This window comes from Streptomyces sp. NPDC055749, assembly GCF_053617235.1.
The window spans coordinates 57,672-115,342 of sequence record NZ_JBSHFH010000012.1; the positions used below are offsets into that span (position 1 = coordinate 57,672).

45 protein-coding genes (2 of these 45 cut by a window edge) are annotated in these 57,671 nt (G+C 67.9%); 22 read left to right on the forward strand and 23 right to left on the reverse strand.

Annotated features, from left to right (window positions below; all coding sequences use genetic code 11):
- Window positions 1-242, reverse strand: partial view of a response regulator transcription factor gene (locus ACWGO0_RS11700; protein WP_453531754.1) — the beginning only. Its footprint begins 601 nt before the window's first position; only the first 242 of its 843 coding nucleotides appear in the window; the start codon lies at window positions 240-242; its stop codon lies off the left edge, out of view.
- A 109-nt stretch (window positions 243-351) separates the two neighbouring features.
- Here ACWGO0_RS11700 and ACWGO0_RS11705 point away from each other — a divergent pair, with 109 nt between their 5' ends.
- Both ACWGO0_RS11705 and ACWGO0_RS11710 read left to right on the forward strand, forming a co-directional pair.
- Window positions 352-2,028 carry an AMP-binding protein gene (locus tag ACWGO0_RS11705; RefSeq protein WP_453531757.1) on the forward strand — a complete coding sequence of 559 codons (1,677 nt, stop codon included), beginning with the start codon at window positions 352-354 and terminating at the stop codon, window positions 2,026-2,028.
- Window positions 2,025-3,632 carry an AMP-binding protein gene (locus tag ACWGO0_RS11710; RefSeq protein ID WP_453531760.1) on the forward strand — a complete coding sequence of 536 codons (1,608 nt, stop codon included), beginning with the start codon at window positions 2,025-2,027 and terminating at the stop codon, window positions 3,630-3,632. The genes ACWGO0_RS11705 and ACWGO0_RS11710 overlap by 4 nt, the downstream gene beginning before the upstream one ends.
- A 36-nt stretch (window positions 3,633-3,668) precedes the next feature.
- Here ACWGO0_RS11710 and ACWGO0_RS11715 read toward each other — a convergent pair whose 3' ends face one another.
- The 3 genes from ACWGO0_RS11715 to ACWGO0_RS11725 all read right to left on the reverse strand — a co-directional run bounded on the left by ACWGO0_RS11715 (window position 3,669) and on the right by ACWGO0_RS11725 (window position 5,273).
- Window positions 3,669-3,875 carry a hypothetical protein gene (locus ACWGO0_RS11715; RefSeq protein WP_453531763.1) on the reverse strand — a complete coding sequence of 69 codons (207 nt, stop codon included), beginning with the start codon at window positions 3,873-3,875 and terminating at the stop codon, window positions 3,669-3,671.
- Window positions 3,876-3,985: 110 nt separating this feature from the next.
- Complete coding sequence (locus tag ACWGO0_RS11720) at window positions 3,986-4,504, reverse strand: GNAT family N-acetyltransferase (RefSeq protein ID WP_453531766.1); 519 nt, start codon at window positions 4,502-4,504, stop codon at window positions 3,986-3,988.
- A gap of 61 nt (window positions 4,505-4,565) precedes the next feature.
- Complete coding sequence (locus ACWGO0_RS11725; protein WP_453531769.1) at window positions 4,566-5,273, reverse strand: hypothetical protein; 708 nt, start codon at window positions 5,271-5,273, stop codon at window positions 4,566-4,568.
- A gap of 222 nt (window positions 5,274-5,495) precedes the next feature.
- Here ACWGO0_RS11725 and gcl point away from each other — a divergent pair, with 222 nt between their 5' ends.
- The gene (gene gcl / locus ACWGO0_RS11730) at window positions 5,496-7,280 is read left to right on the forward strand and encodes a glyoxylate carboligase (protein ID WP_453531772.1); all 1,785 of its coding nucleotides are present in this window, start codon (window positions 5,496-5,498) and stop codon (window positions 7,278-7,280) included.
- A 354-nt stretch (window positions 7,281-7,634) separates the two neighbouring features.
- Here the strand turns inward: gcl and ACWGO0_RS11735 are convergent, their stop codons facing one another.
- From ACWGO0_RS11735 to ACWGO0_RS11745, 3 genes are all read right to left on the reverse strand, one after another.
- The gene (locus ACWGO0_RS11735; protein WP_453531774.1) at window positions 7,635-9,092 is read right to left on the reverse strand and encodes a catalase; all 1,458 of its coding nucleotides are present in this window, start codon (window positions 9,090-9,092) and stop codon (window positions 7,635-7,637) included.
- A gap of 193 nt (window positions 9,093-9,285) precedes the next feature.
- Complete coding sequence (locus tag ACWGO0_RS11740) at window positions 9,286-10,179, reverse strand: 2-hydroxy-3-oxopropionate reductase (RefSeq protein ID WP_453531777.1); 894 nt, start codon at window positions 10,177-10,179, stop codon at window positions 9,286-9,288.
- A 49-nt stretch (window positions 10,180-10,228) separates the two neighbouring features.
- A complete protein-coding gene (locus tag ACWGO0_RS11745; protein WP_453531780.1) occupies window positions 10,229-11,068 on the reverse strand; it encodes a TIM barrel protein in 840 nt (279 codons plus the stop codon).
- 185 nt (window positions 11,069-11,253) lie between these two features.
- Here ACWGO0_RS11745 and ACWGO0_RS11750 point away from each other — a divergent pair, with 185 nt between their 5' ends.
- The 8 genes from ACWGO0_RS11750 to ACWGO0_RS11785 all read left to right on the forward strand — a co-directional run bounded on the left by ACWGO0_RS11750 (window position 11,254) and on the right by ACWGO0_RS11785 (window position 18,501).
- Window positions 11,254-11,505: a hypothetical protein gene (locus ACWGO0_RS11750; RefSeq protein ID WP_453531783.1), complete on the forward strand. Its 252-nt coding sequence runs from the start codon at window positions 11,254-11,256 to the stop codon at window positions 11,503-11,505.
- Complete coding sequence (locus tag ACWGO0_RS11755; protein WP_453531785.1) at window positions 11,502-11,879, forward strand: helix-turn-helix domain-containing protein; 378 nt, start codon at window positions 11,502-11,504, stop codon at window positions 11,877-11,879. Before ACWGO0_RS11750 ends, ACWGO0_RS11755 begins: the two co-directional genes overlap by 4 nt.
- A gap of 155 nt (window positions 11,880-12,034) precedes the next feature.
- Window positions 12,035-12,547 carry a 2-oxo-4-hydroxy-4-carboxy-5-ureidoimidazoline decarboxylase gene (gene uraD, locus ACWGO0_RS11760; protein ID WP_453531788.1) on the forward strand — a complete coding sequence of 171 codons (513 nt, stop codon included), beginning with the start codon at window positions 12,035-12,037 and terminating at the stop codon, window positions 12,545-12,547.
- A complete protein-coding gene (gene uraH, locus ACWGO0_RS11765) occupies window positions 12,547-12,939 on the forward strand; it encodes a hydroxyisourate hydrolase (protein ID WP_453531791.1) in 393 nt (130 codons plus the stop codon). Before uraD ends, uraH begins: the two co-directional genes overlap by 1 nt.
- Before the next feature lie 6 nt (window positions 12,940-12,945).
- The gene (pucL, locus tag ACWGO0_RS11770; RefSeq protein WP_453531795.1) at window positions 12,946-13,869 is read left to right on the forward strand and encodes a factor-independent urate hydroxylase; all 924 of its coding nucleotides are present in this window, start codon (window positions 12,946-12,948) and stop codon (window positions 13,867-13,869) included.
- A 68-nt stretch (window positions 13,870-13,937) separates the two neighbouring features.
- Window positions 13,938-15,377, forward strand: coding sequence for a nucleobase:cation symporter-2 family protein (locus ACWGO0_RS11775; RefSeq protein ID WP_453531797.1), 1,440 nt, complete (start codon window positions 13,938-13,940; stop codon window positions 15,375-15,377).
- Window positions 15,378-15,419: 42 nt separating this feature from the next.
- Window positions 15,420-16,808: an 8-oxoguanine deaminase gene (locus ACWGO0_RS11780; RefSeq protein WP_453531800.1), complete on the forward strand. Its 1,389-nt coding sequence runs from the start codon at window positions 15,420-15,422 to the stop codon at window positions 16,806-16,808.
- 253 nt (window positions 16,809-17,061) lie between these two features.
- Complete coding sequence (locus ACWGO0_RS11785) at window positions 17,062-18,501, forward strand: nucleobase:cation symporter-2 family protein (protein WP_453531803.1); 1,440 nt, start codon at window positions 17,062-17,064, stop codon at window positions 18,499-18,501.
- Between the two features lie 80 nt (window positions 18,502-18,581).
- Here ACWGO0_RS11785 and ACWGO0_RS11790 read toward each other — a convergent pair whose 3' ends face one another.
- The 3 genes from ACWGO0_RS11790 to ACWGO0_RS11800 form a co-directional block, all read right to left on the reverse strand.
- Window positions 18,582-19,454, reverse strand: a complete 873-nt coding sequence (locus ACWGO0_RS11790) for a chitosanase (RefSeq protein WP_453531805.1) — start codon at window positions 19,452-19,454, stop codon at window positions 18,582-18,584.
- A gap of 175 nt (window positions 19,455-19,629) precedes the next feature.
- The gene (locus ACWGO0_RS11795) at window positions 19,630-19,926 is read right to left on the reverse strand and encodes an SH3 domain-containing protein (RefSeq protein WP_453531808.1); all 297 of its coding nucleotides are present in this window, start codon (window positions 19,924-19,926) and stop codon (window positions 19,630-19,632) included.
- A 202-nt stretch (window positions 19,927-20,128) separates the two neighbouring features.
- On the reverse strand, window positions 20,129-20,953 hold the full coding sequence (locus ACWGO0_RS11800) for a chitosanase (protein WP_453531811.1): 825 nt from the start codon (window positions 20,951-20,953) through the stop codon (window positions 20,129-20,131).
- 64 nt (window positions 20,954-21,017) lie between these two features.
- On the opposite strand from ACWGO0_RS11800, the gene ACWGO0_RS11805 reads away from it, so the two are divergent.
- Window positions 21,018-21,701: an alpha/beta fold hydrolase gene (locus ACWGO0_RS11805; protein WP_453531814.1), complete on the forward strand. Its 684-nt coding sequence runs from the start codon at window positions 21,018-21,020 to the stop codon at window positions 21,699-21,701.
- 16 nt (window positions 21,702-21,717) lie between these two features.
- Here the strand turns inward: ACWGO0_RS11805 and ACWGO0_RS11810 are convergent, their stop codons facing one another.
- Both ACWGO0_RS11810 and ACWGO0_RS11815 read right to left on the reverse strand, forming a co-directional pair.
- The gene (locus ACWGO0_RS11810) at window positions 21,718-21,852 is read right to left on the reverse strand and encodes a hypothetical protein (protein ID WP_453531817.1); all 135 of its coding nucleotides are present in this window, start codon (window positions 21,850-21,852) and stop codon (window positions 21,718-21,720) included.
- A gap of 59 nt (window positions 21,853-21,911) precedes the next feature.
- Window positions 21,912-22,517 (reverse strand): TIGR03086 family metal-binding protein, encoded by a 606-nt coding sequence (locus ACWGO0_RS11815; RefSeq protein ID WP_453531820.1) that lies wholly within the window; start codon window positions 22,515-22,517, stop codon window positions 21,912-21,914.
- 159 nt (window positions 22,518-22,676) lie between these two features.
- On the opposite strand from ACWGO0_RS11815, the gene ACWGO0_RS11820 reads away from it, so the two are divergent.
- A complete protein-coding gene (locus tag ACWGO0_RS11820; RefSeq protein ID WP_453531823.1) occupies window positions 22,677-23,639 on the forward strand; it encodes a fibronectin type III domain-containing protein in 963 nt (320 codons plus the stop codon).
- Window positions 23,640-23,689: 50 nt separating this feature from the next.
- Here the strand turns inward: ACWGO0_RS11820 and ACWGO0_RS11825 are convergent, their stop codons facing one another.
- Window positions 23,690-24,319 (reverse strand): TetR/AcrR family transcriptional regulator, encoded by a 630-nt coding sequence (locus tag ACWGO0_RS11825; RefSeq protein ID WP_453531826.1) that lies wholly within the window; start codon window positions 24,317-24,319, stop codon window positions 23,690-23,692.
- A gap of 109 nt (window positions 24,320-24,428) precedes the next feature.
- On the opposite strand from ACWGO0_RS11825, the gene ACWGO0_RS11830 reads away from it, so the two are divergent.
- The gene (locus ACWGO0_RS11830; protein ID WP_453531828.1) at window positions 24,429-25,706 is read left to right on the forward strand and encodes an extracellular solute-binding protein; all 1,278 of its coding nucleotides are present in this window, start codon (window positions 24,429-24,431) and stop codon (window positions 25,704-25,706) included.
- 56 nt (window positions 25,707-25,762) lie between these two features.
- Here ACWGO0_RS11830 and ACWGO0_RS11835 read toward each other — a convergent pair whose 3' ends face one another.
- The 3 genes from ACWGO0_RS11835 to ACWGO0_RS11845 all read right to left on the reverse strand — a co-directional run bounded on the left by ACWGO0_RS11835 (window position 25,763) and on the right by ACWGO0_RS11845 (window position 30,142).
- A complete protein-coding gene (locus tag ACWGO0_RS11835) occupies window positions 25,763-27,694 on the reverse strand; it encodes a DNA/RNA helicase domain-containing protein (RefSeq protein WP_453531831.1) in 1,932 nt (643 codons plus the stop codon).
- Between the two features lie 100 nt (window positions 27,695-27,794).
- A complete protein-coding gene (locus ACWGO0_RS11840) occupies window positions 27,795-29,885 on the reverse strand; it encodes a DNA/RNA helicase domain-containing protein (protein ID WP_453531834.1) in 2,091 nt (696 codons plus the stop codon).
- A 128-nt stretch (window positions 29,886-30,013) separates the two neighbouring features.
- Window positions 30,014-30,142 carry a DUF6408 family protein gene (locus ACWGO0_RS11845; protein WP_453531837.1) on the reverse strand — a complete coding sequence of 43 codons (129 nt, stop codon included), beginning with the start codon at window positions 30,140-30,142 and terminating at the stop codon, window positions 30,014-30,016.
- A gap of 311 nt (window positions 30,143-30,453) precedes the next feature.
- On the opposite strand from ACWGO0_RS11845, the gene pglW reads away from it, so the two are divergent.
- A complete protein-coding gene (pglW, locus tag ACWGO0_RS11850) occupies window positions 30,454-34,890 on the forward strand; it encodes a BREX system serine/threonine kinase PglW (protein WP_453531840.1) in 4,437 nt (1,478 codons plus the stop codon).
- 162 nt (window positions 34,891-35,052) lie between these two features.
- Window positions 35,053-40,011, forward strand: coding sequence for a DUF3320 domain-containing protein (locus ACWGO0_RS11855; RefSeq protein ID WP_453531843.1), 4,959 nt, complete (start codon window positions 35,053-35,055; stop codon window positions 40,009-40,011).
- A 75-nt stretch (window positions 40,012-40,086) separates the two neighbouring features.
- Here ACWGO0_RS11855 and ACWGO0_RS11860 read toward each other — a convergent pair whose 3' ends face one another.
- A complete protein-coding gene (locus tag ACWGO0_RS11860) occupies window positions 40,087-41,085 on the reverse strand; it encodes a hypothetical protein (protein ID WP_453531846.1) in 999 nt (332 codons plus the stop codon).
- Window positions 41,082-41,639, reverse strand: a complete 558-nt coding sequence (locus tag ACWGO0_RS11865; protein ID WP_453531849.1) for a DUF6932 family protein — start codon at window positions 41,637-41,639, stop codon at window positions 41,082-41,084. Before ACWGO0_RS11865 ends, ACWGO0_RS11860 begins: the two co-directional genes overlap by 4 nt.
- Before the next feature lie 202 nt (window positions 41,640-41,841).
- Between ACWGO0_RS11865 and pglX the strand changes: the two genes are divergently transcribed.
- The gene (gene pglX, locus ACWGO0_RS11870; protein ID WP_453531852.1) at window positions 41,842-45,507 is read left to right on the forward strand and encodes a BREX-2 system adenine-specific DNA-methyltransferase PglX; all 3,666 of its coding nucleotides are present in this window, start codon (window positions 41,842-41,844) and stop codon (window positions 45,505-45,507) included.
- A 70-nt stretch (window positions 45,508-45,577) separates the two neighbouring features.
- Here pglX and ACWGO0_RS11875 read toward each other — a convergent pair whose 3' ends face one another.
- The 4 genes from ACWGO0_RS11875 to ACWGO0_RS11890 form a co-directional block, all read right to left on the reverse strand.
- Entirely contained in the window at window positions 45,578-45,784 is a 207-nt protein-coding gene (locus ACWGO0_RS11875; RefSeq protein WP_453531855.1) for a DUF397 domain-containing protein, read from the reverse strand.
- Complete coding sequence (locus tag ACWGO0_RS11880) at window positions 45,781-46,617, reverse strand: helix-turn-helix domain-containing protein (protein WP_453531858.1); 837 nt, start codon at window positions 46,615-46,617, stop codon at window positions 45,781-45,783. Before ACWGO0_RS11880 ends, ACWGO0_RS11875 begins: the two co-directional genes overlap by 4 nt.
- Window positions 46,618-46,996: 379 nt before the next feature.
- Entirely contained in the window at window positions 46,997-47,122 is a 126-nt protein-coding gene (locus ACWGO0_RS11885) for a hypothetical protein (protein ID WP_453531861.1), read from the reverse strand.
- A gap of 9 nt (window positions 47,123-47,131) precedes the next feature.
- Window positions 47,132-48,442, reverse strand: a complete 1,311-nt coding sequence (locus ACWGO0_RS11890) for a hypothetical protein (RefSeq protein WP_453531864.1) — start codon at window positions 48,440-48,442, stop codon at window positions 47,132-47,134.
- Window positions 48,443-48,796: 354 nt separating this feature from the next.
- On the opposite strand from ACWGO0_RS11890, the gene ACWGO0_RS11895 reads away from it, so the two are divergent.
- Both ACWGO0_RS11895 and ACWGO0_RS11900 read left to right on the forward strand, forming a co-directional pair.
- Window positions 48,797-52,279, forward strand: coding sequence for a DEAD/DEAH box helicase (locus ACWGO0_RS11895; protein ID WP_453531867.1), 3,483 nt, complete (start codon window positions 48,797-48,799; stop codon window positions 52,277-52,279).
- A gap of 172 nt (window positions 52,280-52,451) precedes the next feature.
- Window positions 52,452-52,922 carry an ATP-binding protein gene (locus ACWGO0_RS11900; RefSeq protein WP_453532038.1) on the forward strand — a complete coding sequence of 157 codons (471 nt, stop codon included), beginning with the start codon at window positions 52,452-52,454 and terminating at the stop codon, window positions 52,920-52,922.
- On the opposite strand, the gene ACWGO0_RS11905 is transcribed toward ACWGO0_RS11900, so the two are convergent.
- The gene (locus tag ACWGO0_RS11905; RefSeq protein ID WP_453531870.1) at window positions 52,860-54,431 is read right to left on the reverse strand and encodes a hypothetical protein; all 1,572 of its coding nucleotides are present in this window, start codon (window positions 54,429-54,431) and stop codon (window positions 52,860-52,862) included. The genes ACWGO0_RS11900 and ACWGO0_RS11905 overlap by 63 nt on opposite strands.
- Window positions 54,432-54,713: 282 nt before the next feature.
- On the opposite strand from ACWGO0_RS11905, the gene ACWGO0_RS11910 reads away from it, so the two are divergent.
- The 3 genes from ACWGO0_RS11910 to ACWGO0_RS11920 all read left to right on the forward strand — a co-directional run.
- A complete protein-coding gene (locus ACWGO0_RS11910; protein WP_453531874.1) occupies window positions 54,714-56,153 on the forward strand; it encodes a PIN-like domain-containing protein in 1,440 nt (479 codons plus the stop codon).
- Between the two features lie 93 nt (window positions 56,154-56,246).
- Window positions 56,247-56,873, forward strand: coding sequence for a hypothetical protein (locus ACWGO0_RS11915; RefSeq protein WP_453531877.1), 627 nt, complete (start codon window positions 56,247-56,249; stop codon window positions 56,871-56,873).
- Between the two features lie 125 nt (window positions 56,874-56,998).
- On the forward strand, window positions 56,999-57,671 hold the 5' end (the start) of the coding sequence (locus ACWGO0_RS11920; RefSeq protein WP_453531880.1) for a PglY protein. 3,185 nt of this gene lie beyond the right edge of the window; the window shows 673 of its 3,858 coding nt (coding positions 1-673); it begins with the start codon at window positions 56,999-57,001; its stop codon lies off the right edge, out of view.

Genomic DNA, 57,671 nt, shown 5'->3' on the forward strand with positions numbered 1-57,671 from the left:
CGCGAGGACGGGTAGTCGGTCACCGCGCAGGGCCGCGACAGCGCGATCGCCTTGCCGCCGAGCCCACTGCCCGCCGAGATGACGAGGCCGCGCAGCGCGGCCGTCTGCGCCCCGTTCAGCTCGGCGATCCGCGCGTGGCGCACATCGTGGAGCAGGCCGCCGAAGACGACGGGAAGCCCACTGGTGCGACGCAGCCGCAGAAGCGCCGCCTGCAGCTCGACCGCCTCGCCCGTTCCCGGCACGCAGAAGCCTCCAGCCCATCCGTTTCCACCCCCGTTCGGGGGTAGTGAGACCTGGGTCACTGTTTACATGATGTCAGCGACCGGTCCGGTCCGTGAAGAAGGAGAGCACATGTCGGCAACCAGCGCGACGGAATCGTTCCGGGCCGCCCGGGACTTTCTGCTGGAGCACCGTGAGGACTACACGCGGGCGTACGAGGGCTTCAGCTGGCCCAGGTCCGAGCACTTCAACTGGGCGCTGGACTGGTTCGACGTCATCGCCGAGGACAACGACCGCACCGCCCTGCACATCGTGGAGGAGGACGGCCGCCGTACCGAGGTCTCCTTCGCGCAGATGTCCGCCCGGTCCAACCGGGCCGCGAACTGGCTCAAGGCCCAGGGCGTACGCGAGGGCGACCGCATCCTCGTCATGCTCGGCAACCAGACCGAGCTGTGGGAGACGGCCCTCGCCGCGATGAAGCTGCGCGCCGTCGTCATCCCCGCCACCCCGCTCCTGGGCCCCGTCGATCTGCGCGACCGCGTCGAGCGCGGCCGGGTCCGGCACGTCCTCGTCCGGGCGGCGGACGCGCCGAAGTTCGACGAGGTGCCCGGCGACTACACCCGGATCGCCGTGGGCGGCGAGGTCGACGGCTGGCTCCCGTACAGCGGCGTGGACGAGCAGCCCGCGAGCTTCGAGCCGGACCGCGGGACCGAGGCGGACGAACCGCTGATGCTCTACTTCACCTCCGGCACCACCGCCCGGCCCAAACTCGTCGAGCACACCCATGTCTCCTACCCCGTGGGCCACTTGTCGACGATGTACTGGATCGGGCTCAAGCCCGGCGACGTCCACCTCAACATCTCCTCGCCCGGCTGGGCCAAGCACGCATGGTCGAACCTGTTCGCTCCGTGGAGCGCCGAGGCCACCGTCTTCATCTTCAACTACACGCGCTTCGACGCGGGCCGGCTGATGGCGGAGATGGACCGCTCGGGAGTGACCAGCTTCTGCGCTCCTCCCACCGTGTGGCGGATGCTCATCCAGGCCGACCTCTCCCAGCTGAAGACACCGCCGCGCGAGGTGGTCGCGGCCGGGGAACCACTCAACCCGGAGGTCATCGAGACCGTCAGGCGGGAATGGGGTGTCACCATCCGCGACGGCTTCGGCCAGACGGAGACCGCCGTCCAGGTCGCCAACACCCCCGGCCAGTTGCTGAAGGCCGGTTCGATGGGCCGCCCCAGCCCCGGCTTCAAGGTCGAGCTGCTCGACCCGGTCTCCGGTGAACCCGGCGCCACCGAGGGCGAGATCGCCCTCGATCTGTCGGCCGCCCCGGTCGGTCTGATGACCGGCTACCACGGCGACCCGGAGCGCACGGCCGAGGCCATGGCGGGCGGCTACTACCGGACCGGCGACATCGGCGCCCGCGACGAGGACGGCTACATCACGTACGTCGGCCGCAGCGACGACGTGTTCAAGTCGTCGGACTACAAGATCTCCCCGTTCGAGCTGGAGAGCGCCCTGCTGGAGCACGAGGCGGTCGCCGAAGCAGCCGTCGTGCCCGCCCCCGACCCGGTCCGCCTCACTGTCCCGAAGGCGTACATCGTCCTCGCGGAGGGCTGGGAACCCGGTCCGGACACCGCGAAGGTGCTCTTCGAGCACTCCCGGGCGGTTCTCGCCCCGTACAAGCGCGTCCGGCGACTGGAGTTCGCCGACCTGCCGAAGACCGTCTCGGGCAAGATCCGCCGGATCGAGCTCCGCGAGCGCACGGCCCAGGGGAAGGGCACCGAGTTCGACGAGGGGGACCTGCGGTGAACGCACTGTCGTACGCACATGGCACCGGAACGACGCCGCTGCTCGGCGACACCATCGGGGCGAATCTGGACCGGGCCGTCGGCGCCTTCCCGGAACGTGAGGCACTGGTCGACGTGGCCTCCGGCAGGCGCTGGACGTACGCCGCGTTCGGCGCCGACGTGGACGAGCTGGCCCGCGCGCTGATGGCGGCGGGCGTGGCCAGGGGCGACCGGGTCGGCATCTGGGCCGTCAACTGCCCGGAGTGGGTGCTCGTCCAGTACGCCACGGCCCGCATCGGCGCGATCATGGTCAATATCAACCCGGCTTACCGCGCGCACGAGCTGGAGTACGTGATCAACCAGGCGGGGATCTCGCTCCTGGTCGCCTCGCTCTCCCACCGTACGAGCGACTACCGGGCCCTGGTCGGCCAGGTCCGCGCCAACTGTCCCTCGCTGCGGGCCGTCCACTACATCGGGGACCCGTCGTGGGATGAGCTGACTGCCTCCGCGGGCGCCGTCACGGAAGAACAACTGGCCGCACGCGAAGCCGAGTTGTCCTGCGACGACCCCATCAACATCCAGTACACCTCGGGCACCACCGGCTTCCCGAAGGGCGCCACCCTCTCCCACCACAACATCCTCAACAACGGCTATTTCGTCGGGGAGATGATCGCCTACACGGAGGAGGACCGGATCTGTCTGCCGGTGCCCTTCTACCACTGCTTCGGCATGGTGATGGGGAACCTCGCGGCCACCTCGCACGGGGCCTGCATCGTGATCCCGGCCCCCGCCTTCGAGCCCGCCGCGGTGCTCGCGGCCGTCCAGCAGGAGCGCTGCACCTCGCTGTACGGGGTGCCCACCATGTTCATCGCGGAGCTGAACCTCCCCGGCTTCGCCTCGTACGACCTCTCCTCGCTCCGTACCGGCATCATGGCCGGATCTCCCTGCCCGGTGGAGGTGATGAAGCGGGTCGTCGCCGAGATGCACATGGCGGAGGTGTCCATCTGTTACGGGATGACGGAGACCTCACCGGTCTCCACCCAGACCCGCCGCGACGACGATCTGGAGCGCCGCTCGGGCACGGTCGGCCGGGTGCTGCCGCACATCGAGGTGAAGGTCGTCGACCCGGTGACGGGTGTGACTGTGGAGCGCGGTGAGGCGGGCGAACTGTGCACCCGCGGCTACAGCGTGATGCTCGGCTACTGGGAGCAGCCCGACCGGACGGCCGAGGTCATCGACGCCGGACGCTGGATGCACACCGGTGACCTGGCCTCGATGCGGGAGGACGGCTACGTGCAGATCGTCGGCCGGATCAAGGACATGATCATCCGGGGTGGCGAGAACGTCTACCCGCGGGAGATCGAGGAGTTCCTCTACGGTCATCCGAAGATCGCCGATGTCCAGGTGGTGGGCGTGCCGGACGCCACGTACGGCGAGGAGATCCTGGCCTGCGTCATCGCCCGGGACCCGGCCGATCCGCCGACCCTCCAGGAGGTCACCGACTACTGCCGCGAACGGCTCGCGCACTACAAGATTCCGCGGCGTCTCGAAATCCTGGACGCCTTCCCGATGACCGTCAGCGGGAAGGTCAGGAAGATCGAACTGCGGGAGACCTACGGCGCGTAGGGCAGGTCCGTGGACCCGGGCGCCGGGCGGCCCGGGTCAGGCGGCCTCGATGATCTCGGAGCCGAGGCCCCGGGTCGCCGCGGCCCACTCGATCAGCAGCACCTCGTACGCCGCGGACTCCACGGACGACCAGTCCTGTCCGGCCCGCGCGTCCACCAGCGCGCGTATCGCCTCGTTCGCCTCGGCGGCGGGCGTGGCGGGCGTGGGGCTGAATGGGCGTGAAAGCGGAGGAGTTAAGGCCATGTGCTCACTCTACGTCCCCCCACTGACAACGCACCGAACATATGGGCCCGTTGTGACGGACGTGACTGTTTATCGCCGTCGGCCCGCCCGCCGGCCCACCCGTCGGCGCGTCAGAGCTCGCGCCGCATGCACACCCGCGGCCAGTGATCCAGGCCGTGTTCCTTCTCCAGGGACCGGATGGCGCGCAGCCCGTCGGTGAGTTCGTCCTCCGTGAGTGTCCTGAATCCGAGACGGCTGTAGTAGGGGGCGTTCCACGGGACGTCCGTGAACGTGGTCAGGGTGAGCGCCCGCAGCTCCTGAGCCGCCGCCCAGTGCGCGAGGTGGTCGATGAGGGCGCGTCCGATTCCGCGGCGGGCGGCTGTGGGCGCGACCGATACCTGCTCGATGTGCGCCGCGTCGTCGACCGGGTCGGCGATCAGATAGCCGATGGGCCGCTCGGCGGCGGAGGCGAGGGATTCCGCGGCGACCCAGGAGCGGCCTGCCCTGCGGTAGCTCTCAAGCAGTCGGAGCGGGGGCGGATCGTCGTCCGCGACGGCCGACATGCCGAGCGTGCGGAAAGGTTCGCCTGCGGCGCGCTCGATGTCCTGGAGGAGGTGCAGTTCGGAGCGCCGGGCGGGGCGGATACGCATGGGCTCAGTATGGCGAGCGGTGCCCGTGGCGCGGAACCGTCTCCCGGGGGAGCGGCCGGATTCAGGCGCCGGTGCTGATCAGTTCGTCCGCCGGGCTGTTCACCGGCTGCGGTGTGCCCGTGAGGTCCATGACGAACAGGGGGAGGGCGAGGCCGTCCGCGCGCTGCCTGGCGTCCGGCGCGTAACCGGCCAGGGAGAAGAAGACGCCGGCGACCGAGGCGTTCAGCGCGTTCAGCCAGAGGCACTCGACATCGCGCAGGACGGTCGCGGTCGTGGCGGAGTCGACCTGCGCGATCAGTCCCGCGGCGCGTACGTCTATCCGGGACGAGGGGCGCTCGCGGGCCTGCACCACCTCGCTGTAGCCCAGCCAGGACAGATAGAGCGCGGCGGCACCGACCGCGTCGCGGGCGGTACGGATCGTCATCGGCCGGAACGCGGGGCGCGGGTGCGACGCCGTGCGCGGCAGGGGTATGTGGGCGGGGCCGGCCGGTGCGGTGGGGGCGCGCGCCGTCAGAGGACGGACGGGTATCCGTAACACGGTCCCGCACGGGCAGCACAGCTCCGGCTGAGGCCACTGGTCGCGGCGCCCGCAGCCCGCGCACCGCACGGTGACCCAGTCGTCGTTCCACGTGCGGTGGGTGATCGGCTCCGCCGGGGCGCCGCGCAGCAGCTGCGGGGCGGTCGGGGCGCCGCACGGGCACGGGTAGACCGGCGTGATGTACGCGTGGTCGCGACGGCAGACCGGGCAGCGCACCGGCACGGAATCCACGACGGTCTCCCCCTCCGGTCCCCCTGCTGCGCTCCGTACTCCCATGGTCTACCAAGAGCGAGCGTCACGGGGGCGACTTCGCTCACTTGCCTCCCTTGACTGGGGTTCGGGCGCACTTTACATTGATTCCGTATAGCAGAACTAAACTTCCGTAATACGGAATTGGTGCTCTCAGGTGGCGCGACAGAGCCCGACTCCACCAATCCCGAGCAGGAGTACTCAATGCCTCGTATGACCGCTGCCCGAGCGGCAGTTGAGATCCTCAAGCGCGAAGGCGTCACTAACGCGTTCGGCGTGCCGGGTGCGGCGATCAACCCGTTCTACGCCGCCCTCAAGGCGTCCGGCGGGGTGCACCACACCCTCGCGCGGCACGTCGAGGGCGCATCCCACATGGCCGAGGGCTACACCCGCGCCACCGCGGGGAACATCGGCGTCTGCATCGGTACGTCGGGGCCCGCGGGCACCGACATGATCACCGGCCTGTACTCCGCCATCGCCGACTCCATCCCGATCCTCTGCATCACCGGCCAGGCCCCGACCGCGGTGCTCCACAAGGAGGACTTCCAGGCCGTCGACATCGCGTCGATCGCCAAGCCGGTCACCAAGGCCGCGACGACCGTCCTGGAGGCCGCACAGGTCCCCGGCGTCTTCCAGCAGGCCTTCCAGCTGATGCGCTCCGGACGTCCGGGGCCCGTCCTCATCGACCTGCCGATCGATGTGCAGCTCACCGAGATCGAGTTCGACCCCGAGCTGTACGAGCCGCTGCCGGTCAACAAGCCGGCCGCGAGCCGCAAGCAGATCGAGCGCGCCATCGAGATGCTGAACGCGTCCGAGCGACCGCTGCTCGTCGCGGGCGGCGGCATCATCAACGCCGACGCCTCCGAACTCCTGGTGGAGTTCGCCGAGCTGACCGGCGTCCCGGTCGTCCCGACCCTGATGGGCTGGGGCATCATCGCCGACGACCACGAGCTCAACGCGGGCATGGTCGGCCTCCAGACCTCGCACCGCTACGGCAACGCGAACTTCCTGGAGTCCGACTTCGTCCTCGGCATCGGCAACCGCTGGGCCAACCGGCACACCGGCAAGCTGGACGTCTACACGAAGGACCGTACGTTCGTCCACGTCGACATCGAGCCCACCCAGCTGGGCAAGATCTTCGCCCCGGACCTCGGTATCGCCTCGGACGCGAAGGCGGCCCTGGAGCTCTTCGTCGAGGTGGCGCGCGAGCTGAAGGCGGCCGGCACGCTGAAGGACCGCTCGGCCTGGGCCGCGTCCACGCAGGAGCGCAAGTCCAAGCTCCAGCGCCGTACGCACTTCGACAACGTGCCGCTGAAGCCGCAGCGCGTGTACGAGGAGATGAACCGGGCGTTCGGCCCCGAGACCCGGTACGTGACGACGATCGGCCTCTCGCAGATCGCGGGCGCGCAGATGCTGCACGTGTTCAAGCCTCGCCACTGGATCAACTGCGGCCAGGCGGGTCCGCTCGGCTGGACGATCCCGGCCGCGCTGGGCGTCGCCACCGCGGACCCGGAGGGCCAGGTCGTCGCGCTGTCGGGCGACTACGACTTCCAGTTCATGATGGAGGAGCTGGCGGTCGGCGCGCAGCACAACATCCCGTACGTCCATGTCCTGGTGAACAACTCCTACCTGGGGCTGATCCGCCAGGCGCAGCGCAACTTCGACATCGACTTCCAGGTCAACCTGGAGTTCGAGAACATCAACTCGCCCGAGCTGGGCGTCTACGGCGTGGACCACGTCAAGGTCGTCGAGGGCCTGGGCTGCAAGGCGATCCGGGTCACGGAGCCCGACCAGCTGCTGCCCGCGCTCGAGCAGGCGAAGAAGCTGGCCGCGGAGTTCCGGGTGCCGGTGGTCGTCGAGGCGATCCTGGAGCGCGTCACGAACATCGCGATGAGCGGTACGGACATCGCGTCGGTCAACGAGTTCGAGGACATCGCCACGGAGCCGGGCCACGCGCCGACGGCGATCCGCGCGCTGACGGTGTCCTGACCCACTGAACGCGAGAGGCCCCCTCCCGGGAATCCCCGGGAGGGGGCCTCTGCGTTGGTGGCGCTCCTGCGCTTGAGGACACTGCGCTTGAGGACACTGCCGCTTGAGGGCACAAAGAAAGGGCGCGGAGTACGGGACCGTATCCGTACTCCGCGCCCTGGTTCATGGGCGTACAGGGGCCGCGGCGGCGGCGATCGGCCCCGTACCCGACGCCCGCTTCAGGTCAGCGGACGTGGGACGGGACCTTCACCACCGCACTGGCATCGCGCAACCGCCGCGGCCTCGTCCTGCCCGCACCGCGTACAACCCCTCATCCGGGTACACGGGTACGGGCAGGGCTCATGGGGGTGGGGCCTAGTCCTCGCGCAGGGCGCGGACGGCCTCCTCGACGCGCTTGCCGTACTCGGCGTCGGCGGCGTGGAAGTGGGCGAGGTTCTTCTCGATCACGTCGTCGCGCGTGACCTGGGACAGGCCCCCCGCGATGTTCGCGATCAGGCGGCCCTTCTCGTCGTCGGACATGAGCCGGTACAGCTCGCCCGCCTGGAAGAAGTCGTCGTCCTTGGTGTGGGCCGGCGCCTCGTGCGTGCCGGTCCAGCCGTGGATGGCGAGCGGGGCCGAGAGCGCCGCGTCGGTCTGTGCCGGACCCGAGTACGAGTTGGGCTCGTAGTTCTTGTCGTGGCGCGAACCGTTACGGGTGGCGTGGACGCCGTCCCGGCCGTAGTTGTCGACCACGGCGGTGCGCGGCGCGTTCACCGGCAGCTGGGTGTGGTTGACGCCCAGACGGTAGCGGTGCGCGTCGGCGTAGGCGAACAGCCGGCCCTGGAGCATCTTGTCCGGGGAGGGACCGATGCCGGGCACGAAGTTGTTCGGCGAGAACGCGGCCTGCTCGACCTCGGCGAACACGTTGTCCGGGTTGCGGTCCAGGACCAGCCGGCCCACCCGCTGGAGCGGGTAGTCCGCGTGCGGCCACACCTTGGTGAGGTCGAACGGGTTGAAGCGGTACTCCGCGGCCTCGGCGGCCGGCATGACCTGCACGTGCAGCGTCCAGGACGGGTTGACCCCGCGCTCGATGGCCTGGAGCAGGTCCGTCTGGTGCGAGTTGGCGTCCTGGCCCACGAGCTCCGCTGCCTGCTCGCCGGAGAGCGAACGGACACCCTGGTTCGTCTTGAAGTGGTACTTGACGAAGAAGGCCTCGCCCTGTGCGTTCGTCCACTGGTAGGTGTGCGAGCCGTAGCCGTTCATGTGACGGTACGAGGCGGGGATACCGCGGTCGCCCATCAGCCAGGTCACCTGGTGCGTCGCCTCGGGGGCGTGCGCCCAGAAGTCCCAGACGTTGTCCGGCTCCTGCTTGCCCGTGAACGGGTCACGCTTCTGCGAGTGGATGAAGTCGGGGAACTTGATCGGGTCCTTGATGAAGAAGACCGGGGTGTTGTTCCCGACGAGGTCGTAATTGCCCTCGTCCGTATAGAACTTGAGGGCGAAGCCGCGCGGGTCGCGCACCGCGTCGGCGCCGCCGAGCGAGTCGGCGACCGTCGAGAAACGGATGAACGTCTCGGTGCGGCGGCCTACCTCGGAGAGGAAGTCGGCGCTGGTGAAGCCGGTGACGTCGTCGGTCACCTCGAAGTAGCCGTACGCACCGGAACCGCGGGCGTGGACCACGCGCTCCGGGATGCGCTCACGGTTGAAGCGGGCGAGCTTCTCGAGCAGGTGCTGGTCCTGCAGGAGGATCGGCCCACCGACGCCGGCGGTGGCGGAATTCTGGTTGTCGGCGACCGGAGCGCCTGACTCGGTCGTGAGGACACGCTTAGCCATGTGGCGGGATGACCTTCCATGCTGGAGCTGCTGACGGCTTGAGGAGCGTAGATTCGCCATGAACGGCACGTCAACAGTTTGTTGAAAACGAAGTATGTGGTTCCGGGCCGCGGCGGCGCCTGGGCGCGACAGGACAGGTGTCAGCGCCACCGCGACCCGGAGTTCAGGGGGCCCTTGTGCAGGGCCGGGTGTGTCAGACCTGGGAGCCGGAGAGGCGCTCGACGCCACGCAGCAGAGCCGAGTGGTCGAGGCCGCCGTCGCCCTGCGTACGCAGGGAGGCGACGAGCTGGGCGACGACGGCGCCGACGGGCAGCGCGGCACCGACATTGCGGGCGGCGTCCGTGACGATGCCCATGTCCTTGTGGTGCAGGTCGATCCGGAAGCCCGGCGCGAAGTCCCGCTTGAGGAAGTTGTCCTTCTTGCGGGTCAGCACGGTGGAACCGGCCAGACCGCCGTTGAGTACGTCGAGCGCGGCGGCGAGGTCGACGCCGGACTTCTCCAGGAAGACCACGGCTTCGGCGCAGGCCTGGATGTTGACCGCGACGATCAGCTGGTTGGCCGCCTTCACCGTCTGGCCGGAACCGTGCGGACCGCAGAGCACGATGGTCTTGCCGAGGGCTTCGAGGACCGGCTTGGCCTCGTCGAAGTCGCTCTGCTCGCCGCCGACCATGATCGAGAGTACGGCCTCGATGGCGCCGGCCTCGCCGCCGGACACCGGGGCGTCCAGGACGCGGATGCCCTTGTCCTTAGCGTTCTTCGCGAGGTCCACGGAGGTCTGCGGGGTGATCGACGACATGTCGATCAGCAGGGCGCCGGACTTGGCGTTCTCCAGGATGCCATCGGGGCCGTACGAGATGGCCTCGACGTGCGGGGACGCGGGCACCATCGTGATGACGACATCGGCGTCCTTGACGGCCTCGGCGATCGAGGCGGCACCCTTGCCGCCCGCCGCGACCAGCCGGTCGACCTTGTCCTGCTCCAGGGTGTAACCGGTGACGTTGTACCCGGCCTTGACCAGGTTCTCGGACATGGGCGAGCCCATGATGCCGAGCCCGATCCACGCGACCTTGGGGAGGTTGTTGCTCATGAGGGTGCCTTCCTGAAAAACGGGTGTACGAGGGGGAGTGCTGCGCCCCTCAGCGGGCCGCTCGGGCCTCTGCGGGGAGCCACTCGACGGACTCGGCGCTCGACCGGTCGCCCGGCTTGTACTCCAGGCCGACCCAGCCGTCGTAACCGGCCTCGGCCAGCTCGTCGAGCAGCCGCTCCAGCGGGAGCGAGCCGGTGCCGGGCGCGCCGCGCCCCGGGTTGTCGGCGATCTGGACGTGGCCGGTCTTCTCGGCGTACGCCTTGATCACCTGGCTGAGGTCCTCGCCGTTCATGGACAGGTGGTACAGGTCCAGCAGGAACTTCGCGTTCCCGAGGCCCGTGGCCGCGTTGACCTTGTCGACGATCTCGATCCCGGCCGGTGCGCTCACCAGCGGGTAGAGAGGCGACTCCGGCTTGTTGAGGGTCTCGATCAGGAGGACCGCACCGATCCGGTCCGCCGCACGGGCGGCCAGGGCCAGGTTCTCCAGGGCGAGCTCGTCCTGTACGGCAGGGTCCACGCCTTCGACGCGGTTGCCGTACAGCGCGTTGAGCGCCTTGCAGCCCACCGAGGCGGCGAAGTCTGCCGCCACCTCGATGTTTGCGCGGAAGCGGTCCGACTCCTCACCGGGCACGGAGAGCGCGCCTCGGTCGGGGCCGGGCAGCTGCCCCGCGTAGAAGTTCAGCCCCACCAACTGGGTGCCGGCCTCGTCGAGCGCCTTCTTCAGCGCGTCGAGCTCGGCCTGCTCGGGGGTAGGGGTCTCGATCCAGGGCCACCACAGCTCGACCGCCGTGAAGCCCGCCGCGGCGGCAGCCGCGGGACGCTCCAGGAGCGGGAGTTCCGTGAAGAGGATCGAAAGGTTTACATCGAAGCGCTGGTCCGGGTAGCCCATGATGGGTTCGGCGCTCCTTCCGTATTGCGGAAGTTAGTTTCTGCTTAACGGAAGATTGCCCAACGGGTGGCGAGGATGTCAAGGGGGTGCCCGAAATCCGGGCCGGGTCCGGCGGGGGTGGCCGGGCTAAGGTCGTGGCCGAGCCGCGGTGCAGTGGGCCGCGACGAGGACATGAGGGAGGCACAGTGCGCTTGAGGGTGGAATTCACCACCGAGCCCTTCGACCTGGACGAGGCGCCCGCCCATGCGGTGGTGGCCCGTGAGGTCATCCAGGCGGCCGAACTGGACGCCGTGGACGTCGGCCCCTTCGGCAACACCGCGGAAGGGGGAGCGGACGAGGTGCTCACCGCGGTGGACTCCCTGCTGCGCAAGGCCCTGGCTTCCGGGGCCACCCGCGTGTCGCTCCAGGTCAATGTGATCGGGGAGGGCGGGCAGTGACCGAACCGGCGGACCACCCCCTGGTCAGTGCGGTGAAACCGCTCGTCGACGCGATGGGCGCCGAGCTGCTGGCCCCCGAGCAGGCCGCGGACGACGACGTGGTGCTGGCCTGGGAGGGGCAGGACGTCATAGCCGTCCGTCTTCCGCAGCTCTCCGACTCGCTCGACCACATCCTGGCCGCGATGGAGCGACGGCACGGGATGCCGCTCTCCGACCTGGACCGTAAGACCAAGCAGTCCGTCGTGCGGACGCTGGAGGCACGCGGTGCCTTCTCCGTACGGCATGGCGTGGAGACGGTGGCGGGGGCCCTGGGGGTCAGCCGCTTCACCGTCTACAACTACCTGAACCGGGAAAATGCCGCCAAGGGTCAGTAGTTGATCCAAGCGTGGGGAAAGCCGCCGTCCGGATGCCGGGACGGCGGCTTTCTCTGTTCGCGAGATTTCAACAAAGTGTTGACGTCGTGTTGCGGAGGGCGTTAGCTATCCGCAGCCCGAACAACGCACAGCGAAAAACAGCCACGGAGGCTCCCGTGACTTCGAGCTCGACGCCGGGCCTCGCCCGGTTCAACACCCTGGCGGGCAGCGAGGCCACCGCCGCGCTGCACGAGGTGTGTGCCAGTGCGGCCTGGGGAAGCATCATTCTCTCCCTGCGCCCGTACGCCACTGTGGAAGCCCTTCTCTCCGCGAGCGACGCCGCCATGGCCGAACTCTCCCCGGAGGATCTGGCCGAAGCGATGGCCGGTCACCCACCGATCGGCCGCCCGAAGCCCGGGGACCCGACCTCCTCCCGCGAACAGCGGGGCATGGCCGGCGCATCCGAGGAACTCAAGGACGAGATGCTCGAACTGAACCTGGCCTACCAGGAGCGGTTCGGACATGTCTTCCTGATCTGCGCCACCGGCGCCACCGGTGAGCAGATGCGCGACGCGGTGAAGGCCCGGATCAAGAACACGCCCGAGCAGGAGCGCGGACACGTGCGCACCGAACTGGGCAAGATCAACCGCATCCGGCTTACCCGTCTCGTGGAAGAGGACAAGGACTGATGAGCACCGCCACCACGGCTTCGGTGTCCACGCACATCCTGGACACCAGCATCGGACGCCCCGCCGAGGGCGTCGCCATCTCGCTCGCGGCCCGCAGCGGCAGCGATGCCGAGTGGGTGGCGCTGGGTGGATCCGCCACCGACGCGGACGGACGCTGCAAGGACCTGCCGGCTCTGCCGGAGGGCACGACCCACGTACGTCTCGACTTCGAGGTCGAGACGTATTTTTCGAAGAAGAAGCAAGCCGAGGCGCAGCAGGACGCCCCCCGCGTAAGGGACAGCGGTGCGTTCTTCCCGGAGGTGGCGATCACTTTCGCCGTCAGCCCGGGCGAGCACTATCACGTACCGCTGCTGCTCAACCCGTTCGGCTACTCCGTTTACCGAGGGAGCTAGCAGACAATGCCCACGATTCTCGGCCAGAACCAGTACGGCAAAGCAGAGAACCGCGTCGTCAAGATCACGCGGGACGGCGACACCCACCACATCAAGGACCTGAACGTATCCGTCGCCCTCTCGGGCGACATGGACGACGTCCACTACTCCGGCTCCAACGCGAACGTCCTGCCGACGGACACCACCAAGAACACGGTGTACGCGTTCGCCAAGGAGTACGGCATCGAGTCCGCCGAGCAGTTCGGCATCCACCTCGCCCGGCACTTCGTGACCTCGCAGGAGCCGATCGAGATCGCACGGATCCGGATCGAGGAGTACGCCTGGGAGCGCATCGCGACCTCGGACAACAACTCGAAGTTCATCGGGTCCGACGAGGTCAACCACTCCTTCGCCCGCAAGGGTCAGGAGCTGCGCACCACCCAGATCACCTTCGACGGCGAGAACTGGGAGATCATCTCCGGTCTCAAGGACCTCACCGTCATGAACTCGACCAACTCGGAGTTCTGGGGCTACGTCAAGGACAAGTACACGACGCTCAAGGAGGCGTACGACCGCGTCCTGTGCACCGACGTGTCGGCCGCCTGGCGTTACAACTGGACCAGCGACGACGAGCGGATGCCCAACTGGGAGAAGTCGTACGAGCAGGCGAAGAAGCACATGCTGCAGGCATTCGCCGAGACGTACTCCCTCTCGCTCCAGCAGACCCTCTACCAGATGGGTTCGCGGGTCATCAACAGCCGGAGCGAGATCGACGAGATCCGCTTCTCGCTTCCGAACAACCACCACTTCCTGGTGGACCTGGAGCCGTTCGGCCTCAAGAACGACAACGAGGTCTACTTCGCGGCGGACCGCCCGTACGGCCTCATCGAGGCGACCGTGCTCCGGGACGGCGTCCAGCCGAAGATCCCCGTCGACATGACCAACCTCTGACGCGGCACTGAACCGGCCCCCGCCCGTCCACAGCGGGCGCGGGCCGGTCATCCCGGAGGGAACAACCCATGGCACAGCCCGCAACAGGGCCGGCAGAAGGCCCATGTTCCACACCGCCGGAAAGCTCCGCCGAGAGTTCCGCCACGAGCTTCGTCAAGAACTCGGCCGAGAGCTCCGTGCATCCGGTAGACGAGAAGCTTCCCGCCTCTCGGCTCGTCCCGGCCGCACTCCAGCACATCGCCGCCATGTACGCGGGCGTCGTCACCCCTCCACTGATCATCGGCCAGGCCGTCGGCCTCGACACGGCCGGCATGACCCGCCTGATCGCGGCGAGCCTGCTGATCGCCGGACTCGCCACCCTCCTCCAGACGCTGGGCATCGGCGGCTTCGCCGGAAACCGGCTGCCGTTCGTCAACGCCGCCTCGTCCGCCGGAATCGCCCCGATGCTCGCCATCGCCGAGACCAGCGCCCCCGGCCACCAACTCCCCCAGATCTACGGGGCGGTGCTCGTCGCCGGAGTCTTCTGCCTCGCCCTCGGACCGTTCTTCGGACGGCTGCTGCGCTTCTTCCCGCCGCTCGTCACCGGCGTCGTCATCACCCTCATCGGCGTCACCCTGATGCCCGTCCCGGTCTCCTGGGCGCAGGGCGGCGACAGGAACGCCGCCGACTTCGGCGCCATGAAGTACCTCGCGCTGGCCGCCTTCACGCTCGCCGTCATCCTGATCGTCCAGCGCTTCGGGCGCGGCTTCGTCAAGCAAGTCGCGCTGCTCATGGGCATGTTCATCGGCACGCTGGCCGCGATCCCCTTCGGACTCGCCGACTTCTCCGCGCTGGAGTCCGCACCCCTCGCGGCCCTGCCCACCCCCTTCGCCTTCGGCGCCCCCGAGTTCCAGCCCGCGGCGATCCTCTCCCTCTGCATCGTCATGCTGGTGCTGATGACGGAGTCGTCCGCCGGGATGCTGGCGCTCGGCGAGATCTGCGAGCGGCGCACCGACGGCCGCACCATCACCCGCGGACTGCGCACGGACGGCATCGCCACCCTGCTCGGCCCCGTGTTCGGCGGCTTCCCGACGAGCGCCTTCGCCCAGAACGTGGGCGTCGTGTCGCTGACGAAGGTACGCAGCCGCTATGTCGTCGCGGCGGCGGGCGGCGCCCTGCTGATCCTCGGAGCGTTCCCGGTCCTCGGCGCCGTCGTCTCGCTCGTCCCGATGCCCGTGCTCGGCGGCGCCGGGATCGTCCTGTTCGGCTCCATCGCGGTGAGCGGCATCCGTACGCTCTCCGAAGCCGGCCTCGACGACAGCTCCAACATCATCCTGGTCGCGGTGGCGCTCGGCGCGGGCATCATCCCGCTCGCCGCGCCCGCCTTCTACGCGGGATTCCCCTCCTGGGCGCAGACGGTGCTCGGCTCCGGAATCAGTGCGGGAGCGCTTGTCGCGGTCCTGCTCAACCTGTTCTTCCACCATCTCGGCACCCACGGCCGCCCCGCTGTGGCACTCAAATCCTCCTAGGGTCCTGCCGTGCCCACAACGCCGATGAGAGAAGGAAGCACCATGGCAGCCTCGGCAGACCCTCAGCGCATCGTCATCGAGAACTGTTCGATCGCGACCGTCGACGCCCACGACACCGAGTACGCCTCGGGCCATGTCGTCGTGGCGGGCAACCGCATCGAATCCGTCGGCGCGGGCAAGGCACCGGAGGGCCTCGCCAATGTCGTACGCCGCATCGACGGCACCGGACACCTCGTCACGCCCGGGCTGGTCAACACCCATCACCACTTCTACCAGTGGATCACCCGCGGTATCGCGACCGACCACAACCTCTTCGACTGGCTGGTCGCCCTCTACCCGACCTGGGCGCGCATCGACGAGCCGATGGTCCGCGCCGCGGCGCAGGGTTCGCTCGCCATGATGGCGCGCGGCGGAGTCACCACGGCGATGGACCACCACTACGTCTTCCCGAAGGGCTCCGGCGATCTGGCCGGCGCGATCATCGGGGCGGCGCGCGACATGGGCGTACGGTTCACCCTCGCCCGCGGCTCCATGGACCGCAGCGAGAAGGACGGCGGGCTGCCGCCGGACTTCGCGGTCGAGACCCTCGAAGGCGCCCTCCTGGGCACCGAGGCGACCGTCGACGCCCACCACGACGCCTCGTTCGACTCGATGACCCAGGTCGCCGTCGCACCCTGCTCCCCGTTCTCCATCTCCACCGAACTGCTCAGGCAGGGCGCGGAGTTGGCGCGCCGCAAGGGCGTACGTCTGCACACCCACGGCTCGGAGACCGTCGAGGAGGAGCAGTTCTGCAAGGAGCTGTTCGGGATGGGCCCCACCGACTACTTCGAGTCGACCGGCTGGCTCGGCGATGACGTGTGGATGGCGCACTGCGTCCATATGAACGACTCCGACATCGCCGCCTTCGCCCGTACGGGAACGGGCGTCGCGCACTGCCCGTCGTCCAACGCCCGCCTCGCCGCGGGCATCGCCCGGGTGCCCGACATGCTCGCCGCGGGCATCCCGGTCGGCCTCGGCGTCGACGGCACGGCATCCAACGAGTCCGGTGAACTCCACACCGAACTGCGCAACGCCCTCCTCATCAACCGCCTCGGCGCCCACCGCGAGAAGGCCCTGAACGCCCGTCAGGCCCTGCGCCTCGGTACGTACGGCGGCGCCCAGGTACTCGGCCGCGCCGACCAGATCGGCTCCCTGGAGGCCGGCAAGCTCGCCGACCTCGTCCTGTGGAAGATGGACACCCTCGCGCACTCCTCCATCGCCGACCCGGTGACCGCGCTCGTCTTCGGCGCCGCGGCCCCGGTCACGCTCTCCCTCGTCAACGGCAAGCCGGTCGTCGAGGACAACCACCTGACCACGGTGGACGAGGACACCATCGCGCGCCTCACCCGCGACGAGGCCCGCCGCCTCGCGCAGATCGCCGCCGGAGGCTGACACTCCGCGGCATCCCCCGAACCGGCCGGCCGAGGGGGACGGCCCTCGTCCGGCCGCCGTGGACCCGAGCGGGGTCCACGGCAGCCGGTCCGGAGGACGCGCACCCGAATGTGCGCGCCCTCCGGACCGGTGATGAGTGTTACCCGGGCACACCCCCACATACGCAGCACCTGCACCAACGCACCACTCCGCACCACCTCCCTGACACACACCCACGTCGCCGACGATGTGTTACCCGACCGGAGGAACCGCCGTGGCCGCTAAGCCCAGGTTTCGCAGTGAAGCAAACGAAGTAGACGCAGCAAACGAAGCAGCCGCAGGAACGGACCGGAAACACCCGGTCGACGAAACCCTCCCGCCCCTGAAGATGTTCACCAGCGGCCTCCAGCACGTGGCCGCCATGTACGCCGGTGTGGTCGCCCCGCCCATGATCGTGGGACCCGCCCTGGGCCTCTCGGCCAAGGAGACCGCCTTCCTGATGGGGGCGAGCCTCTTCACCGCGGGCATAGCCACCCTGCTCCAGACCCTCGGCTTCTGGCGCATCGGCGCCCGGCTGCCGTTCGTCAACGGTGTGTCGTTCGCCGGTGTGACGCCGATGGTGGCGATCGGCAAGGACCGGGGCCATGACGGGATCGCCGTCATCTTCGGCGCGATCATCGTCGCCAGCCTCCTGGGGTTCGTACTCGCCCCGTACTTCTGCAAGTTGGTCCGCTTCTTCCCGCCCGTGGTCACCGGCACGGTGATCACCCTGATCGGTGTCTCGCTCCTGCCGGTCGCCTTCAACTGGTCCCAGGGCGGCAACTCCACGGCGGACGACTACGGTTCGATGACCAACATCACGATGGCCGCCGTCACCCTCGTGATCGTTCTGGCCCTGCGCAAACTGCTGCGCGGCTTCCTCCAGCAGATCGCGATCCTGCTCGGCCTGGTCATCGGCACGCTGATCGCCATCCCGGTCGGCATCACCGACTTCGGGCCCATCAAGGACGCCGATGTGGTCGGCTTCCCCACCCCGTTCCACTTCGGCGCGCCGCAGTTCGAGATCGCCGCGATCATCTCGATGTGCATCGTGATGCTGGTGTGCATGACCGAGTCCACCGCGGACATGCTCGCCCTCGGCCGGATCGTCGGCCGCCCGGCGGACGAGAAGACCATCGAGGGCGGACTGCGTGCCGACACCCTCGGCAGCGCGATCAGCCCGCTGTTCAACGGCTTCATGTGCAGCGCCTTCGCACAGAACATCGGGCTCGTCGCCATGACCAAGGTCCGCAGCCGGTTCGTCGTCGCCGCGGGCGGCGGCATCCTGATCGTGCTCGGCCTGGTCCCGGTCGCCGCTTCCGTCATCGCGATCGTGCCGCTGCCGGTACTCGGCGGCGCCGGCATCGTGCTGTTCGGCTCGGTCGCCGCGAGCGGCATCCAGACCCTGGCCACCGCCGCCCTCGAGAAGGGCGAGAACGCCCTGATCGTCGCGGCGGCCGTCGGGATCGGCCTGATCCCGATCGCCGCGCCGGGCTTCTACCACGCCTTCCCGGAGGACCTGCTCGTCGTGCTCGACTCGGGTATCTCCACGGGCTGTGTGGTGGCGATCCTCCTGAACCTGGCCTTCAACCACTGGGGCCGCAAGCCGGACGGGGAGGACGACGCGGCCCCCGAGCCGGTGCCCGGGAGCGCGACGCCGGCGGCAGTGCACTGATCACCGGCTTCTGACAACTGAGCACCGCGCTGTGGCGCGTACGGCAACTGCCGTACGCGCCACAGGTGTTACGGGGTGCGTCAGCCGATGCGGTAGCTGTCGCCGTACACCTTCCAAGCGAGCGGCGGGTCCAGGTTCAGATTGCCGTTCCGCAGGAAGACGCGCTGGGCGGTGTCCACCCGGCTGGTGTCCGAGTGGGCCTCCTCCTGCTTCATCGCCCAGACCCGGGCGTCCAGGAACGCGTTGAGGTACGTCACTTCGCTGCCGCCCTGCGACGGCGGCTTCGCCTTCGCGAGGGCCTTCCTGCGGATGGAGCCGAAGCTCGCGCTGTCGGCGCCGCCGCCGTGCATGACGAGGGCGTCGTAGTACGCGAACTGCCCGAGGGTGCCGACCCCGTCGGCCTTGGCCTGCCTGACGGCCGGGTCGAAGTAGACCCGGTCGCGCTCGTCGTTCTGCGCCTGCTTGAAGGCGGAGTCCGAAGCGGCCCTCGCCCAGTCCCTCGTGAAGCCCGGGTCGAGCCCCTCGTGGGAGTCGCTGCCGTCCACCTGGCGCAGGGCGGGCAGGTACTTCGCGAGTACGTTGCCGGGCTTGCGCTCCGTGTACAGCTCCACCAGGTCGAGCATGTCGCCGGTGCCGGAGCAGAAGCCGATGATGCCCGCGGTGTAGCCGCGGCCGTCGCCGATGTCCTCGATGTACTTGTACTGGGCCTTCCAGTCCAGCGAGGAGTTCTCCGCGCTGGACACCAGTTGCATGGCGATGTCCTTCTTCGCGGGATCGTCGAGCCCGGTCGCGGCGGCCTCCTGGTGATGTGCGGCCGACGGGGTGGGGGCGTCGTCGGCATGGGCGGTCATGGGAGTCGCCGTGAGTGTAAGTCCGAGCGCCAGGACGGCGAAGCCGATGGGGCGGGTGAGTCGGGTGGTGCGACGTGCGGTGCCGTTATGGGGGTTGTGCACCTGTCCTCCAGAGGGAGTTCGTCGTGCCCTTGTTCTGTTAGGAAGCTTTACTATCAGACTCCGATACGGGTCGTACAGCCCCTCGCCGCAGCCGAGTTGGGATCGCGCTCCGGACATGGAAAAGCCCCGCACCGTGCGTGGGACGCACGGTGCGGGGCCGGAAGGACCGTTACTCTCAGCAGTCCAGGTAGGCGACGTGGATCCAGACTCCCGTACGGCCGCCCCAGAGATCGCCCTTGATCCAGTTGCCCTGCTGACCGTGGTAGTCGAGGTTCTGGCCCCGGTTCACCTGGCCGAGCACGGGGTACTCCGGGCCCGGACCTCCCCGGTAGTTCACCCCGTTGTCGTTGACCGTGCACACCAGCTGCGGCGCCAGGGCCGGCGCCGCAGCCGGCGCGTTCCCGACGGCCACCGCGGACGGGCCCGCCACCAGACCGAGACCGGCGGCCAGAACCATTGCGGTCAGCAACATCTTCTTCATCATCTCTGAACTCTCCCTGACTCTCCGGGGCGCGCACCCGCGTGCGCCTCCGACCCGCTCAACGGGGCCCGCGGTGGTCGGGTCACGGGTGGGCACGGGAGTCGATGAGGTAATGAAAGTGCAGGTCATCGCGGTGCGGACCGGCGCACACGGCCACCGGGCCCGGTGCTCCGCGCGCCTGTCGGCAGAGGGTTTAACGGCCGTCGACGCGGTACCCCGTGCCGTACACCCGCCACCGCAGCGGCGTCTCCAGCTGGAGTTTGCCTTCGCGTACGAACACCCGCTGGGCGGTCTCCACGCGACTGGTGTCCGTATGCGACGGCTCCTTGCCGATCGCTGCCACGCGCGCATCGAGGAAAGCGTGGAGATACGCCTCCTCGTCACCGCCCCGGGCGGGCGGATCGGCCTTCGCGAGCGCCTCGCGCCGTATCGTGACGAAGCCGACCGAGCCCTCCGTGTCGCCATGACCGTGCATCACATAGGCGTCGTAGTAGATGAACTGACCCAGTGCGCTGAGGCCGTCGCCCTTCGCCCGCTCGACCGCCGGGTCGAAGTAGGAGTGGTCACGCTCCGCATCCTGCGCCGCCCGGAATGCCGGGTCCGCGGCGGCCTTCGCCCATGCCTCGGTGAACGGGCGGCCGAGCCCCGTATGCGCGTCGCTGCCCTCCACGGCACGCAGCGCGGGCAGATACCGTTCCAGCGGATTTCCGGGACGGGCCGCCGCGTACCGCTCGACGACGGCGAGCATGTCGCCGGTTCCGGAGCAGAAGCCGATGATGCCCGCGGTGTAGCCGCGGCCGTCGCCGATGTCCTCGATGTACTTGTACTGGGCCTTCCAGTCCAGCGAGGAGTTCTCCGCGCTGGACACGAGCTGCATGGCGATGTCCTTCTTCGCCGGATCGTCGAGGCCGGTCTCCGGGGCGGGGCCGCCGGATCCGGAGCAGCCGGTCAGTACGGCGACCACGAGGACCGCGGTGGTGACGGCGGCTGCGAGCAGGGGGCGAACGGTGTGCTTCACGCGTCAAGCGTGCCAGGCCGGGGGCGGGAGTCCGGGGGCGCCCGAGCGCTGTAGCGTCAGGGGCATGGAAGATCAGTCTGTTGTGGATGTCGGCGATGTGCGGCTGGCGTACCGGACCTGGGGTGACCCGTTCGGCTCGCCGGTCGTCCTGCTGCACGGGCTCGGCGGCTCCGCCGCGAACTGGGAGGCGCTCGGCAGCCTGCTCGGCGCCGAGTGGCGGGTGTACGCCCTGGACCTGCGGGGACACGGGGAGAGCGACTGGCCGGACGAGTACGCGTTCGAGCAGATGAGTGAGGACGTCCTCGGGTTCCTCGACGAGTGCGAGCTCGACCGGGTCGGCCTGGTCGGCCACTCGATGGGCGGCGTCGTGGCCCAGCTCCTGGCCCATGAGCACTCGGACCGCGTGGAGCGGCTGGTCCTGGTGGAGACCCCGGCGCCGTTCCCCGGCGAGGAGAACCCGCTGCCGCTGCCCGAGGGGCCGGTGGACTACGACGAGAACGTGGTCCCCGCGGTGCTGGCCCAGCTCACCGACCCCGACCCGGAGTGGGCGGAGGGACTGGGTGAGATCGTGGCCCAGACCATGATCATCTCGGGTGGCCCGGCGAGCACGATGCCGCAGGAGCGGCTGTCCGAGGTGGCGTCGCTGATCCCGGACTGCCGGCTGATCACGATCCCTGGCGGCCACCGGGTGCACGAGACGCGCGCGGACCAGGTCGCCCACGAGATCACGGAGTTCTTCACGAGCTGAGCCTCACGGGCTGAGTTCACTGGCCGGGATCGGCCTTCGGGTCCACGCGTGCGCTCAGCGCGGCCGTCACGGCGCGCGAGGCGGAGTACAGCGCGAAGCACAGCTGGTCGTCGAGCGTCATGGACGCGGCCGGAGTCCTGTTCTCACCCATACGCCCATTCTGCGCCGGTTGGGTCCCGGGTCCGGCCCGGCGCAGCGGTCTCGTCGGCGTCAGTCGCCCGGCCGCCAGTCCGGCCTCCGGCCGCTCATCCCGATCACCCGGTCGAGAAGCGGGGCATCGGCCGGTACGGGGACCGGCGGCCCGAAGATGTCCGAGCTGTCAGGGCCGCCCTCCTCGGGGGTCAGCATCACCACCGACGAGCGCAGGTCCGCCTCGTCGGCCCGGAACTCCTGCCCGGTCGACCGGGCCAGGTCCCAGCCGTGGATGACGAGTTCGTTGAGCGCGACGCGTCCGGCCACCTCGGCGGGCAGGTCCACGCCGCCCGCCCGGGTCATGCCCTCCAGGGCGGCGGGGGAGCGCCACGCGGCCACCAGTTCGTCGAGCAGCACCGGCAGCGCCTCGCGCCAGTCGGCTCCGAGCACCGGGAGCGCCGCGTCCGGCGAGGTGTCGGTCGTCGGCCCGAGATCCTTCAGGGCCGCGTCGCGGAAGGCCGTGGTCAGCCCGACGAGATGGGCGAGCAGCTCCCGTACCGCGTAGTCCGGGCAGGGGGTGGGGTCCGTGAGCTGCCGGTCCTTCACGGGTCCGAGGAGCCCGCGGATCTGCTGGGCGGCCGACTCCAGATCGAGGGCGGGCGGCGTCGTGTCGTAGGTATCCATACTCCTCAGACTTCCGCGGCGCCCGGAACTCATCGCAGGCCGCGCAACGTCACATTGCGGAAGGTTCCCCCGGCCCCCTTGTCGGCGACCCCCGCACCATGGCATACAGGTCTGGACCATTGCTCTCGAAGGGAAGGCCGGACCGTGCAACGCCCCCACATGCACGCTGTGTTGACCTGTTCCACTGCCCTGCTCCTGGCCGCGCTCACCGCCTGCGGCGGCACCGCGAGCGCCGATACGCAGAAACCGACGACCCCCCGCGGGGTGACGGCCCAGGCCGGCAGCGCCACCTCCGTCCACGTCATGTGGGAGCGCGCCTCCGACAACAAGGCGATCACCGGTTACGAGATCTACCGCGAGGGCGAGAAGGTCGGCTCCGTACCTTCGGCGAAGCGGATGACCGATATCGACGGTCTGACCGCGTCGACGGCCTACACCTTCACCGTCCGGGCCCGCGACGGCGCCGGAAACCTCTCCCGCGCGAGCGCCGCGGCACGGGTCACCACCCCCGCTCCCGCCCCCGCCGACGCAGGGCCCCCCACCGCCCCGGCGAAGGTACGCGGCACGGCCGCCGGCGGCCGCACGGCGACCCTGTCCTGGGGCCGCTCCACCGATGACGTGGCCGTCACCTCGTACGACATCTACCAGGAGGACTCCCGAATCCACAGCGTGCCGGGCACGGAGACCAAGGCCCGGCTGAGCGGGCTGCGCCCCGGCACCGTCTACACCTTCACGGTCCGGGCCCGAGACGCCTCGGAGAAGTCCTCGCCGGACAGCAACGCCGTCGATCTCACCACCGAGTCCGCTCCCGACGCCCCCGCGAGCACCGCCCCCACCGGTCTGCGGACGTCTCTGACCGCCGGAGACGGCGAGTCCGTCGTCGGCCTGTCCTGGGACCAGCCCGACACGGGCGGTGAGATCCCCGCGTACCAGCTCTTCCTCAACGGGAGGATGACCACGACGATCGTCTGGGGCGGTACGCCGCCCAAGGGGCGCGCGACCTACCGTCTGACGCTCAGCGACCCGCCGGGCACGCGCTACTCGCTGAAGATCCGCGCCAAGCTGCCCGACGGCACCTGGGGCGACTTCTCCGCCCAGCGAACGGTCGTACTGACGGGCTGACGGAGTGACGGGCTGACCGGCTGACCGGTTTAGACCGCCACCCCGGACAATCAGGCGCCGTCCAGCGCGCTCCCGGTGGACGTCAGGCAGCGCTCCGCCAGCGCGGCGGGCCCCAAGGGTCCCGCCGCGGGCGCGTCGCCCGCCGCCCAGGTCTCCACCGCCACCCTCACCGCCGCACTGGCGACGGCGGCCGTCAGCCGGATGTCGAGCCGGCCGGCCCCTTCGGCGATCCCGGCCCGTCCCGCGAGCACCACCGCCAGGGTGGCTTCCGATTCGTGGCAGGCGTCGTTCCACACCGACCGGAGCGCCGGGCTGTCCGCGGCCATCCGCAGAAGCGAACGCACCCACTCCAGCGACTCCGCTGCCGCAGCGTCCGCGGGGTCCGGAGTCAGCGCACGCAAGGCCGCGTGCCGGAGCGCCGCCGGGAGCGGCAGGTCGTCCGGGGCGTCCCGTACGGCCTCCGCCCACTGCCCGGCACCGGCCGCGAGAAGCGGGGCGACGGACTCCTCCTTCGTGGCGAAGTAGCGGTAGAAGGTCCGCGGCGCGACTCCCGCGGCGCGTGCGATGTCCTCGGCGCGGGTGGTGCGCAGACCGTTCTCCGTGAAGAGGGCCGCGGCCGTCCGGGCGATATCCAACCTGGTGGCGGCCTTGCGCCGCTCCGTCAGTGAGCCACCGTGCATGCGGGTCAGGCTATGCCCTCGGGAACCCGGCCCTTGGCCGTCATCGATCGACGCAATCTGCCTGTGTGGCACAATCTGCCAAGATCATGGATGCGGGATGACCCAGGGGATGGCAAGAGCAGTGCGTCGGCGTCAGTTTCTTCTCAGGACGGCCGGCCTCGCCGGCGCCACCGCGGCCTTCGGGCTCACCGGCTGCGGTGCCGGTTCGGACCGTAAACTCGATGTCCTCGTGGCCAGTTACGACAAGAGCGTGGGCGCCTCGCTCGGCGATCAGTGGGACAGCGTCGTCAAGGCCTTCAGGAAGCAGCACCCCGACATCACGGTCACGCTCGAACGCGTCCCCTACAACAAGATCGACAAGACACTCGCCAAGCGGGTCGCGGCGGGAAACCCGCCCGACATCGCACAGTCGAACGTCTTCGCCCCCTACGCCGAGGACGACCTGCTCCACGCGAGCTCCGACCTCTTCGATATCGCCACCCAGGCCGACTTCATTCAGTCCTTCGCCGACGCGGGCACCGTCGACTCGGTCCCGTACGGTGTCCCCTTCCTGGCCAGTACGCCGCGGCTCTTCTACAACAAGGAGCTCTTCCGGCGGGCAGGCGTCGACGCCGCCCCCACGTCATGGGACGAACTTCGTTCTGCCGCACAGGCGTTGAAGGCGATCGGCGTCAGGACGCCGTACGGCCTCCAGTTCGGCCCCGAGGCGGCCGAGGACGAGGCCCTGTCCTGGCTGCTCGCGGCCGGCGGCGGCTACACGGACTTCACCGGGTACGACTTCGAGGTCCTGGCCAACATCGAGGCCCTCACCTGGATACGCGACGAACTGGTCGCGGACGGCCTGGCCGGACCGGCCCCCGCCGAGCTCAACAGGACGGCCGCGTACGCCAAGTTCCTCGGCGGCGAGATCGGCATGCTGATAGCCCACCCGCTGCTGATGGGCGCCGCCGAACAGGCCCGAATCCCTTACGCGCACACCGCGTTCCCGGCGAAGGACGGCGGAACCCCCGTACCACTCGGGCTGAGCGACTGGCTGATGGCGTTCAAGAAGGACGAGCGCCGCGAGGAGTGCGGCGCCTTCCTCGACTTCCTCTACAGCGGCACATCGGCACTCACCTACGGCGGCAGCCAGTCCGCACTCCCGGTGACGTACACCGCGTCCGACGCGGCCCGCGAGATACCGGCCCAGCGCCCCCTGTGGCCCTTCATCGACCAGCTGGACCACGCCAGATTCGCCCCGGTGAACATGCGCTCCTGGCCGGCAGTGAGGGACGCGATCCGTAAGGACGTGGGCCGGGCGGTACTGCCGAAGGGCGACCCCGGCACCGTACTCAAGGGCCTGAACGACGCGGCGGCCCAGGCGGAGATACAGGCCGCGGCCGGCTGAGGCACCAGGGGTCGGCGAGAGCGACAGCATCCAGCGCGGCGCAGCTGCCGTTCAGCTCATGATGCAGACGATGCCTGCCACGTGTCGTGCGTGACTCCTACGGGGCCGGCGGAGACTGCGCTGCCTTCGTTGCTTGGTACCAACTGACGGAGTTTTTCACGCGTAGCAGGGTCGGTGGAATACACCACCGTGCCCACCATGCCGCGAGTCAGCAGCACTTTGTACGTGTTGCGGATGAGGCGATCCACATCTGCGTCAGACGTGGACTTCTTGAAGACGGGATCCTTGGACGCTGTTCGGTCGGTAACCCAGTGATCCTCCCGCCACACCAGGTCAGGGCCCAGGATCACGCCGCTCCAGTCGTACTCAAAGCCCTGAGCCGTGTATACGCATCCCACTTGCCCGAAGCCGGCTGGGTCCGTTGCCCAGAGCGCGGCCGGAGGCGCACCTGCGACCGCCCTCTCGCCGAAGACATTCCAGGGCCGCTCCCAGTCCCCGATGACGACATCCGCGGGCAGAGCCTGCCCCGGTGGAACCTTCTTGGACCACTTCCAGCAGTAGCCCGCGGATATGCGTGCGCCGAAACCCTGTGCTCGGCGGCCGTCGAGAAACTTCTCCATTTCCTGTGGGCTGTCCGCGACGATGAGCTGCATCTTGTCGTCCGGATCCCACCGCACGGGGCCTCCCGCTTCCAGCCCCAGCAGACGGACAGTCCATCGCAGGTACGCATCGCTGCCTCCGCACCTGAACTGACTGTCCAGGGGCACCACGTGGCAGGCGAGCCCTCTGGCGGCAGCGGCCGCCGAGATCTCTGCGACGGTCCCCATCTCTCCGGGCCGTACAACCTGGTGCTCATCGAGCAGGAAGACCGGCACCCGTGCCGTGTCGATGAGTTCCTCGATCTGTGCCTTGCCGGTACGGCCGGCCGCCGGGGTGTAACGGTTGGCCGAGGTCTCCCGCATGCGATGCGCCTCGTCACAGATCAGCACGTCGATACTGTTGCGTTCGGCTGTCATGAAGCTGTTGAAATACTTGAAGAGATCCTGCACTTCACGCTTCCGTGCCCCGGCCACTTTGCGCATCGTCGTGGTGAAGGAGCTCGAACCGGTCGCGTGCAAGGCCGTGGTTCCCTGGCGGTACAACTCGCCGAGCAACGAGAGGGCGATGACACTCTTGCCGGTGCCCGGACCACCCGTGACCACCACGACCTCCTTGTGGTCGGACTGGTTTGATCTTCGCACCGCGTTGAGTACAGTCCGGTACGCGACCTGCTGCTCGTCCAGCAACACGAACTGTTCCCGCTCGCGCACCTCTTGAGCAGCCACAGCCATCAGCTGCCGGGAAGGGCCGACCTTTCCGGCCAGCAACTCGTCGGCTGCGGACGCTCCGGAGCCCTTTCCGAACTTCGTACGCAGGTACTCGATGAACTCGCTGCGCCTCGCGCCGATGAACAGCTGTCCGTACGCATCCTGCTCGGCTTCGAACAGCCCACTGACCCCGAACTCGGTCGCGTTGTGCAGATATGCGGCCCCGGAGATCCGTTGAGGGTGCTCGGCCAGTGCCCCGTTGAAGGAGACCAGATACTTGCAGTGGGCGCGCACTTGGTCGACAGGATTGAGCACAGGCCGGGCGTACGCGTCGATGTGGCACAACGACGGATCCTCGTCGTCGGGCTCGGCGCTGCTCCACTGCTTGAGTTCGACGACTACGTACGACGGCTCTCCGGTCTTGGGATGCACACCCGCAAGCACTGCGTCAGCACGCTTGCTGTTGAGCGGCAATCCGTATTCCAGCAGCATTTCCACCTGATCGAGACCGGCTTCATTGAGCGCGTTGGCCAGCACGGGGATGCTGCGTTCCCAGGATCGTGCCTCGGAAGTGCTGGGCCTGTAACGGTGCACGTGGACGAACTGCTCAGCCAGTCGGAGGAAGAGAGAGCCGGACAGACACTCAGCGGCGACTGCGGCGGCGGACTCGCGGAACAGCAACGGATGCCCCCAGGCAGCACGAAGGAACTCGCGCGGGTGGGGGCATGTCCTTCGAGACTCCGCCGGAGCGGAGCGGAAGCCCGTCGGGCCGCAATGGCAATTAGTCGAACTCTAGCGTGAGCTGTTGTGCGACGGCCTGCTCGACCTCTGTGACCAGGGGTGGGAGCTTTCTCTTCTTCGGTTTGGCCAAGGGTGAGTCGGCGACCGTGCCGGCGATCAGTGTGCGCAGGGCGTTGCGAGTGTCCTCGTCCTCGGAGAAGATGACGATCCCGCTCCGGGCGCGCGTCAGCAGGACGTGGTAGGCGTGCCGAACCAGGCGGTCCACCTGCGCGTCGCTCACTGTCTTCTGCTTGAGCTTGCCGTCATGGGTCTTGGTCCGGTCCACAGTGAAGCGGCCGTCCTGCCAGACGAGATCCCGACCGATGATGACGCCGGCCCAGTCGAACTCGAAGTTCTGCGCGGTATAGATGCATCCGATCTGTCCGAAACCTCGGGGATCGGTCGCCCACTGACTCGACTCCGGCACGCTGTCGAGCTTGACACCATCCTTGGCGTTCCAGGGCCTGTGCCACTCATCGATCCTGACTTCGACCCGCAGCTGGCCCTTCAGGGGCTTCTTCCACTCCCAACAGAATCCTGCCGTCATACGCGCACGGGATCCGTCCTTCTCCATGCGCTCCATGAGGAAGGCCTCCATGTCCTCCGGGCTCTCCGCCAGCCGGACGTCGATGCGACCGTCCGGCACCCACGCCGGGGCGGTGGTTGCTTTGAGGCTCAGAAGCTTCGTCACCCATTTGCGGAAGGCGATGCTGCCTTCCGCGCGGAACATGCCGGGCAGCTCGATGACCTCGTAGTCACAGTCGCAAGCTATGGCGCGCTCAACGAGATAGTCGACAGTGCCGACCTCGTCCGGGCGAAGGGACTGCCAGTCGTCGAGCAGGAAGACAGGCATCTCGGCGACGCGGATCAGTTCGTCGGCCTGCGGAAGGCCCCGTTCCTTGACCCACTTCTTGACATCCCGGCCGTCCGACTTCTCACGCACTCGATGGGCCTCGTCGCAGATGAGGACCTCCAGTGAGTTCTCCTCCAAATGCCCGAACTGCTGGAAGTACCTGTAGTCCTTGAGCGACTGCTTGCCGACGGCTCCCCGCTTCCCGTACGGCGCGGCGTCGACGGCGGCCTTGCGTAGGTTTTTGGTGAAGGAGCGGGAACCGCTGGCATGCACGACGTGGTGCCCCTCCTGCTTGAGGGCACGCAGGAGTTCGACGGCAACGGCGGTCTTCCCGCTGCCGGGGCCGCCCTGGATGATGACGACCTTCTTGCGACCGCTCTTCGATCCGCCGGCGCGTACCTTCTGGCGGACCTCCTGGAAGGCGATTTCCTGCTCCTTCTGGAGAGCGAACACAGGGTGCGGACTTCCGACCCGGCTGAATGCTTCGCTCGACGAGGGCGCTTCGTACTGTTGGGCCTGACACAGAACATCGGCCGCGTGACTTCCGGAGACTCCTTGAGCCAGCCGCGACGCGATGAACGCCTTGAACTCGCCGAGCCGGTCTCTCGTGTACAGACGGCCGTGGTCACTCTGTGGCAAGTCGAAGAGTGAAGCGACCTCGTCGCTGGCGTTGTGGAGCAACGCGACACCGGCGATCCGTTGGCGTGCGCCGCGCAGCGGTGCGAGGTGCTGGACGAGGTACTCGCAGTAGCGCTGCACCTGGCGTACGGGATGGAGCTTCGGTTTGTCGTAGCCGGCATCGACCGCGATCGGGTTCGTCGGTGACACCACTGCCTTGTGCCACTGCTTCAGCTCGATGACGACGTACGACAGATCCCCAGAAATCGGATGCTGCCCGGCAAGGATGACATCGGCGTCACCGGCCATTCCGGGCGTGGAGTACTCGATGAGCACCTCGACCGAATCAAGGCCGAGGGCGATGAGTACGTGGATGACCTCCGGCAGGCTGTGGTCCCAGGAAGCGATCAAGCCATTGTTCGGCTGCTTCTTGTTGGGGTGAGACTGCACGTACTCGTTGATCAATCGCTCGGTGAGAGGGAGATTCTCTCGTCCGACGGGGGTGATGAGCAGGCGCAGTTCAGCAGCCGACTTCCGGAGCAGCAAAGGGAATTCCCCACAGGCACGACGGATCTCGTGCGGGTGGGGGCGTTTCCTGAACGGAAGCCCGTCGGGCCGCAATGACTTTCGACGTACCTTAGCCGGACTTGGTCGATCTTGAACAACAATCGATTGATCCGAGGACGGCCTTCGCGTCGGGATTGCAGGCACGCGGGTGATGGCGGGTCCCCGGACCCGCCGCCCCTCGGCTAGCCGAGAAGGTGCGCTGCCGCCTGCACGGCATTCCGCACCAGGTCCGAGCCGAAACTCGCGGCGACGCCGATGAGGATGTCGCGTACCCAGGTGCGGCGTGCGGGCGTGTACTTGGGGTGAGGCATGCGGAGAGCATCTCCTTCGGGAGTCGGGTGGAAGGGAAGGCTCCCAACCGGGAACTCTCCGTACTCACCGAAGTGAGGCCACCGGACCAACGAAATCGTGTGCAGCGCAGGGCCGTACCCCGTACACCCTCCGGGGAGGGCGCGCGGCGCAAAGCCACGCTATCGCACGGTTGGAGAGGAGAATCAGCGCCTCGACGAGCCCACCGGGGGCCGGATGCCCAGCAGATGGGGGCGGGTACGGCCGGTCGGGCCCGAGGTAGGGTCGGAGGGGATTGTGCATTCGTTCGCATGGATACCGCGGAGGTCGGACCGTGACGGCAGCAGGAACGCCTTCGGCCCCCAAGCCGGGCCCTCCGCGCAAGGAGCGCTGGTTTCAGTCGCGCCGTTCCACCTATTCGTGGGAGCAGGAAGGGCTCGATCACGTCCGGCAGCTGATGCCAGCTGCTGAGCCGTACCGTGCCTGGGCCACTTTCTCCTTTACCGCAGCCTCCGGCCGCACCAACGAGTGTGACCTCTTCATCGCTGTGCCCGGTGGTCTGTATCTGCTGGAGCTCAAGGGGCACCCCGGCCGAGTGATCAACCACGGCGATACCTGGCAGTTCCATGACGACCGCGTCCGTACGCTGAAGAACCCGCTGCACCTCACCGACCTGAAGTGCAAGGAACTCAAGGGCCAGTTGGAGCGAGCGGCGCGGTCCATGGGCGTCGATCCGCGGCGGGTCCCGTTCATCAAGCCCGCGGTTTTTCTCCACGCCCCCGGTCTGGTTAGCGGTCTCGACGAGTTCCAGCGGATCAACGTGTACGGCCGCAATGACGGAGCCGGCGGACTCGACAGGATCTGGGACGATCTGCTCGGCAAGCCGCCGGAGCGTGAGAGCTGGCGCGTCACCCCCCAGTCCGCGCAGCTGCTGGAGCAGCTGATGCAGAAGATCGGCATCAGCGATTCCACCGCACACCTTCGCTACGGCGACGACTGGAAGCTGGAAGCCGGCGTGCTGGACGCAGGTCCGGGCTGGGAGGACCGTCTCGCTGTCCGCGATGACGGGCTGGTCCAGGAGGACGGGCGCGTACGGATATACCTGGTCGAGCAGATGGCCGGCGAAGCAGCCAAGCGAGCGGCGGACCGAGCCGCCCGCCGCGAGTACCAGGTGCTTCAGGGCATCACGCACCGTGGAATCGCGCAGGCCGTCCAGATCCGTCAGCACCAGGGCGGACCGGCGATTCTCTTCCGTCACCGTCATACCGACCTGCGGCTCGACGCCTACCTGGACGCCTATGGTGGCAATCTCACCCCGGAGATCAGGCTCGACCTGGTACGGCAGCTCGCCGAGGCGCTCCGCTACGCACACAACCGCTCGCTCTACCACCGTGCACTGGCCGCCCGTTCCATTTACGTCTCCGCGCAGGAGGACGGCTCCGAACCCGTCGTTCGCATTACGGACTGGCAGACGGCTGCCCGTGATTTCGACACCACGTCGATGCGCTCGATCGGCGATACCCCGCTGGACAGCGCCCTGATCGAAGACGCCGCTCAGGTCTATCTGGCCCCGGAGACCGACCAGGAGTTCGCCGATCCGGTGGACCTGGACCTGTTCGGGCTCGGATCGCTCGCGTATCTCCTGCTCACGGGTGAGCCCCCGGCAGACCGGCGCAGCGCGCTGATCGAGCGGCTGTCCACGGAGGGCGGACTGCACCCCTACGCGGTTGCAGACGGGTTCTCCGACAGCCTCGACGACCTCGTCTACCGTGCCACGCGCGCGGAAGTCGTGGACCGGCTGCCCTCAGCGGAGCGATTCCTGGATCTGCTGGACGAGGCCGAGCAGCAGACCACTGTTCCCGACCAGTCCGTGTCCGTCGAGACCGACCCTCTGACTGCACTGCCTGGCCAGTCGGTCGACGGGACGTGGATGGTCCGGCGGGTACTCGGGACGGGGGCAACGGCCCGCGCACTGCTGGTCGAGCGGGTGGTGGAACAGGCCGAAGGACTCGATGGCCGGGTCGTCGTCGAGGAACGCGTCTTCAAGGTCGCGCTCGACCGGGACAAGGACGCCAGGCTGTACGCGGAGGCCCAGGCACTGAAGGCAGTGGGCGGAGGCCGGATCATCCGGCTCCTCGAAGAACCCCGCGAAATCGCCGGACACACCGTCCTGGAACTCGAATACGCGGGGGAGTCCTCCCTGGGCGCACGTTTGCGCGGCGAAGGGCGCCTGACCTACGACCAGTTGGAGCGGTATGGCAACGACCTCTTCATCGCGCTCGATCAGCTCGCCGCCAAGGGCACCCGCCACCGCGACATCAAGCCGGACAACCTCGGCCTGCACAAGCGCAACGACGGCTCGTGGGAGCTGTTGCTCTTCGACTTCTCACTTGCGGACGCCTCCGAGCGCGACATCACGGCAGGTACGCGCGGCTACCTCGACCCGTTCCTCGGCAGCACCCGCCGCTCGCTGTACGACGATCATGCCGAGCGCTACGCGGCGGCAGTGACCCTGCACGAGATGGCGTCGGGAGAGCGTCCTGTTTGGGGTGACGGCCAGACAGACCCCCGCATGAGTGAGGACGTCGCACTGTTCGTCGCGGCCGAGTTGTTCGAGCCGGGACTTCGCGACGGCCTCACCGCCTTCTTCCAGCGCGCCCTGCACCGTGACGTCGACCGTCGCTTCGACACCTTCAAGCAGATGGAGGACGCGTGGCGGCAGACATTCCGTACTGCCGACTCGGCGAAGCCCGCCACCACTCCGGCCACTGTCGGAGCCGTCGCCGCCAGCACGGAGGAAGCCCGCGAGACGGCCGCTGCCGCCGCTGAGCTGACTACCGCGCTGGAGGCGGCCGGGCTCTCTCCACGCGCCGTCTCCGTCGCCAACGGGTTGAGCGCGGGCACCGTCGAAGAGCTGCTCGACGTGCCTCCTCACACGATTGCCCGTGCTCGCGGTGCGGGAACGCTCGTACGCAGAGAGCTCAACCGGCGCCACAAGCAGTGGACGGCGATGCTGCGAAGGCCGGCCGCAGAGCCCATGCCTTCCGCAACGGCTGCTATGCCGCCATCACTGGCCGCCGATCCGCAGGCACAGGCGCAACTCGTCGCCGCCGAACCCGTCGACTCGCTGGCCTCACGCCTCACACCTGGACCGGCCCGCAAGGGGAATCTGCGACCCGAGATCATCCGTCTCACGCTCGGTCTGCCGCGCTCGGAAGCCGATGGTGGCGGGCTTTCCCCGCTCGGGGCATGGCCACCGCAAACGGCCATCGCCAAGCACCTGGGCAGCAGTCAGGCCACTGTCTCCCGCCATCATGTGGCCGCGATCGAGGAGTGGGCCGCCACCGACTGGATCCCGCAGATCCGGGACGAACTGGTGCAGATTCTTGCCCAGTCCGGTCGCGTGATGACGGTCCAGGAAGCGGCTGCCGAACTCCGTGTGAGGCACGGCGCCGGGGACGACACCCCCGAGCGCACCCTGGCCAAGGCTCTGGCCGTCGTCCGCGCATCCGCCGACGCCGAGGCGCTCCAACGCGATACCGAACATGATCCGCGTCTCGAAGTACTGCGCCGCGGCTCCCGTGTCCTGCTGGCACTCGACTCACTGCCGGGCACGGACGACCCCACCCCGCAGGAGCTGGCCGACTATGCGGCGGCTCTCGGTGCGGAGGCCGACCGGCTGGCCGATGAGGACCCGCTACCGGGCCGCGCTACCGTCGTACGTACCCTGCGCGAGGTCGCGGCGCCCAGCGGGATGACTCCGCTCGCCGACACCCGCCTGGTCAGCCTTGCCGCAGTGGTCGCCCGGCATGCCTCCGCATCGCCACGGCTGGAGATCTACCCCAAGGCACTCGGGCTGGCCCGTGCCCTGCGTATCTCCCAGGCCGCCGCCGGAGTGCGTCGGGAGACGGGCATCTCGATCAGCGAACTCGTGGCACGCGTCAAGGCGCGGTTCCCGTCAGTGCCGGTGCCTGATGCGCCCACGCACATCGAGATCGAGGACGCCCTCAAGGAAGCCGGCTTCCCGCTGGAGTACGACACCGTTCGCAGGCGCTTCTTCCCTCCGGCGGTCGAGGGAGCGCGCTGGTCGAGCTCCATCTTCACCCGCACCAGCGTGCTGGTCGCCGAGGCCCGGACAGCAGCGGCGGCCGGGCGCGACCCGCAGGCCGTGCTGCGCACAAGGCTCGCTACGTCTGTCGAGCGCGGCGGCTTCCTCGCGCTGACCCTCAAGGGCGCCGACCTGCCGGGTGCGGCGGCTGCGGTGGCAGCCGACTTCGGAGTCGTCCCGGTGGACTTCAACAAGGAATTCCTGAACATCTTCCGGGCGCTGGCCGACGAGTTGAACACCGACTGGTCCAAGGTGCTGCGCGCGGACTCCGCCTTCACCGGCAGCGGAGAGCTGAAGCCGGGCCTGCGTTCGTACGTCCAGCGGGTCACCGGGCGGATGTCTGAGCGCCTCGTCGGCATGGCGGAGGAGGCAGGTCCCAAGACGGTGCTGTTCGTCCACAACGCGGGTCTCCTCGCCCGCTATTTCGACGGCGGCGGCCACGACCTGCTGGTGACACTGCAGCAGGCGGCCCGCCGCCCCGCCCAGATCCCGCACGGGTTGTGGTGGCTGTGCCCGATGGAGGACCCGAAGCAGACGCCGTCGCTGGACGGCCGCACAGTGGAAGTGGTCGACCGGGCCACGGAGTGGGCGGTGATCGACTCGCTGTTCCTGAAGGGACTCCGGGCGGGGGCCTGCGCAGGGGCCGAGGACGCCCCCTCATGAGGCTGCTCCTTTCGCCCCATCCATCCCGCCCTTCACAACAAATACATATCGTGTTGTCCATCTCTGGCGTGTCGGGCCATGTGGGCTGATAGGTAGATACCTCCAGGGGGGACCTGCGAGTGTGGATACCCCTGTGCGCTCTGCTCAGGAGGTACCCGCCACATGCCCCATCAGCCCCAGACCGTGTCCGCCGCCACGAGCGATCCGGGTCTCGACCGGCTGAAAGTTGTGCTTGAGGGGTGGCGCAACTCCCTCTTGGACATGGGTGGGCGCAACCGGTTGCTGAACTTTCGGCATACCAAGACGTCAACTCTTGAGATCACCTCGCCCGATGCGGGATCCCTGCTGCCGGAACTTGTCAGAGGCTGGGAATTCGCACGAGTAGTGGAGGCAGCCGAGGAAACCGACGACGAGAGTCGTGGAGTGGTCGAACGACGACCCAACCCCGGGCTGATCACTCAGAAGGCCACCCAGGCGACGCTGGACAGTGCCCTGTACCAACTGCGGCAGAAGTCCGGTCAGATGTTCAACGACTACGGCCTCTGGGTGCTGTGGCTGGGCGTGGGGATGCTGGACTGGTGCGAGGACGGGGCCCATGAGGGCAGCTCGGCACCGCTGTTGCTGGTCCCGGTGGAGCTGCGCCGTGACAGCCACCGCCGGTACCGGCTCCACCTGGCCGACAACCAGGACCGGGCCCATAACCCGGCACTCGCTGTGAAGTTGGATCGGATGGGTGTCGACTGGTCCAAGGTCACCAGTACCGACGTCACCGATCTGCCCGCTCTGTTCTCCGCGGCCCGCGCGGTCTCGGCCGGGCAGAAGGGCTGGTCCGTCGACGAGCGCGTCGTGCTCGGCCTCTTCGCCTCGCACCGCGAAGCGATGTACCAGGATCTGCAGCAGAACGAGGACCAGATCCTCCGGCATCCGCTGGTCCGCGCCGTTGCCCTCGGTCCCGATGCAGGCCTGCCCGATGACCTCATCGGTTTCGAGCCCCCGGAACTGGATCGCATCGACGACGTCCAGCTGCCCGAGAAGACTCCGCTGGTGCTGGACGCCGACGCTTCGCAGCGCCAGTGCATCGCCGCGGCACTCGACAACCGGTCCTTCGTGATGAGCGGCCCGCCCGGCACCGGCAAGAGCCAGACCATCACCAACATGATCGCCGCCCTCATGCATGCCGGCCGCAGTGTGCTGTTCGTCAGTGAGAAGGCTGCCGCCCTCGACGTCGTGCGCAACCGGCTGCGCGGCGTGGGCCTCGGCGACTTCGTCATGGCGCTCCACAGCGGTGATACGAGCAAGAAGGCGGTTGCCACCGAACTCGCTCGGGTGCTGACCACCGAAGCCAGGGTCACCGGCGCGGCCGAGCACGAACTGGAGCGGGCACGCCGCCTGCGCGAAGAGCTGTCCGCGTACGCCGCCGGGATGAACCAGAACAGGGAGCCCCTCCAGCGGACCCTCCACGACGTCCTCGGACGACTTGTCCAACTGGAGCAGGCAGGTACTCCGCAGCTGCCACTGTCCGCCCAGAACGCGAAGACCGTCCGCACCCTGAGCGCCGGAGCCCTGCAGGAGCTCGCTTCAGCCAGCCAGGCCATCAGCAGGGCCTGGCGCCCCGCCGCCGAAGGGGAGACCTTCTCGTGGCGCGGTCTGGTCGGCACATCGGCGCACCAAGTCGCCACCGAGGCGTCCGATGCTTTTGACGCGCTGCGGACCGCGACCGACCGTCGCCCATTCGCGGCGACGCTCGACGAACCCCGATCGGTGCGCGAACTCCAGCAGACCGTGCGCTCCGTGCGGACCGGCCTGCCTGACGGCACCGGCTCACCCGATGCGCCCCTGCCGGACGACGTCTCCAGTCAACTCGCGCAACTTGCCGACCTTTTCGGCCTGCCGAAGCAGGAGCACGTCGATGCGGCCTTCGCCCTCTGTGAACTTGCGGACCTGACCACTGCCGAACACCGGCCGCTACGAGGGTGGTTCGACAGCGACACTCTGAGTCGAGCACACCAGGCCGCACACGAATTGCGGCAGGCTCTGAACGCCGAGACCGAGGCGCGCACGGCCGCCGAGGACGTCTTCGGCGAGCTAGTCGTTCAGGCGACGGACCTGCCGGACCTGGTGGTCCGTTTCGCGGATCAGCACCGCGGGCTGATGGCCCGGTTCTCGGGACAGTACAAGGCTGACCGCGAGGTCGTCGCGGCACTCACCCACTCAGGGTCCTGGGCCAAGTCGCTGCCCGGCCGCCTGGAGCAGGCTCTGGCCTGGCACACCGCAGCGGCCGAGGTGGTACGCCTTGCTGCCGAGCACGCCCCCCTTCTGGGCAGCTATGCCCCGCGTAACCAGGGAGCGGTGGAAGCGCTCGACAAGGCGCTGGCGATCGCTGACCGCATCGCCGAGCTGAGCCGGGATGCCGGCGGGCGAGACCTGCTGGCCGGCCATCTGGCCGACGGTGTCGACACGGACCGCCTTCCAGGGCTGCTGGCCGACAACGTACGGCGTTCGCTGGGTGACTGGTGCGCGATTTCCACCCGCCGAGCCGAACGCTGGAGCGCGTCCGTTACCGCGCTGCTCGGCCTCTTCGACACTGCCCGGCAAGGGCAGCTCTCCCCTCTCCTGCTGGGCACCTTCGACCAGGCACAGCAAGTGGTCGATGCGTTCCTCGCCGACCCGCACGGCCCCGAGGAGTGGCACGCGTACCGCGACGCTCTCGGCGTCCTCGCGCGTCACAGCGCCGACGACCTGGTGGCGAGCGCGGCCGAGCGGGCCGTCGATCCGCAGCAACTGCCGCACATCGTTGAACAGGCGATGCTCCGGTCCTGGGCCGACGGCATCCTTGCCACCGACGCACGGCTGCGCACGACCCGTTCGGACGACCTGGACGCACGCGTGGCGGACTACCAGGAAGCCGACCGCCGTCTGATCGCTGCCGCGGGTGGTGCCGTGATCGAGGCGTGCAACAAGCGCCGCCCCCGCCGCTTCGGGAGCGGGGGCGGTGCCGTCATCACCCGTGAGGCGGAGAAGAAGACCCGGCACATGCCCGTGCGTGAACTGCTCGGCCGGACGCACGAGGTCGTGCAGCCGATCAAGCCGTGCTTCATGATGAGTCCATTGACGGTCAGTCAATTTTTGCCTTCCGACTACCACTTCGACGTAGTCGTCTTCGACGAAGCCTCGCAGGTCCGGCCCAGCGACGCGATCAACTGCATCTATCGCGGACGTACGCTTGTCGTCGCCGGTGACGACAAGCAGCTGCCGCCGACCTCGTTCTTCGACTCCGCGGGTGAGGACGACTCGGATGAGTACGAGGAGGACGTGCCCGACTCCTTCGAATCGCTCCTGCACGCCTGCAAAGCCGGCGCCATGCGGGAACTGCCCCTGCGCTGGCACTACCGCAGCCGTCACGAGAACCTGATCACCTTCAGCAACCGCTCGTTCTACCAGAACTCGATGGTGACGTTCCCCGGTGCCCTTGACGAGGGCAACGACGTCGGCGTCGCCTTCCTCAAGGCCGACGGCGTCTACGACCGAGGCGGTCGCCGCGACAACCGGGCCGAGGCGGACTACGTCGCCGAGCGCGTCATCCATCACTTCGACACCCGCCCCGGCAAGACCCTCGGTGTGGTGGCCCTTTCCCAGGCACAGGCCTCGGCCATCGACCAGGCCGTGCAGCAAGCCCGTCTCCTGCGCCCCGACCTCGAACACTGCTTCACCGAGGGGCGTCTCGATGGTTTCTTCGTCAAGAATCTCGAGTCGGTGCAGGGTGACGAACGCGACGTGATGATCATGTCGGTCGGCTACGGCCCCGACGAGCACGGCAAGCTCGGACTGAACTTCGGTCCCATCAACAAGGGGGGTGGCTGGCGGCGCCTCAACGTCGCGGTCACCCGCGCCCGCTATCGCATGGAGGTCGTCGCCTCCTTCCGCGGCACGAGCCTGGCCGACAGCACGAACGAGAGCGTCCAGCATCTCAAGCGCTACCTGGAGTACGTGGAGAACGGCCCCGCCATCCTCGCCCGCGACGTCGTCCAGTCCGACGCGGAACCCGACAGCCCCTTCGAGGAGTCCGTACTGGCCGTGCTGCGCGACTGGGGCTACCGGGTCCAGCCGCAGGTCGGCGTCGCCGGTTACCGCATCGACCTCGGCCTGCGCCACCCGGAGCTGCCGGGCGCGTACGCCCTCGGCATCGAGTGCGACGGGGCGATGTACCACTCCTCGAAGACGGCCCGAGACCGCGACCGGCTGCGCGAGCAGGTGTTGAACGGCCTGGGCTGGCGGCTGTACCGGATCTGGGGCACCGACTGGTACCGGGGGAGGGCGGCGGCGGAGCTACGGCTCCGGGAGGCGGTCGAGCAGGCCGTCGCTCAGGGCCCGCTGTCGATGTCCCTCCAGGTGCCGAGGCCTTCGGTTCCGGCGGATGAGGTGTCCGGAGCTGTGGCCTCTTCGGTCAGTCCGGCGGGTCAGTCCGGCGGACGGGTACTTACAGTTCCTGTCACTCACGTACCCGCGCAGGCGAAAGCGCCGGTCGAGATCGAGTACGAACGGGTACCTGTCGACACCGAGGTGCAGCGGGAGTGGAGCGCTCCGTATCGTGCCTGCCGGATCACAGCCACCTCCCGCCACGAGCTGCACACGCCGGAGGCCAGGCCGGCGCTGAAAAGGGCGCTGACGCAGATCATCGGTGCCGAAGGCCCTATTCACGAGGACCTGCTGGTGCAGCGTGCCCGTGAAGCGTGGGGCGTCGGCCGGGCGGGAAACCGCATTCGGGACAACGTCCGCGCCGTGGCGCAACAGCTGGTCCGCTCGGGAAGCGTTTCCTCGCAGGGCAGCTTCTATGAAGCGGCCGGTCGAGCAGGCAGGCTCAAGGCCCGGCGAGCGGAGGACGGGGAGACGGCACGCAAGGTCACGTACATCGCCCCGGCGGAGCGGCAACTGGCGCTGAGCGAGCTTGCGGCGGAGTGCCCGGGCATGACCCAAGACGAGTTGATCAAGCAGGCGTGCGAGTTCTTCGGATGGCGAAGGATGGGTGCGGACATCCGCACGTGTCTGGAGGCGGACATCGCAGAGCTGTACAGGCAGCGCAGGCTCGAGGGTGGGCCGGGGCGCATCAACGCGGTGAGCTGACGATCACCCGGAGGGCGGGGCGGGCGCGGGGGGAGCGGGGAATCACGGCTTCCCGTTCCTGCCCGCGCCGCTCCCTCACTGCTCGTCGTCGAGTTCCAGATCGAGCAGCAGATAGCTGTGGTGTTCGCGGCCCAGTGGCGACCGGGCGGTGGTGACCAGGACCTTCGTCCGTACCGTGCGGTTGGCGTAGGCGCTCAGGAGCGCGGTCACCTCACGGTCGGCGCGGACGGTGACGACTCCGCGGTCCGCGACTTCGATCTCCACGGTCCCGCGGACCTTGCTGCCGCCCACCACGGTGCCGAGGAGTGTGTCTTCGAGATCTTCGAAGACGGCTGCGCGCAGCGTCTGCCGACAGCGTTGCGCGCCATCACTGCTCAGGGTCGACGTCCGCAGGCCCGCGTGGGGCGACTGCCAGGTGAGCCTGACTCTGGCGTCCGCATCGGCAACCACGCCGGACAGCAGCGACAGGTGCCCGGAGGCCCGACGCCCCAGCGGAAGTGCGGCGGCAAGGATCGCGTCCTCGGCGCCTGCCCCGGATTCCGCCTTGTCGGTCAGGTCCAGGATCGTTGACATGGCGCGGTCGAGCAGGGACTCCATCGTGCCGACATCGTGGAGTTCCTGCTGGGCTTCCGGCGGGGCTTCCTCCAGAAACATTCCGTAGGACGAGGGGAAGACAGCCGAGGAGTACAGCTTCGTGGCGCGCTGGATCTCCTTGGGGACCGGGCCGGAATCATGAGTCGGGCGCTGATCGTCCAGAGCGTGTGCGACGGACGTGACGGCCGTCTGTAGAGCCGTGAGCCACCCACCGAGAACGGACGACTCGATCCGATGATCACGTACGGGTGGGCCGTCGAGCGCGAGGCAGAGCGAACGGCGCAGTGCGTCCTGCTGCCCCTGGTCGCCGAGTGGTCGCCCGTGCGCCATGGCATTCCGTAGACGCCGGTGCTGGGCGGTCGCGAGCTCGCCCAGGGAGTGGACGGGTGCGTTGCCCGGAGCCTTTGACCGGTTGGCTTGCAGCCATGCGAGCAGCGCTTGCCTGTCTGAGGGGTCGGGCAGGTTCTGCGGGGCGTTCACAGCAGTACCTCCACGTATCCGCGCCGACTGTCGGTTTGAGTGTTACCCAGTGTCGCTCGGCAACGCTGCCAGATCTCGTCGTAGAGCCCCAGCTGATAGAACACTTCCCGGTCTCCTGGTGCCATGGCTCCGGTCACACCGAGATCTCGGAAACGGGCGGTTTCCGGCAGTCGCAGGATGTACGCGTCCACGCGCATGCCCTGACCGACACACCAATCGCGCGTCCCCAGGTTGTCCAGATACTCGGCGACGTCGCCGTCCGATTCATGCGCATCGTAGACATCGTGCGGGATCAGATAGGTGACATCCACATCGCTGGGGTCGATCTTCCCGCTGACGAAGCTGCCGGCCAGCCACATCCGGCTCACTGCTCCGAGCACGGCCTCCACTGCTGTGAAGTGGTATTTCCATTCCTCGAAGATCTCCGTGCGGGTGGTTGAGCCGGCAAATCGCTCGTCCTTCACCAGCTCCGTCTCCACGTCCGCCCAGGACAGAGGGAAGCGCCCTGGCGGCAACGTGTCCGTGGCCGGGAGGAAGGGCGGGAGGGGAGGCATGAGGCTCCTTTGCGGGTGATCGTGCGAGCACGATAAGTCAGGAGACGGGGGTCATGGGGCCGCTTGGGATTCTTCCGCCGATGGGGTGACAGAAGCCGTGCTGTCCGATCCGGCCGAAGCGTCCGGAGATGGGGGCTGAACTGGCAGGATGGATGAGCCGCAGGCACGGGATGGTTTGGGTTACGGAAAGAGGGGCGCCCCGGTGGACAAGGCCGCACTGCTGAAGGATCTGCGCAAGCAGGTCACCTCGCTGGAGGACGACCTCCGGGCTCGCACGGAGTCGGTGGACGAGTACCGCACGGAGCTTGAGCGCGAGTACGCGGCGGCCCGCGAGGCGAGCCGTACGGCGGCGACCTACGGGGCCTGGCGGGACGAGCGCGTGACGCAGGCGGCGGCGGCCTGGGTACTGGCCACGGTGTTCGTGCGGTTCTGCGAGGACAACGGCCTGGTCGACGACCCCTTCGTTGCGGGCCCGGGGGAGCGGCTCGCGGACGCGGAGGACCGGCAGGCGGCGTTCTTCCGGGAGAAGCCGGAGCTGAACGACGGGGACTGGCTGGTGGCGGGCTTCGATCACCTGTCGGGGGCGCACAAGGCGGTCGCGGGGCTTTTCGACCGGGGCCACAACGCGCTGTGGGAGCTGAGTCCGTCGTACGAGGCGGCGACGCGGCTGCTGGGGTTCTGGCGTGAGCGGGGTGCGGACGGCGAGATCATCTACGACTTCACGGACGGGGAGCTGGACACCCGTTTCCTGGGCGACCTCTACCAGGACCTGAGCGAGCACGCGCGGAAGACGTACGCGCTGTTGCAGACGCCCGAGTTCGTGGAGGAGTTCATTCTCGACCTGACGCTGGAGCCTGCGGTCGAGGAGTTCGGCCTGGACCCCGTGTGGAAGCACAAGCCGGCGGGCTGGCAGGGCGACGAGGCGGTTGTACGGGGCCTGCGGTGCATCGACCCGGCGTGCGGCTCCGGTCACTTCCTGCTCGGCATGTTCGAGCGGCTGCTGAAGAAGTGGCGGGAGGCGGAGCCGGGCACGGCGGACTGGGAGCTGGTGCGGCGGTCGCTGGAGTCGGTGCACGGCTGCGACAAGAACCCGTTCGCCGTGGCGATCGCCCGGTTCCGGATGCTGGTGGCGGTGCTCAAGGCGTGCGGGGAGCGGCGGCTGGCAGTGGCTCCGGAGTTCCCGATCAATGTGGCGGTGGGGGACTCGCTGCTGCATGGGCGAGGGGCGGAGACAATTACGGAGACGCTGGACTCGGCCATGGAGGGCGGGGAGCGGGCGTTCGCGTTTCGGACCGAAGATGTGTGGGAGTTCGCGGATCGGGTGGATCTGCTGGGGCGGGGGAGTTACCACGTGGTCGTGGGGAATCCGCCGTACATCACGGTCAAGGACAAGCAGGAGAACGAGAATTATCGGAAGGCATACGACGCGTGTGCGGGGAAATACGCGTTGTCGGTCCCGTTTGCACAGCGGATTTTTGAGCTGGCTGTGCGGGCAGGAGGTGATCGGCGTGACGGGGGGTTCACGGGCCATATCACGGCCAACTCTTTCATGAAGAGAGAATTCGGAAAGAAACTGATCGAGGAATTCTTCGGCAAGGTCGACCTGACGCATGTGATTGATACGTCGGGGGCGTTCATTCCAGGACATAAGACGCCAACGGTGATCACTGCGGGGCGGAACCAAGTGTCGCGACAGGCGGAGCCGATTCGAGTGGTGCTGGGTATTCGGGGGGAGCCGAGCCACCTGGAGGATGCGGCGCAAGGGCGGGTATGGTCGGCGATCACGGATCAAGTAGGGAGGCCGGGAAGCGAGTCAGATTGGGTTACTGCGGAAGACGCGGAACGGGGGGCATACACCCAACATCCGTGGTCACTGAGTGGTGGTGGAGCAGGCGACCTTTTCCAGCGCGTAGATGGGAAAACGGCTACGCGGCTCGGGGGCCGGGTAAAGCGCATCGGCTTCTACGGCGTGATGGGTGCCGATGAGGCCATGACAGCCACGGCTCGTGCATTTGATCGTGACTGTACCGAGCCTTCGTATCACCTGCCGTTGACGATTGGTGATGAGGTTCGCGAGTGGGGTGTCTCAGCGGCCGAGCACGCGTTTCATCCGTATGACTCGGCGCATGTGATCGTGAATCTTGAAGAGATTCCGAAGCATGCGCGGCGGCTCTGGCCTTTCCGTACTGAGCTTGGTAACCGGGCGACGTTTTCCAGAGGAACGTACTTCAGTGACGGGCGCCCCTGGTATGAATGGCATCAGCTGCCCAAGGATGATGGTACGCATTCCTGGGCAGTGTCGTTTGCGGAGGTGGCAACACACAATCACTTCGTATTGGAACGAGGAGGCAAGGCATTCAGGCAGACCGCGCCTGTGATCAAGCTTCCGGAGGGGGCCACCGAGGAGCATCACGTGGAGTTGCTCGGGGTGCTTAATTCATCCACTGCCTGCTTCTGGCTCAAACAGGTGTGTTTCTGTAAGGGGAACGCGACTGCATCAAGCGGCATGGCGGACCAGCCGTGGTCGTGGAACTATCAGTTCAGCAGCACTAAGGTTGCTGACTTTCCGCTGCCAGCGCAGCTGCCTTTTGAGCTTGGACAGCGTCTCGAGTCGCTTGGTCGGGAAGCGGGTCAGTGCGATCCCACGGCCATGGACCATGCACCCTCACGTGCCAACTTGGCCAAAGCACGCATCGATCACACCTCTGTCCGCGCCAAAATGATTGCCCTCCAAGAGGAGTTGGACTGGACGGTCTACGGCTCGTACCACCTCCTCACCGGGGACGAGGTGGCCTGTACAACGCTGCCCACACTTGCCGAAGTGCCCGGGATCGTCCTCGGGGAGCGGGCATTCGAGATCGTGCTGGCGCGGAAGGTCGCCGCAGGTGCAGCTGAAACCGCTTGGTTTGATAGGCACGGGGCTACCCTAGTCACCGAGATTCCCACGCACTGGCCAGACGAGTACAAGGCCGTCGTCCAAGCTCGCATCGACATCATCACCTCGCGCGAGGACATTGCTCTGATCGAGCGCCCCGAATGTAAGCGGCGCTGGGCCTCGGAGGCGTGGGCGAAGAAGGAGAAGAGAGCCCTCCGTGTCTGGCTGCTCGACCGATGTGAGGACGAGGATCTCTGGTTCGGGCTCCGGGACGGCTTTCGGGTGCCCCGCACTCTGACCGTCTCCCAACTGGCTGACGCTCTGAGGCAGGATGCCGACGTTCAGGCGGTCGCCGAGCTTTACGCCACGGATCACATGGGCAAGCGCGACGCGAGCCTGGCGACGGTGCTTGCGGACGTCATCGCCGTCGAGCACGTTCCACACCTTGCCTCCCTGCGTTACAAGGACTCGGGTCTGCGTAAGCGCGAGCAATGGGAGCAGGTGTGGAACCAGCAGAGGGAGGAGGACCAGACGGGGAAGCGGCACGATATCCCCGTACCTCCGAAGTACGCATCCGCCGACTTCCTCAAGACGTCCTACTGGTCGCGTCGAGGCAAGTTGGATGTGCCCAAGGAGCGGTTCATCTCCTACCCCGACGCGTCGCCCGACTCGGACCCGACGCTGCTCCTAGGCTGGGCCGGCTGGGATCACAAGGATCAGGTGCAGGCCCTGATCAACGTGATCAATGACCGTACTGAGCAAGCTGGTTGGGAGACGTCTCGACTGACCCCGCTCATTGCGGGCATTCAGGAGCTGATGCCGTGGGTGCGCCAGTGGCATGGAGAGTACGACGAAGGGTGGGATGGCACGCCCGCTGAGGAGTACCAGACGTACTTGGACGAGCAGCGCGCCAAACACGGGCTCTCGGCCGAGGACCTCATGGCCTGGCGTCCGGAGAAGAAATCGCGCGGTCAGGCGAAGAAGGCTGACTGACTCGCCTCGATCAAGAGGGTGCCCCGCCACCGAAATGCCTCGATGGCGGGGCACCGTCGTCCACGCGCAGTCAGGTCTGCGTGGCGAACTCCACGAAGGCCGCCCAGCCTCCAGAGGTGACAGAAAGGATCGGTCCCGTCTTATCCTTCGAGTCGCGGACATGGACGGTGCCGGGCCAGGCCGCGACCTCGACACATTCGCCGCCCTCGGCTCCGCTGTAGCTGCTCTTGTACCAAGCCAGCTCCGCAGCTGCCGTACTGGTCTCCGCGATCTTCATAGCTCTCCCAGCAACTTCTCGACAAAGGCAAGCGACTCCCGGGGCGTGAGAGCCTGCGCTCGGATGATCCCATAGCGGGCGGCGAGGGAGCGGGCCTCTTCGGGATCCGTCACGAAGGTGCTGCGTCCTTGAACTTCCAAGTACGCAACCTGCTCACCACCCTTGCGTGAGATCAGGGTGAACGGTCCGTCGACTCCCGCGTTGTCCTCTCGGTCGAGCGGCATGACCTGAATCTCTACGTTGCGCTTCTCGCCGATGAGGAGCAACTGCTCCAACTGGCCACGGATGACGCTCTTACCCCCGAAGGGGCGGCGGAGCACCGCTTCCTCGATGGCGAAGCTCATGAGCGGGGCCGGCCACCGGCTGAAGATTTCCTGCCGTGCAAGGCGTCCAACCACACGTTGCTCGATGGTCTCGTCGCTCAGGAGCGGCCGTCGCCTGGTGAGCAAAGCACGTGTGTACTCCTCTGTTTGCAGCAGGCCGGGCACGGCCTGGACGGCGTACAAATGCAGCTCAACCGCCTCCGCCTCCAACCGCGCCGCATCCCGGAAGAACGCCGGATACTGAGCCCGAGCCACTTCCTCCTTACTGGCCCGCAACACCCCGCCCGCGTTCAGCAGTTCGTCCGACTGGTCGATGAACCTTGGAGGCGGGATCCGGCGCCCCTGCTCGAACGAGGCGATCGTCGAAGCCGAGTACCCCGTCATCGCCCCGAACTCCGCTCGCTCCAGCCCGGCCCGCACCCGGAACAGTTTCAACTGATGGCCGAACACATGCAGAATGCCCGACCCGACCTCGTACTCATGCTCCGGCTGCTGTCGCTGATCGTCCACGTCCCACGCCTCCCGATACCGTCCCGCGTCGCCCCGCCTGCCCCGAACCGTCCCCACCTGCGGATCGGCCAACGCGTCTCCCTGGAGCCGGTAACGCCCCGCTCCGCGTACAGCCCCCGCGCCGACGCGTACAACACAGACCCGTCGGCGCATCTCTCCTGGTCAACGGTATGCACGCGCCGAGATCGTTTACTGCCTGAACCCAGCAGTTCCCCCAGAAGTGCGCAGCGAGGAACGTGAGGTGCGTATCGCCCAGCTTGTTCCTGGACAAGCACGTGATCCAGGCCCTCAGAGCCAATGTGGCTTCACGTTCCCGGCAGGGTTGGCATGCCGGTGCTCTGCAGATCCAAGCGGCGTGTTCGGGCTCGTCCCTGATCGCTCAGGTGGTCTTGGCGATGTTGTCCGCTCCGAGCAGCCGCAGCCTGCCGATGGTCACGTTCCGCGAAGCGGCCAGAGCCCGCGGAGCGCTGCCGGTGCGGACAGTGGAGGCGTCCTCGGCGAACACCACATCGCCCTACGCGGGCAGCGCAGGGAACACGACCACCGAGCCGTCCTTGTCACGGGCGATATCAATCGCCACGTCTGTTGCCCGGCTGTCGACCATGGCGCCGTCGCCCAGCTTGTGAATCCGGTGTGTCGCGCGCATCAGGCGATCGACCTCACCGGTCGTGAAGACGGGCCGCAGACTCTGCGGGCGGGCCAGCTCCAGCGCAGACAGGCGTGCCAGGACACCGGCGATGCTCGACTGCAGTGTGTCGAGGCGCTGATGGTCCGCCTTGAGTGTGCGTGCGAAGTTCTCGAACAAGTTGGCAGGGTCGCTCTGAGCGTGCTCGACGGCCTGCAGGACGATGACCCGCTGCTTCAGCGCGATGGCCAGGGCGGCGAGTTCGAGGTGGGCGCGGAACGTGCCGCCCTGGTCGTCGAGGCCGGGGAACGACTTGGCCAGCGTGCCGATCTCGACGGCCTCGCCGTCGGGCAGCTTATCGAGTGCGCTCTGCCACCGGGCGAGGCGGCGATCAGCTTTGCCCAGCGCCGTGTTGATGGCGTGCACTGCCGAGTCCAGTCCCAGCGAGGCGCCGAGCTTGCCCTGGTCGAGCAGAATGGCGGTGGCCTTGTCGATGGCATCGCGGCAGCCGTCGAGTTCGCTGTGCTCGTCCTCGAGCTTCTGTTCGTGCAGTTGCTCCAGCAGTTCCGTGATGTGCTCGATAGCCTGCTGGCGCTTGTAGTCGGCGTGTGCGCTCACCCCTACCGCAACGGCCATGAGCACGAGCGGCGCGGCCACGGTGAGCGCCGCGCTGCCGGTGGCCGCGACGCCGGCCGTTGCACCGGCTCCACCGACTGCCCCTGCTGTTGCCACTTTACCGACCGGCACGAACGTCGCACCGGCCGCGATTCTGCCTGTCGAGTCCATGAGTGCACCGTGGATGCCACCGGCCACCGCTTTCGACCGCATCGAGCAAACGATGCCCTGACCGACCTGGGCGGCAACCTTCGCCGGAACCACCATGCGAAACAGGCCTTCGCCGGCAGCGGTCGCCGTCGCCGCCACAGAGGAACTGCGCGCTGACTGCGTGATGAGCTGTGACAGGTGCTGCGCCAAGGGGCTCACGGCATCGAGGGGGATACCTCGGCTGCGATCGAGCTTGTCGGGCAGCGGATGTACCTCAAGTGTGGCGATCGGTGTATCGGCCAGACCGGCCAGCACGCCGCGCAGTTCAGCCAAGCGTTCAGCCGTCATCGGCCCGTCTCCGGCCACTGTGGGCACCTGGACGTCGCCGGTCGCCAGCGTCCACACCGGAACGATCGCCTTGCGGTAATTAATCATCGTCTCCCCCTCGTTTCCCCACAACAGCCTACGGCTGACGTGGGACAGGAACGGCACAAACCTCGTGCCTGTCACCTGCGGGCGCCGCATCCCGGTGAACTGACGATCTGACGCCTTCCCGGAGCTTGCAGCCGTTCTGATCCAGAGCCCGTTGCCCCGAAAATGAGTGGGCTCGAGGAGGCGAAGCAATGCTTGGTCAAGCTCCGTCCCTGACGAGTGCCCGCCTCCCGTCGCCGCCGACGGCACAGCGGGCGCCGACCCGAGGTCGCATATTCGCCAATGCCCTCTGCGCACAGCGCGCGGAGCTGTCTAGGGTGATCGTTCCTGGCGGACCGGAACGAGGGGGCGGGCCGTATGGCGGCGAGCAGTGAGCGGCGGCGCAGGGCGGAGATCGTGCACTACTGGCGGGCAGTGGAGATGTTCAGCCCGCAGAAGGTGGAGAAGGCTTCGCCGCCGAGAGGCATGTACCCCGTGGAGTCCGGGCGCCCTCTACCGTGGGAAGAGGGGCATCCCGTACGGCGGCGGAGCCCGGGCCGGAACATGGTCAGGCAGCACACCGTCTACTGCGGCGTGTACCCGGTCGCATCCGTCCGCGATGTCCTGCTCGATGTCTTCGGTGGCAGCGAGGAGGACCACGACGGTCGCGTGGACGGTGACAGTGCCCTGCTGGCCTTCGAGGTCACGGACGAGGGGCTACTGGTCCAGGATTCCATCACCTTCTCCGCGTGCGCCTGGGCGACGGGGCGCAGCCGTAAGCCTGGCCCCGGAGCCCAAGGCTGGCTCGACGGCTTCGAGACGGAGGCCGACGCGTGCGAAGGCGTCGTGCTGGGCGTCGGAGACGGCAAGGTGGCGATCGCGGACACGGCGGCAGGGCGGCGGCAGCGACCCTTCGCAGGGTTGCTGTGCGAGATCACGGTCGGCGCGGTTGGCGGTGCCCTGAACGCCGCGCTCGGACCGGTGCTCGGCGACCTGGCGGTCGGTGCTGTCACTGGTGCCGTCGAGGCCGTGGCCAACGGCGGCGCCAGACGTTCTGCCAGGCGCCAGGACGAGGGTTCGTTGGACGAAAGCCCGTTGGACGAAAGCCCGTTGGACGAGGGCGCAGCCGATGCCGCGGACGACGACGAAGGCCCGCCCCGACTCGGCGAGAAGCCTCTGACCGTACGGGACCTGTCGGCCGTCACCCGCTGGGTCGCAGAGCAGTTCGGCGTGACCGACGACCTGCGGCCGGAGACGATTCGGGTCCAGTGCAAGTCCGTATCCCGGCGGAAGGCCGGCCGGTCGGGCGGGTCTGACTTCCTGAACAGCTTCATCGCGGCGGACCTCGACCTCGTCGCGGGCAGCCTCGGCAAGGATGAGCCGGGGCCTGCGCTGCGGGACTATCTGACCGACTCGACCGCGCTGCGCGGCCGTGCGCGCGTCGACCTCAAGCACGAGCCCGGAGCGGTACTCGACGGCGTGCAGCCGGCCGATTTCCCACTCGGGCGATGGCCGGCGAAGACGGAGCACCCGCTGGTGCTGAGCCAGCAGTTCGCAGTGAACCGGATCGTGGAGCAACTCGCCGACACCGACGGCCTGTACGCGGTGAACGGTCCGCCCGGTACGGGCAAGACCACACAGCTCCGAGACCTCATCGCCTCTGTGCTGGTCATGAGGGCGGAGAAGCTGTCCGAACTTCGGCGGCCCGAAGACGCGTTCACCGGCCAGCCGCACCGCTGGAGCACCGGCACCTACCAGCGGTCCGTTGCCTCGCTCAAGCCGGTGCTGACAGGTTTCGAGATGGTGATCGCGTCGGCCAACAACGGTGCCGTCGAGAACGTCTCCAACGAGATCCCGGCACTCGAATCCGTTGCGGCAGAGTGGCGGGAGGCGGCGTCCTTCTTCCCGGAACAGGGTCGCCTTCTTCTCGAGGGCGCACCGTCTTGGGGAACCCTCGCAGCAAAGCTAGGCAACAAAGGGAACCGTTCGGATTTCCGCAACAAGTACTGGTTCGGCCCGCCGCGCGAGGAGCGGGCCGAGCGTGGCGAAGGCATGCGGGACGTCCTGAAGGCGGCTGCTTCGCGCGGTTTCGACCTGATGTGGTGGCGGGACTCCGTCATTCGTTTCCGGGATGCACGGCAGACGGTCCAGACCCTGCGGGACCAGCGGCAGCGAGCGTATGAGGCACTCCTGGACTTCAGCGGTTCGGACGCGGCCGTCACCACAGCGCAGCAGGCGGTTCGCAGCGCTCAGAGGGACGTGGACGCACTTCGACAGCCGGCTGTGGACGCTCGTGCGGCTCGCGGCAGGGCGCAGAGGGACCTTGCGGGCCCTGCCGGCCGGAGGACGGAGCACCGTCGGCACCGTCCCGGCCTGACCGCAGGCATCTTCACCCTCGGCGCGGCGCAGCGCGACTGGCAGACGGAGGACCAACTGCTGGCCGCAGCGGAGCAGACAGCTCGGGCCGCGTACGAGGCACACACGCAGGCGGCCGCCGCGTACGACCGGGCCGAAGCTGCCCACAGGGGTGTCCTCGATGAAGCCAGGCGGGGGCTCCAAGCGGCGGAAGGGCACCACGCACAACTCCGGGCCACCTTGGGGACAGCCCTCGAACGCTGGGACACTTTCATTCCGGGCCAAGAAGAGCGCGGCGAGCGGACAGAGGAGGACGCCAGAGAGCTCTCCTCGCCCTGGTCCGATCCGGAGTTCACCCGAGCCCGCACCCGGCTTTTTCTCGCCGCGATGGATCTGCACCGTGCGTTCATCGAAGGTGCGGCCGACAGGATGCGCAAGAACTTGGACGCCGCGATGGACGTCCTCTGTGGCGACGCTCCCAAGACCCTGAAGCCGGAGGTGGTGCTGGCGGCCTGGCAGAGCCTCTTCCTCGCTCTGCCCGTCGTCTCCACCACGTTCGCCTCACTGGACCGGATGTTCACCGGTCTGGGGCCCCGGTCACTGGGCTGGATGCTGATCGACGAGGCCGGCCAGGCGACCGCCCAGATGCCGGTGGGTGCTTTGTGGCGGGCGCGCAGGGGCGTCATCGTGGGCGATCCGCTGCAACTGGAGCCAGTCGTCACGCTGCCGCACACGGGGCAGCAGGCACTCCGTCGCACCTTCGGTGTGGCCGAGGAGTGGGAACCGTCCCGCACCTCGGCACAGCGCGTCGCGGACCGGTTGAACACCTACGGCACCTGGCTGCCCGCGCCCGACGGCTCGGAGGATGACCGGGTGTGGGTGGGGTCGCCTCTGCGCGTGCACCGACGCTGCGACGACCCGATGTTCACGATCAGCAACGAGATCGCCTACGACGGGCTCATGGTGCACGGGGTGCACCGGGACGACGACTACGCCGTGGCCCGGCGTGGCGTGTGGTGGCCCGTGAACGGCGGGCGCGCATCGCAGGGAAAGTGGTCGCCGGAGGAGGGAGATTGCGCGAACGTCATCGTGCACCGGCTGGTCGATCAGGGCCTCGACCCGGAGCGCGAACTCTTCGTCATCAGCCCGTTCCGGGATGTCGTGGCCGGACTCCGTCGCAGCCTGTGCCAGGTCGTTCCGCGCGACAGGGTGGGCACTGTGCATACGACCCAGGGGAAGGAAGCCGATGTAGTGCTGCTGGTTCTCGGCGCGGGTGGGGAGAAGGCAGGCCCGCGCGTCTGGGCTGCCTCCGCACCGAACCTGCTGAACGTCGCGGTGAGCCGTGCGCGTCGGCGGCTGTTCGTCGTGGGCGACCACGACGCATGGCGCGGACACCAGCACTTCGACGTACTCGCACGTCAGCTGCCGTGCATGTCGGAGGCCGAGCAGGCGGCCATGCGGGATCTCGCCCCCGCGGTGCTTGGTGAAGGGTGCCGCTGCCGATAGGTAAGGGCGTAGCCCGTGTACAGCCCGAGCGCTCATGCGTACAGCCCGTTCTCGTCCACGCGTCTGCCCTGGTCAGCAGTGCGTCGTGGGCGAGAACGTCTTCGTCATGAGCCGAGTGACTACCCCAGCGGTGCCGGTCCAGCAACCGGTAGCACCAGTACGCGAATTCGCCATGCAATTCACCTCCACTCCACGCGGCGCCCGGCTCGCTCGGCGCCTTGTCTCGCACCGGCTCGATGAGTGGGGCCACCCCTACGACTCCACTCCCAACGAGACCCTCACCCTGATCGCCGCCGAGCTGGCAGCGAACGCCGTCCGTCACGGCCACGTGTCCGGACGCGACTTCCACGTGAGACTCACTGAGTGCGTATCCGATGCAACGACGGTTCTCCGCATCGAGGTTGCTGACACTCGCACTGAGAGGTGCCCTTCCGCTGAGACACCCAGCGCCCCGGCCACCGACGAGGAGACGGGTCGTGGCCTGTTTCTCGTCTCGCAGCTCGCGGACCGCTGGTGCGTGGCGCCGCGCGTCGGAGCCCCAGGCAAGAGCGTATGGGCGGAACTCGAACTCCATCACCGGTCAGCTGCAGGCGCTCGACCCGGCCTCCGTAACGACTACGTCCTCAAGCCGGACGGACAGTGACTGATCGCGTCGTGGGTCCCACAGCCATACGCGGTCCCCGGATGTCCCGAAGGTGAGCAGAGGGCGTGTGGTGGCGAGCGGGCCGTTGAAGACGGGGATCTCCTTGGACACGGGCTTGACACAAACGATTCGGCCCTGGACTCCGTAGTACGCCGCCGGGGTCTCGCCGGAAGCCGCAGCCGTGCGTGCTCGGTTTGCGGCCGCTTCAGTTGCGGCGAGTCCAGCGGTCAGGGAGATCCCGATGACGAAGAGGCTCATGAGCGGAACGCCGATCCGGACCATGCCCCGTGCGTGGACCCACTGGTGGTAGTGGCGCATCCATCCGGCCATTGCCACCACCACTACCGCGAGCCCGAGTGCGATTCCGATGGGCTTCAGCGAGGCCGCGTAGGACCAGTACACCGAGACCTGGATGGCGTCGGAGGGGACGCCGAACCCGGCTTTGAGGTACATCGTGTGCAGTAGGCCACCGAACCAGGGCAGGCTGAGGGCGAGCGCGGGGACGAGTGCCGGTACGGCCCAGTTTGCGTTGCGGCTGAACCAGGAGTGAACCAGGGCGTACCCCAGTCCGTAGAGGATCAGGGCACAGAGAGCCACCCCGAGCACCGCGAACGCCGTCATGCGTGCCACTTGCGCTGGAGGACCGGGCATGTTGAGGGCCAACGACAGGCCGGCCACGGTCATCGGGGCGACAACCGCAGTGCCCCAGACCAGGGTGACGGCAAGAGGCCGGTCCTCCCTCCGGTTGGTGATCTCATGGCCCATGGGCCACACAAGAGCGCACGCCACGAGCAGCGGCACCAGCACGAACAGGCCATGCGCGGCCGCAGCGGCGAACCCGCAGGCCAACGCCACGCCCAGGCCCGCTACCACGGGGCCTGCCAGGCGCCATGCCGACACCGGAGTCGGCGGTGGTGCGTCGGGGTCCCGGCCTTCCATGCCCATAGGGATGCGTAGTTGGAGACCTTGCGGGTCGTGCGGGCGCCCGGTGAGTGTTCCGCGCTCCAGACGCCGTTCGAGCGCTTCGACGGAAGGGCGGCCGGTCTGCTTGAGAATACGGACGGTGGAGATCACGCCGAGCGAGGTGCGCAGGGCTGCGACCCAGGCTCGAGGGCTTGGGGAATCCGAGGGGGCGGAGGTCTCCGGGAGTCGGCGGTGGGCGTGGAACACGGAACGGTAGTCGTGGGCCAGGTCGTGTTCGATGAGGAATGCATCCACCACCCATATGCCCGCCTGGTGGCGGCGAGCCAGGTTCTCGATCTCGGAAACTGCCGCCTGCACTGCGCCGAAGCGCGCACCGTGCAGCCGGACTTCGACCAGCCGCCCGACACGGCCCGGGCCGAGCGATGCCGAGGCGTCCGCGCTGTCGTTGCGGGGAAGCCATGGCCGTACCGACCACCCGCGCCCCTCCAGGAGCTGCGCCGCGAGACTCGTCTCGTCCGGGCTGTCGACGACCGCGACCAGAACCTCGATCCGGCGATTGAAGGGTTCGGCGGCAGACGGAGCCACCTCCGCAGGTCCGCCAGAACCGCCCGGATCACCGGAATCGGCGGACTCAGGTCGTTGACCCGGAACCGCCCTTCCGGCCTGTCGCCGGGTGGCCGTCCGCACCGTTCGTAACATGCTGCCCTCTCCGTTCCGTTGCTGCTCTCGCACGACATCAGCGCCCTTGCCCCGGGGCGTGCGTAGTTGGCCGAGATAGCTCTCTCGTATCACGGCCAAGCCTGGAACCATGCGCTCATTGCCCCCGGGGAGTATGAGCGGGGCCAACGAGGGGAAACACAGAGCACCATGGCGTTCAAGGATGATCCGGCGGAGAGCGCGAGCGGAACCGAGACCGGGACCGATGCCGGGAGCGGGCGCGGGCGCGGGATCTTCGACTGCGACGGAGCCCATCAGAGCCCTCGAAAGAACGACTACGAGCGGGTCTTCCAGAGCGGGATGGTCGTCCTCGACACCAATGTGCTGCTCAACCTCTACCGATCCAACGCCCGTACCCGGCAGGACACCCTGGCCGTGCTCACCAAGCTGCGGGACCGGCTCTGGGTGCCGCACCAGGTGCTCACCGAGTTCTGGCGCAACCGTGAACAGAAGTCCGTCCGCCACCACCACAGCACCAAGGCCAAGGAAACCTCGGCGGCTCTGGAGCGGGTGCGGCGGTCCGCGAGTGACGCCGTCGAGCGGTGGGTCAAGGACGTACGTCTCAAGCACGACGAAGGTGTCACTCAGCGGATCAACGAGAGTCTGTCAGCACTCACCGAGACCGTGGAGGAACTGCAGGGGATCATCGACGGTCAGGCCGAGCGCGATGCACTGGAGGGCACGGCCGAGACCCACAGCGACCCCGTGCTCGTAGAACTGGAGCCCCTCCTGTCGGGCCGCATCGGAGAGCCTCTGCCGACCGACGAGTACGACAAGGCTGTCCAGGCGGCTCAGAAACGCGCCGACGAGGAAATCCCGCCTGGTTACGAGGACTTCAAGACCAAGCCGGCCGAGCGGGCCGCCGGTGACTACCTGCTGTGGTTGCAGTTGCTGCAGGAGGCTCAGCGGCGCACCTGTGATGTGCTGCTGGTGACCGGGGACATCAAGAAGGACTGGTGGCAGCAGCGAGACGGTGATATCCCGGCGCGGCCAAGGGCCGAGCTGGCGGTGGAGCTGAGGGAGCAGGCAGGCGTCCGCCTCTACATGCTGACTCCGGCGGAGCTGCTCACCTGGGCCGAGCAGTTGCTCGACGGCCTCCACGTCGACAAGGACTCGGTGGACGACCTGGAGCAGCTGCGCGGAGCGGACCGGGACGACGACGAGTTGGAAGCGGGCTGGAGCAAGCAGTCGCTGGACGCCTTCATCGAGCAGCTTGTCCTGCGCTATCCGGCGCATGCCAAGGTGATCGTCGCCGCTGCTGCGAACGGAGGGTTCGTGGACAGGGACACGGTGTACGACCTCGCGGGCTACCCGCCGGACCGGCAGCTCAAGGGGTTCACCCGGCCGGTCAGCACCGTGGCACGCGAGCTTGAGGACCTGGGGGTGCTGAGCGGAGAGGAGCCGTTCCTCCTGCACACCATCTACGGATCAGTGACGGAACCGTCCTGGGCCACCGGATTCCGTATCCCGGACGAGACGATCCCATTGCTTCGTGAGTCCTTCGAGAACGGGCAACTCTGGCCGGTCTTCTCCAAGGGTGATGCTGAGTCCGCTGAGGAAGACAAGGCATCGGAGCGCGGCGAATCGTAGGCCATCGGCGCCGCTCTGCGGCCGGTTCGCGCCCTTGTCCCTGCCTTCTGCCCATGTCACACAGGTGGGGAGTGCCGGGCGACAGGGGAGAGCATGAACAGTGGCGCGGTGTGGAACGGCAAGGGGGCGAGTCCCTCTGCATGGGCTCAGAAGCGCTTCGGCACACAGGCCGACGGTCTCGTTGCGGGTGTACCGAAGCGACTGACGCGAGCACATCAGCGGGCGCGGGCCGTTCATGCCGAGGCGAATCTCAAGAAGCGCGGACCGTACGGACATGTCCTGGCCGAAGCGGTACGTGAGGAGCTGGCCGAGGAGGCTGTTGCGCTCGGCGGCACGGTCCGTGAGCTGCGAGGCTACGCCTACGCGGTGATCAATGGGCACGCCCTGTTTCCGTTCCGGTACGCCGACCGTGCGGTCCCACTCGATCGTGCGCGGTTGCGGGCCGATGTGTCGCCCCAGCGCAGGCGCATGCTGACCGCCCACGGGCCCGAGGCGCCGGAGGGCCTCTTCCCGCTGGACGACATTCTCACCACGGACGAGTACGTGGAACTCCACGAGGCTTTCGAAGAGCTCGGGCGCACCACGAAGCTCGTCTCCGTGTTCTTCACCTCCGCGTGTGAGGACGGTATTCACGCGATCCACTGGGGAGACGCGCACCTCGACGGAGACCGGACGTTCATCTGGTCGCACGTCGAGCCGCTGACCCCGGAGAGGAGGTGACTCGAAGAGCCTTTTGCTGATGTTTCCATCTCTTGGCTGGTATGCCGTGTGAGCTGGCAAGATAGGGGCGAGATGCGCGCAGCGCGGAATATGTGAACCGCCGAGTGAGGGAACGAGAGTCACCGATGCCCACGAATGAGCTCTTCCTGCGGGATGTCATCGACATCAAGGAAGACGTCCATGCCGGCGATTTCAAGGTGGAGCTCACCGGTGGCTTCACCGAGACCGATGCCCGGGTCGCCGAATACGTGGTCACCGACCAGCTCAAGGCGGCCTTCGGCAAGGCTCTCGGGATCGTGCGAGCCGCTGCTCGCGGTGGCAACTCGCACTCCGCCTACCTCCACGGCTCGTTCGGGTCGGGTAAGAGCCACTTCCTGACCGTGCTGCACGCCGTGCTCAACAACGTGCCGGCTGCCCGTGCCAAGCCGAAGCTCCAGGAGGTCATTGCCGAACACGACGACTGGCTGAGGGGCAAGCGGTTCCTGATGGTGCCGTACCACCTTGTCGGCTCGACCGACCTGGACTCGGCACTCCTTGGCGGGTACGTCGCCGAGGTGCGACGGCTCCACCCCGATGCGTCTGTCCCGCCCGTCTATCGAGCGGACTCCATGCTCGCCGACGCCGAGAGGTTTCGCAGGGCGATCGGTGACGCAGCTTTCGCGGAGTTGCTGCCTGTGACCGGTGGCGCGTCCGAAGTGGTCGAGGACGATCTGGATGTGATCGACGGTGCCACCACGCAGTGGACACCGGCCGAACTGCACCGGGCCTTCTCCGCGCTCGCCGGTGATCCTCTGCGGG

Coding starts and splice junctions, on each gene's coding strand:
- ACWGO0_RS11815 (WP_453531820.1), bottom strand. CDS start 22,517: ATGGATACCTACGACACGACGCCGCCCGCCCTCGATCTGGAGTCGGCC.
- ACWGO0_RS11795 (WP_453531808.1), bottom strand. CDS start 19,926: ATGTTGCTGACCGCAATGGTTCTGGCCGCCGGTCTCGGTCTGGTGGCG.
- ACWGO0_RS11735 (WP_453531774.1), bottom strand. CDS start 9,092: ATGGCTAAGCGTGTCCTCACGACCGAGTCAGGCGCTCCGGTCGCCGAC.
- ACWGO0_RS11890 (WP_453531864.1), bottom strand. CDS start 48,442: ATGATTAATTACCGCAAGGCGATCGTTCCGGTGTGGACGCTGGCGACC.
- ACWGO0_RS11865 (WP_453531849.1), bottom strand. CDS start 41,639: ATGCCTCCCCTCCCGCCCTTCCTCCCGGCCACGGACACGTTGCCGCCA.
- ACWGO0_RS11910 (WP_453531874.1), top strand. CDS start 54,714: ATGGCGTTCAAGGATGATCCGGCGGAGAGCGCGAGCGGAACCGAGACC.
- ACWGO0_RS11830 (WP_453531828.1), top strand. CDS start 24,429: ATGGCAAGAGCAGTGCGTCGGCGTCAGTTTCTTCTCAGGACGGCCGGC.
- ACWGO0_RS11845 (WP_453531837.1), bottom strand. CDS start 30,142: ATGCCTCACCCCAAGTACACGCCCGCACGCCGCACCTGGGTACGCGAC.
- ACWGO0_RS11895 (WP_453531867.1), top strand. CDS start 48,797: ATGGCGGCGAGCAGTGAGCGGCGGCGCAGGGCGGAGATCGTGCACTAC.
- ACWGO0_RS11715 (WP_453531763.1), bottom strand. CDS start 3,875: ATGGCCTTAACTCCTCCGCTTTCACGCCCATTCAGCCCCACGCCCGCC.
- ACWGO0_RS11915 (WP_453531877.1), top strand. CDS start 56,247: ATGAACAGTGGCGCGGTGTGGAACGGCAAGGGGGCGAGTCCCTCTGCA.
- ACWGO0_RS11820 (WP_453531823.1), top strand. CDS start 22,677: ATGCACGCTGTGTTGACCTGTTCCACTGCCCTGCTCCTGGCCGCGCTC.
- ACWGO0_RS11705 (WP_453531757.1), top strand. CDS start 352: ATGTCGGCAACCAGCGCGACGGAATCGTTCCGGGCCGCCCGGGACTTT.
- ACWGO0_RS11740 (WP_453531777.1), bottom strand. CDS start 10,179: ATGAGCAACAACCTCCCCAAGGTCGCGTGGATCGGGCTCGGCATCATG.
- ACWGO0_RS11825 (WP_453531826.1), bottom strand. CDS start 24,319: ATGCACGGTGGCTCACTGACGGAGCGGCGCAAGGCCGCCACCAGGTTG.
- ACWGO0_RS11810 (WP_453531817.1), bottom strand. CDS start 21,852: ATGGGTGAGAACAGGACTCCGGCCGCGTCCATGACGCTCGACGACCAG.
- ACWGO0_RS11745 (WP_453531780.1), bottom strand. CDS start 11,068: ATGGGCTACCCGGACCAGCGCTTCGATGTAAACCTTTCGATCCTCTTC.
- ACWGO0_RS11805 (WP_453531814.1), top strand. CDS start 21,018: ATGGAAGATCAGTCTGTTGTGGATGTCGGCGATGTGCGGCTGGCGTAC.
- ACWGO0_RS11875 (WP_453531855.1), bottom strand. CDS start 45,784: ATGAAGATCGCGGAGACCAGTACGGCAGCTGCGGAGCTGGCTTGGTAC.
- ACWGO0_RS11775 (WP_453531797.1), top strand. CDS start 13,938: ATGGCACAGCCCGCAACAGGGCCGGCAGAAGGCCCATGTTCCACACCG.
- gcl (WP_453531772.1), top strand. CDS start 5,496: ATGCCTCGTATGACCGCTGCCCGAGCGGCAGTTGAGATCCTCAAGCGC.
- ACWGO0_RS11780 (WP_453531800.1), top strand. CDS start 15,420: ATGGCAGCCTCGGCAGACCCTCAGCGCATCGTCATCGAGAACTGTTCG.
- ACWGO0_RS11720 (WP_453531766.1), bottom strand. CDS start 4,504: ATGCGTATCCGCCCCGCCCGGCGCTCCGAACTGCACCTCCTCCAGGAC.
- pucL (WP_453531795.1), top strand. CDS start 12,946: ATGCCCACGATTCTCGGCCAGAACCAGTACGGCAAAGCAGAGAACCGC.
- ACWGO0_RS11855 (WP_453531843.1), top strand. CDS start 35,053: ATGCCCCATCAGCCCCAGACCGTGTCCGCCGCCACGAGCGATCCGGGT.
- ACWGO0_RS11900 (WP_453532038.1), top strand. CDS start 52,452: ATGCAATTCACCTCCACTCCACGCGGCGCCCGGCTCGCTCGGCGCCTT.
- uraH (WP_453531791.1), top strand. CDS start 12,547: ATGAGCACCGCCACCACGGCTTCGGTGTCCACGCACATCCTGGACACC.